Raw genomic sequence first — 57,671 nt, forward strand, 5'->3', positions numbered from 1 at the left:
TACTTAAACGGCTTAATTGGTAAATCACAAAAAGCTACTTAAGTATTTTTACTCATCGCAAAAGTGACACGCTCCCAATCATGCCAGATCGTGTCCATTTGTTAATTAATGTTAAGCCAGTAGACGCTCCAGCTACAATCATCAGAAAAATTAAAGGGCGAGCGTCTCATCATTTAAGGAAGGAGTTTCCTGAACTTCTTAAACTACCTACTCTGTGGACGCCTAGTTATTTTGTTTCTACTGCGGGGAATATTTGCACAGAAACGGTTAAGCGTTACATTGCAGCGCAAAGAGAGTAGGCAGGATAAATCCTGCAACGCCCTTTCATCCCCGGACTAAAGTCGCGGGGTTTTCAGGGTATTGTTTATAATCCTAAGACGCTACCAAAAAGCAAGTCTATGCGAGTCATCATCCAGCGAGTAAAATCATCTCAAGTCGAAATAGAAGGTCAAATTGTCGGCAAAATTGGCCGCGGACTTAACTTGCTTGTAGGTATTGCAGACACCGACACCGAAGCAGAACTCGATTGGATGGCTCGCAAATGCCTAGAATTGCGTTTGTTTCCCGACTCTGCCACGGATACCGGGCGCTGGGACAAGTCCGTACAAGACATCGGTGGCGAGTTGCTGGTTGTCAGTCAGTTTACGCTCTACGGCGACTGTCGCAAAGGTCGGCGACCTTCCTTGGATCGAGCAGCGGCTCCTGAACGAGCCGAAATTCTGTATGATAAATTTGTCGAAAAGTTGCGCCAGAGCGGCTTAAAAGTTGAAACAGGCTGGTTTGGAGCGATGATGCAAGTCTCGATCGAGAATGACGGGCCGGTGACTTTGATATTAGAGAGAGAATCGGGGTGAGTTGGTTGACAGGCCTCTCCCTCTCTGTTCACCGCACCGCACCGCACCCTACTTTTCTTATCTTCCTACCGTACCCTTCACCGAACCCCTGCGGGGAACGGGAATGGCTTCGCCGAACGTCTCCTTTGCGTCTTCGCGGTTCGTTCAAAAAAAGCCGTTGCGCGTTTTACCAAGAGCAAATTTTCAGATTAACCGGGTTTCCTAACTGCTGTTGCGTAGGTTCAGAAGATATGGGTTTTCGCTACATTTTCTCCCATCCCGATTCCAGAACCTCAAACCCTTAAAAAACCAGTTTGTAAATCGTCCACTCAGCGGCCTTGGAACACCGTCAATCTTTTTCGCGATCGCCCCACGCGACCAACAGCTCAGGATACTTGTACAGTAAGGCTTTGATGGCAATAAAACCAATCTTCCACAGTCAGCGCTTAGAATCAGATTCAGCAGCCAAAAACTGTTGGATGAGAGAGTGGAACACTCGCATCACTGCGGTTATCTCTACTTCCGTAATATTCAATGTATAGAGAGTTGAATCAGCACAGCAAGCGAAACTGCCAGCAACTGCCGCCTCACTCTCTGAGAAATGTTCTCGCACACCCGCTGTGCCCTACCACCCGATAAACGCCATGACTGTCAAAGCTGCCACCAACACCGTCAACTGCAACACCGCTTCTGACCTCAACTGCATTCCCGAACAAACCGCTGAAATCAATACTGTTCCCAGCATCGATATCCTCGCTTTGGCTAACTTCGCCCTCAAAGAATTGCAAGCCGAAATGAAAACTGCCAGCCGCAGCGCTCAAACAGTGGCGATGCGGATTGCTAAGGAAGTGGAACGGATTTGCCAAAAAAGCGATCGCATCCAAATTTCTGGCGAAGTTGAAGCTTGGCAAATCACCTTGGCTGAGCATCGGTTGCAAAAAATCCTGCAATACTACCACCTCGGTTCCAAACAAGGCCGCGTGGAACTGCACTCTCACCTCGCGGCGATGATTTACCGCCATGTTGCTTCTTTCCGATCGAACTTGAACTTCCAAGCTCGCTACAACATGATTGAAGACTTTTTGCAAGGCTTTTACATCGAATCTCTGCGAGCTTTCCGGCGCGAACACCAACTCGATGTCACCTACCAGCCCCGCACGCAGCTAGAATTGGCTGAGTACATGGCTTTTACCGAACACTACGCCAAGCGCCAAATTGGTTTGCCCGGCCGCAACCGCCAACGCCTGATCGTGTTGCGCGCTCAAGGATTTGCCAAGGGCCAGCCTCCCGAAACTGCGATCGACATTGAAATGGCTGTAGAATCCGGCAAGGGAGAAGAAGCGGAAATGTACAGCCGCTCTCCGGCGCTGCAACAAGTGCGCGAGCAAATGGTATCGGAAACTGTCGATCCGGCTGATGCTGTGCTGCGCGATCGAGTAGTCTCGGAATTGATCGCCTATCTGGAAGCCCAAAATCAGCCAGAATGCGTGAATTACTTAACTTTAAAACTGCAAGACCTTTCGGCTTCGGAAATTGACCGCGTGCTCGGTTTGTCTTCCCGCCAGCGCGACTACTTGCAACAGCGGTTTAAGTACCACGTCGAAAAATTTGCCCGCACTCAAAATTGGAAACTCGTTCACGAATGGCTGGGTGCTGATGTCGATCAAAAGCTGGGAATGACTTCGGACAAATGGGAAGCATTTCGCGCTCAACTGGCGCCCGAAATGCAGCAAATGTTAGAAATGAAGCGGAATCAAGAAAGCGACAAGGCGATCGCCACCGCGCTCAAATGCACTCCCAAACAAGTCCAAAAACGCTGGGCGCAACTGTTGGAGCTGGCTAGCCAGACTCGCAACAGCAGCCAAGCTTAATTGGTGCTCAAATATGAATGCAACTGTTTTCTTGAGACTGGAAAATGCGATCGGGTGCGGCACCTGCACAGGAATGCCCGCCCCGGCGTCCACTCTCAAATCTACCAGGGCTACTACTAATTTATCGCCTCTTTTTGGCAAATTCAATTTATTAAAACAACATTACTTTTTTTAATATTTTTACTTCCCCGGTTATGTCGGGGAATTTGTTTTTATTAGTCATTAGTCATCAGTTATGGGAAATCTCTTGCTGAAGAGGTAGGAGTGCAGCATATATTTATAATGATATTTAACATAGGGAGTAGCATAATCAACGCCAAGTTGTTCAAACTTCAAATTGTGAAACTTGAGGGGGCGGAAGATGGATAAAAAATGACAATTCATCTACCCAGAGACAGAAAAAAAATTAAAATAAATATACTCATCATACTATTCTGTTTTATTGAATACTTCATAAGAAGGAAGCATCAAATTTGAGTTATATATAAAATTGGGGCATAAGTTGATGTAGATAGAAAGGGAAGGATTCCTATGTTACTTTACAAAATTGAAGATTTTAATCCCAACTACCGCGAAGCGGCTTTTAATGGCGAAGATATCAAAGGCCTGGATATCTATGCTGGAAATACCGATGAGAAGATTGGCTCCATCGATACCGCGCTAGTTGATGAGACAGGACGTTTCCGATATTTTGTTGTTGACACTGGTTTCTGGATATTTGGCAAAAAGGTATTAGTTCCAGTTGCTCTTTGTCGAGTGGATGTTGGTGCAGAACGCATCTACGCGACGGGTTTGAGGAGTAAAGACCAAGCAGAAACACTACCCAGGTATGAGGATGGGATGGTGGTTGATTACGATTATGAAGAACAAGTGCGGGGTGTTTATCGTACTCTAACTGTAGAAGGGTCTGCACCAGTAGAAGCATCATTGCCTTTAGAGGCATCTGCACCAGTTTCTATGCCGCGTTCTGTCTCTAACCAAGCTAGGGCTGCTGGTTATGACCGCAATACCTACACTTACGAACAAGAGCCTCAATTGTATCAGATGAACGAGCGCGAGCATCACAAATTCCGACTCTACGAAGAACGACTGGTGGCAGAAAAAAGCCGTCACAAAACTGGCGAGGTAGCAATTGGCAAGCGAGTTGAAACCGAAACGGCACGAGTTTCAATTCCAACAGAAAAAGAGCGAGTGGTAATTGAGAGTGTAACTCCAGGAAAGACAGGTGCGTCCGTCAATCGGGATACTCCCTTCCAGCAGGAGAAAGTGATGCGAATGGAAGTTTACGAAGAAACTGCTGATCTCAAAAAAGAAGCTTTTGTGCGCGAAGAAGTTAACATCAGGAAAGAAGTCGAAACCGAGATTGTTGAGGCAACGGAAACACTGCGTCGTGAAGAGTTGGACGTGAAGAGGGAAGGGCTTCATTCAGTTGACAGTTGACAGTTGACAGTTGACAGTTGACAGTTGATAGAGACCTCTACCTGGAAGTCCGAGGATTGGAGTAATGAATAGTCTTCTTTTAATTTCTCCCGCTTATGGGAGAGGCTTTAAACCAATTCTTTCTGGTTAGAGTGCGAATGAATTTAACAAGGGTTTGTAGTTAGTTGCGCTGTCTTCGCCCACATGAGCTGGGTCAGCTAAAAAGCTGGCAAGATACTTTGTTTTTAGGAGGGTTTGGTTCTATCGGTGGGGCAGCGATTTTCTATGCCATGCTGGCGCTACGTAAAACCGGATTAGAGTCAGCTTGGGTCATTAGTAGCCTAATTATTTGCGCGTCACTAATCGCCCCCGGCTTTACTGCTGTGCCGTTGGCGAAAGCTTATGCTAAAATGCAGCGTAAAAGACAAGTTCTAATGATTTGGTAGGTAGATGAAGACCCCCAACCAGGCAGAAAAACAAGCCATAGAACAAGAGCAAAGCGAGATTTTTCAACAGCTAGAAGATTGGCTGGAAGCTCCCATGCTGGTGCTGGCTTTTGTGTGGCTAGCCCTCTTTACTATTGAATTAATTTGGGGATTAAACCCAGTGCTAGAAGTCGTTAGCACTACTATTTGGATTATCTTTATTGCAGATTTTCTAGTTAAATTTGCCTTGGCTCCCCGCAAAATTTCCTATGTCAAAAGCCATTGGATAACGGCTTTTTCTCTGCTGTTGCCTGCTTTGCGTACCTTGAGGATTGTACGAGTTGTGCGAGCATTCAAAACAGCACGGGCTGTGCGAAGTTTGCAGTTGTTGCGAGTTATGACGGGTACGAATCGAGGGATGCGGGCATTAGCTGCGAGTGTTAGCCGTCGCGGATTTGGTTATGTCGTAGGACTAACGATAATTATTACCTTGGTAGGTGCAGCAGGGATGTATGCTTTTGAAAAAGAGGTCGCCGATGGTTCCTCCGGGTTAAATAATTACGGCACAGCCTTATGGTGGACGGCTATGCTAATGATGACAATGGGTTCGGAATATTGGCCCAAAACGCCAGAAGGTCGGATACTTTGCCTTGTTCTGGCACTCTATGCGTTTGCGGTTTTTGGTTATGTAACTGCGACCATCGCCACATTTTTTATTGGTCGCGATGCAGAGGATGACGAAGCAGAATTAGCAGGAGCGAAATCAATTACAGCACTTCAAACTGAAATTGCTGCCTTGCGGGCTGAGATTCAGCAATTATTGAATCAGAATTCAAAGTCTTGAATTAGGTAGATGCCAAGATCAACTTTTTGTCAGCGCTGGCACTACTTTTTCGCCAAACACCTCAATAAACTGCTCTTGTTCTCGGTTAACGTTGTGCAAAATTAGTTCATCAAACCCTAATTCAATATCTTTTTGCAACCACTCAATATGCTGCTCTTGGTCGGCAGAGATGCGGACGTGTTGATATAACTCATCTGGTTGCACAAACTCCCCGGCGGCATCAAATTGATCGGGTGTTATCAGTTCTGTCAACATTTTGCTTTTGAAGATGTTACTACGCCATTGATCGTGAGCGCCTTGTAGTGCTTTCTCTGCATTACTGTCATAGGAAAGCTGCACTTTCAAAATCATTGGTTTCCCTTCTCCGCCACCGCGACGAAACGCATCGACGACTTTTTTTAACTTTTCAGGTGGGCGAGAAGTAGTAATTAATCCATCAGCCCAACTGCCTAACCATTCTGCAGTTTCTGGGGTAACTGCCGCGCCGATAATTAATGGGAGAATTTCCGGGCGCGTATAGAGTTTTGCATCTTCTACGCACACTAAACCGCGATGGGTGACGGTTTCTCCTGCCCAAAGGGCGCGCATAATATCAACACATTCTTTGAGGCGTGTGTTGCGATCGATCTTAGTAGGCCACTTATCCCCAGTAATATGTTCATTCAAGGCTTGACCGCTGCCAACCGTGACCCAAAAACGATTGGGAAACATTTCTGCCAACGTTGCCGCAGCTTGGGCAATAATAGCCGGATGATACCGCTGTCCGGGAGCGCAAACAACCCGATAGGAAAGCGTCGGCGTTGCTTGCATTGCTGCACCCAACCAAGACCAAGCAAAACCACTTTGTCCTTGCGCTTCACTCCAAGGATGAAAGTGATCGGAAGAAAGGGCATGGGTAAAGCCAGCTTGTTCTGCCATTTGGACATATTTCAGCAGTTCGCTGGGCTTAAACTGTTCGTGGGAAGCGTGATAACCAATTTGTGCCATAAGTTTTTAGGAGTTTTGAGTTGAGTAGGGGCGATGCCTTCGTGCCCGCGCTGAGTTTTGAGTTAAAATATCCAGACTTAAAAGCAGGTGATTTAATCAGGACGCCTTGTAAAAGTTTTGAGTTTTGAGTAGAACATTATTTTTAATTGATCAAAAATAATGTTCTACTCAAAATTCATAACTTTCTGTATAACGGCCAAGGTTATGAGCCTAAAATTCGCCGATAGCGAGCTTCAATTACCGAGTAGATGCCATAGGCAATTAAACCCAAAGGTACTAGAGCCAAAATCACCGGACTAAAAGGCTGTTGTGCCAGAATTGCCAACACCTCGCCCAATCCCTTCGTTTGACTAGCATCCGATAGCCTTGCTGCTTGAATTAAGAAAAAACCGATTATAACGAAAACAACTCCACGGGCAGCAATTCCGAATCGACCCAACCGTGTCGCCCACTTTTGCTCGGTTGGACTCATTTCATCTAACTTGAAATGGCGGCGAAATTTTGCTTTATATGCTTCGTAAAAATAAGAAAATCCTACACCAATAACAATTGATCCTGCCAATCCTACCAGCCATTGTCCAAACGGTTGCGCTAAAATTTGGGCGGTCAAATCTTCGTTTGTATCGTTATTACCACCGCCCGAACCCATTATCAGTTTTACAGCCGTTAAAGCCAAACCTGCGTAACCTAAAGCACTTAAGGCGTAGCCAATGCGTTGGGCAATTCGCTTGGCATCCAATTTGTCTCCTTGGTGTTCTGGGTCTAGAATTGTCTGAACGATACGCCAAAGGGCATAACCAATAATGCCAATCGTTACCAGAAATAGCAGAAATTTACCGAACGGTTGGTTAACAATTTCTGATAATGCACCGCTAGTATCGGTTGTCCTGCCACCCATACTAAAGGCTGCTTGTGCTGCTAGAAAACCGACAATAAAGTAAACTAAGCCTTTGGAAGCATATCCCAATCTTGCCAGTCGCTCAAACCAGGGATGAGAAGCTGCCTGTCCAATTGAGTTTTTAATGCTGTCGGTGGGTGAGTTGTCCCGTTTCATATTTTTTATACTTTAGTTGTTAACGACTGCTGGCATAGGCAATGGTGCATTCCTTTCCAGTTAACTGAGTTCTTAAACAAACGATTTATATTATCATTTATTAACTTAATAATTAGCTTATTTAGAGATTTTTTTCATCTGTCTTGAGCGGGAGTGTCAGCGGTTGATTGATTTAGAAATTTCACATTAATTGGACTTGACAAATATAGCTTTATCGGTTATTGACGGGCTTCCCTGATGGAGCAGTCTCCCAGCGGTCTAATATATCTTTGATTAAAACTTCTTTAACCCAAATTTGAATAACAATTAGAATTGGTAGCGCTAAAAATAAGCCCAAAAAACCAAAGAAAAATCCGAAGGCTGTCAAGAGAGTTAAGGTGTAAGCGGGAAGCAGAGATACCTGCTTTTTCATAATGATAGGTGTGACAAAGTTGCCTTCTATTTGTTGAATTAGGAAATAAAGCAACAACACCGCGCCTGCTTTTGAAGGCGAATCTAATAAAGCCAGCAGCAGCGGTGGAATTACGCTGAAAATTGCGCCCACATAGGGAATTAAGGCTAATATGAATGCCAGAAGCCCGTTCACAAAAGGCAGCGGAACTTGCAAAACAAACAAACCAATAATGCTCGTAATACCAATAAAACTCATGCTTAATGCAACGCCTGCCAACCAACCCATTAAACCCTCTTCGCATTTTGAGAAAATTTCATCGGCTCGCTGACGGTAAAAAGCTGGAAAAAGGCTGATAATTGCGTGGCGGTATGGCATCGGATTTACCAGAAGCATGATTGTCAAAACGGTAATTAATAAGGTATTGAGAATCAAGCTTAGATAGTTGGAAAACAACAGATAAATATGCGAACTTGTCCACCGAAAAAGCGTTTGAATTTCTTGGGTTAAATCGTCAATACTGGGAAGGTTATCAAAAATTTGTCCGGGTAATCTTGCTTGCAACCAATAGAACCCCACTCGCAGTTGTTCTATTCCTAGCTGGACGAGTTGTTCCAACTCTTGAAATTGAGCGCTCAGGCGCGTTACGATGAGAGTTAGCAAAACAGCGCTCGCTGTTAGTAGAATCGCAACTGCTAAGGCGATCGCCACTCCCCGCTTAGCACCCGACTGCTGCAATCTTCGCACTAAACGGTTGAGAGCGATCGCTAAAATTACGGCAGTAAAAAACAGTAAAACAATCGTTCTAATTTTCCACAAAATATAGAGGGACGTTACCAAAGCAAAAAAACCGAGCCACTTTCCTAAACCCACAACAAAAGCCTCTCTATTCACCAACACTTAACTGGATCAGGGAGATTTTTTTGGCTAAACTTTCTACAGCGAGAGTGAGCGATCGCATCAATTCCGAATCCTCACTGTATTCTGCAGAAGCCAAATTTATCAGGCGCTGACTTTGGCTAATTTCTATTTCCTGACTCCAATCTTGGCGGGTACTATCTTTATAGACCCCAAAATCCCGCAGATTGAACTGAAAGCCGGAGCCACTTGCATGATTGTGCCAAGGTAAAAATCACAGCAGGTTTTTGCTAATTGCAAATGAAGGTACGCGCCAAGCCAAAAAAACTGCTGCTCGTCCCAAAAAACGGCAATCTTCACCACGACTGCGATCGCACTCAGGCTTGACTAGGTTCTCAAGTTTGAGAGAGGACTTTTCCTTCCCAATTACAGCGAGCGAACCAGCTAGAAGCATCCACAATCGCATTCGTGGTTGAATTTTTGAATGGGTCAGCTTTTCTTGTACTCAAGGAATTAATTTTGTACAAAGATGCCTCCTAAGACTGCCACTCTTACATTTTTACCCTACACCTATGTATTGGAAAGATTATGCAAAATTAAAGCAAATAGCCAAATATCTTCCTTAAGATATATTGCTTTTACATTCAATTTTAAAATCACCAAACTTAAGATAGATGCTGCACGGCTAGTTTTTCTCTACACAGACTTTTTAGAAAAACCCAAAGCTCATTCTCAGGCTAGGCGCGTCGCTGTTGTTTAGTTTGTATCCTGAGAACTATGAAGTTCATATAATTTAACAAGAGCGAGATGACACAAAAATGCGATCGAGCAAGCCAAGCAATAGAATTGCTTGGTCAAGAAAAGTTGGAACTAAGCGATCGCGATCGTGAAGAGATCATTGAGCGCATACGTCCCACTGCCTTAATCATTCACGAAACGATTAGGATTGAGGGTGAAAGTGAGTTGTGCCGTCCTGTTTCAGCCCTAGCTTGGTCTGGATTAGCCGCAGGACTATCTATGGGATTTTCCCTAGTGGGTCAAGGTGTACTCCAAGCAAATTTACCCCAGCAATCTTGGAGTTCCATCATTGTCAGCCTTGGGTACAGTATCGGCTTTGTCATCGTGGTGATGGGGCGTCAGCAGTTGTTCACTGAAAATACCCTGACTGTCATTCTGCCTTTGTTAAGCGATCGCCGACGCAAAGTTTTTATGCGAGTGCTGCGATTATGGGGAATCGTGTTAGCAAGCAATTTGTTAGGTGCATTCATATTTGCCTCAATAGTTGCACAGGCTGGAGTCTTCCCGCCTGAACTTCAAACAGCGTTTGGCGAAATAGGTTTAAGAGTTATCAAGGGAGGATTTTGGATAACTTTATTGCGGGCAATCTTTGCTGGTTGGTTAATTGCTTTAATGGTATGGCTTCTCCCCGCCGCTGAGTCTTCCCAACTGTGGGTAATTGTTATCATCACTTCCCTAGTTGGGCTAGGTGAATTTCCTCATATTATTGCCGGATCGCTGGAAATTTTCTATGCAGTGGCAATTAAAGCTGTTTCGTGGCCAGAATATTTTGGCCAATTCATGATACCTACCCTAATTGGTAATATTTTAGGCGGAGTCACCTTAGTCGCTGCCTTAAACCATGCCCAAGTTGCTCAAGATGATCTCTAGAAAATGATATCAAATAAACCCCATAAAGGGCATGGAGAACCCCAATTTCTATAAGAAGTCGGGGATGTGCGATCTTAAGATAGAAGGAGAGTGATGATGACTACAAACTGGCGTGGCTATCGAGTTGCAGCTTGGGTAGGACAGGCGTTATTAACAATAGCAGTAATAGCTGCTGTGAGTCAGGGGAAATGGCAAAATGCCTTGGGGTTAGCCTTATTCTTAGTAGCATCCCTGGCGTTTGTGGTGATGGACGATCACTTGCCAAGGCTGTTTGATTTCCTGTTTGTGCTGGCTGCCTTACTCAACGCCGGAGGCTGGGTTTTGGGACTGTTTTACCAACCGGGACTTTATGATGAAATTGTTCATGCTTTCACGACTTTTGCCGTGACTTTAGCATTGAGTTTTTTAGCATACAGTTCAATGCTGACTATTTTTCGCAACCATAAACTGCTGTACTTGCTAACAATAACCAGTTTTGGGATTGCGATTGGTGCTTTGTGGGAAATTGCCGAATGGACGGCTGGTATTGTTCTGTCAACCGAAGTGATTGAGAGCCTGAATGATACGATTATTGATTTGATTATGGATAGTTTGGGAGCTGCAATAGCTGCCTTAACTAGCTTATGGACGTTGCAAGAATGGATGCGCCCCAGTGCCGATGTTGGGAATCAAGAATCTATCGCCAATAGTGCGATCGATCGCAATTAACTCGCAAATTAATCATTTTTTCTTCAAACATCTTTCATCAGATAGATATTTTCTTATTGCCTCCGACAGATGGCAAGCTTTCGAGAGTTGAGGTTAAATAGAGATATAAGCAACATTTTGAAACAATGTAGAACACAGACAATCGATCTTGAGCAAAAGTAAATTTTTAATAATTTAAATTTTCTTTACACATTACTGCAAGAGGTTGGTTGTTGCGATTTAGGAGGATTTTATGAAAATAAAATCATTTTCAACGGCAATTGGACTGGTTCTGTTGGGTTCAACCCTTTATTTACCGGAAATTGCTCAAGCTAGTCCCCAACCCTCTATCCAAGTAGCTCAACGAAGAGTAGTCGGCTCGGAGATCGACAGTTTTACCGCGTATCCAGTAGAGCGATTAGATCCGGGAACAGAACTCTTTTTCGTGCTGCGAGGAGCCCCGTATTCGAGAGCTACCTTGACTATCCCAAATGCAGTGCAAAATCTGCCGATGCGGGAGGTTCAACCGGGAGTTTACGAGGCAAGCTACATGATTCGCGAGGGCGATCGAATTTCAGAAAATACAGTTGTGCGGGCAAATTTGCAACAAGGCGATCGCATCAGTAGCACCCGCTTGCAACAACCTCTAATAGCTGGTTATAGCGATCGTCGCTTTCAATCTTTGTCTATTAACCGCTTCACTGCTCGATCCGTACAGCAGTTAGATCCCGGAACCACGCTCAATTTCAAATTGATCGGCACTCCCAACGCTACAGCTAATTTCTCCATTGAAGGAGTTGCTTATAACATCCCCATGCGGGAAGAATCCAACGGCGTTTACACAGGGGAATATACGATCCGCAGCCAAGATTATTTCCCCCCAGCGGGTGCGGCGGTTACTGCTAGTTTGCAGTCGGGAAATCAAGTTATTCGTTCCCGTTTAGATCGAGAACTAATTGCTGGCGACGATGGCAATTTCAACACTGCCGAAATCCCGCTAGAAATTATCACTCCCAAAGAAAATGCTCGCGTCAGCGGGACGGTGGAAGTGGAAGGACGCAGCGCCCCAAATGCGACAGTTAATGTCGAGGTTCAGGCGAATTCTTCTGTAGCAGGTTTGTTTGGGTTTAAACGAAACATCCTCGAACGCACAATTCGGGCGGATGAACAAGGTAAATTCAGCTTTGCTTTTAAGCCGACCATTTCTCTACCAGGAACCCGATACGAGGTGAATCTCAGTTCTAGTAGAGGCGATCGCACCAGCGAAGAAACTTTGGTACTGTTTCAAAATTGAGCGGTGACTCGCGACTATTTGCCGCCAAAAATCGGGCAAACCCTGACTAAATTTGAAAGATTCCATCAGGAGATATCTATGTATGAACTAAATCGCTGGAAAAAAACGCCAGGGATATTACAAATCATCTCTGGAAGTTTATTAATCGCGCTGCCAACCGTTCCTCTTGTGGCATCAGCAGCTCCCGCTCCTACACTCAACTCCTGTCCTAGGATTGACTATGAAGAACCTTATAACAGTAATGTTCGGGTTTCTCAAGGATGTCCGCCTAATGCTGCAACTCAAAGATTGAATCAGCAAGAGTTGGGTCAAAATATGGTTCCTCCCGCGAGGCGAACCAATGTTACGCAACCACCTTTGCCAGAAACAAGACAGACTCCCCTTGCCACTGTCACACCAATGGCAGGTGAGGTGAGCGTGAAATTAACAAACAGCACAAATGCCCCGATTTCCTATCAGGCGATCGGGCATACTGAATCCCGAATGCTAGCGCGCGGAGCAGAAATAGTTCTGCAAAATCTACCAACGCCTGTGACTGTCACAATGGTGCGCGTAGATGGAGGGCTGCTGAAAGTTATACCCATGTCTAGTTCTGAAAAAGGGATGCTAGCAGTTTCCATAGATGAAACGAGTAACTTTGATGGCAATCAAGGAGTTTTAAGAATTCAACCTAACGGTCAAGTGTTTTTGAATTAGGCTATAAAAAGACCCGGTTTTGAACACAAATTCTGTAGCTTCATCAACAAAATAAACAGAAAAAATCTAGGAGGTTTTTCAATGGTTAATAATCGTTTGAACAATTCCACTCAAAAGCCGTGGAATGCTAAGGGAGGAGCGATCGCACTCGCACTAGCAGCTATCCTGCTTCCGGCTTGTACTACCCCACAGCGGGAAGCAACAGCACCTGCACCTGCACCTGGAGCACCCGCTTCGATTCCCACGACAACCGAGAATGTGGTTGATAACACAGCACAACTGCTTGGCAAAACTGTGACCATCCGAAGCGAACCAGTCAAAAAATTGGGGCCATCGAGCTTTACAGTTAGCGATCAGGAGTTTTTTGGCAACGAATCGATTTTGGTTGTCAATGCCACCGGCAAGCCTTTTGTGCTACCGGCTGAATCAGGTCAAGAAGTTCAAGTAACAGGAACAGTTCGCAATTTTGTCCTTGCAGATATTGAGCGCGAGTACAAATTAGGCTTAGATCCAAACTTGTACGCCGAGTACGAAAGTAAACCTGCGATCGTTGCAGAATCGATGGCGCTAGCCCCCACACCGGGGGAACTCACCTCAGACCCCCAAAAATACTACGGCAAGACACTGGCGGTAAGTGGTGAAGTCGAAAGCCTCAGAAGTCCAAACTCGTTCACCTTGGATGAAGACAAATTAATTGGCGGCCAAGACTTGTTAGTGATACACACCGTTCCACAACCAAGCGTGCGAGAAGGTGAGAAGGTTGCCGTAACCGGCGTGCTGCGTTCGTTTGTCCTCGCTGAACTTGAGCGGGACTACGATCTGCAATGGGATTTGACCTTGAAGCAGAAGTTAGAAGCCGAGTATACCAACAAACCTGTGCTAGTTGCTACAGGGGTATATCCCTCAGCCATTCCTGAGTAACCAATAGACCTCTGTCATAACTACTGCGGGGCAGGCATCCTGCCTGCCTTTAACGGGGTTTTCACAAGAAGTCTAATAGTTAACCACAAGGCGATCGCGATCGCCCGGAAGACAAGCAGAACCTATTTCTTACGTCGTTTGTTTTGATGATAAATTCAGCAATAAGGTGTATATAATGAATCAAGTTAATCAACCAGAACCCTTGTCGCAACCGCTGACCCAAAGCGAATTCGTCGCAACTTTTCGCTTGTTCAGTAGATTTAGCTTCTGGATACAGTTATTCTTGGGTGCTGTTTCCGGCATAGTTTTATTGTTTGCTATGTTGGGTCGCAACATGGGCGAACAAACCAATAATGCAGGTATTGGTTTCGGGGTATTTTTAGCAATAGTGGGCCTGTTATTGCTGGGCTTTAGAATATTTTGGGATTTTCGCTATAGGCTGTTAGGCAGACTTTTGCACGCCGAAAATGCCCAGGTCTATCCCAGCAAAGAACATATTACTCACACCTTACGGATTGGATTAGTTTCTAGTTTGGTGGGGGTATTAATCGCGTTTGTCGCTTCTGAAGAAACAGTTGCTGTAGTGCTAGCGAAAACTCTTAGTCAACCCCAAGCGCTCGCAGCTTATACGCCAGAAAATGTGATTCGTTCCCTAGATATTTTTGTGACGATGGCAAACGTCAATCTGATTGGCGCTCACTTTTTTGGAGCTGTTACTTCTCTTGGGTTACTCAATTGGGTAGAAGAGTAGTTGGCAGCAGGGGCGATCGCTAAAGGCAAACACAACTCCTATGCCGTCAAGACTTACGAGCGCTGACCGATTTAACTAATGTTTATGCTGGTGCACTGTCTTGGCGAAAGAGAGTGAAGACAGTGCAGCTACAAGCTAAACAAGTTGACTATTTGGATGAACATCTAATCGGAAATAGGTTGGTAGCGATCGCTCCTGAAGAAATGGTGGTCAGCCGGATCGACCGTTTTTTAATTAAAAAAACGTAATTTATTTATGATGTTGATAGATATTTCATCTACCTTTATATTGAAAGATGTATTTTTAATATGGACAAAAAAACTTAAGCTCATATTCCGAAAGATGAGCTAGACCGATGGCATTCAGCTTCCTAAATGATCCAGTGACCGGATTTCTGAACACAGCCAAGTTACACAGTTTCTTTATTAAGAAATTTACTGCAATGAAAGACCTCTGGTATAAAAACGCAATTGTCTACTCCCTCGATGTTGAAACCTTCATGGACTCTGACGGCGATGGTGTCGGCGACTTTCAGGGACTTATCAACCGCCTAGACTATTTATCCGCGCTAGGAATTACTTGTTTGTGGTTGCTGCCGTTTTATCCTTCCCCTAACCGGGACAATGGTTACGACGTGATGGATTACTACAACATCGATCCGCGACTGGGAACCCTGGGAGATTTTGTCGAGTTCATGCACCAAGCAAAGGAACGAGGCATTCGCGTGCTGATCGATCTGGTAGTAAATCATACGTCCAATCAGCATCCATGGTTTTTGGCAGCCAAAAGCGATAAAAACTCCAAGTATCGCAATTACTACGTGTGGTCAGAAAATCCACCCAAAACTGATCCAGAATTGCTGGTGTTTCCCGATGCTGAGGACAGTATTTGGGAGTACGAGGAACAAGCAAACGCTTACTATTTGCATCACTTCTATAAAGAACAGCCAGATTTGAATATTGGCAATCCGGCGGTACGAGAAGAAATCTGCAAAATTATGGGTTTCTGGCTAGAACTGGGTGTGTCTGGATTTCGCATTGATGCTGTTCCCTTTTTAATTAAAGGAATTGGCATCGAAGGTGCAGACCCCGAAAAGCTGCGAGGTTTCTTGGAAGAAATGAGAGAGTTTGTGTCATCGCGTCAGGGTGATGCAGTGTTGCTGGCAGAAGCAAATGTCGATCGCGAGCAAATTCCTATCTACTTTGATAAGGGCGACAGAATGCACATCTTGTTCAACTTTTTGCTGAACCAGCATCTCTTTTTGGCCTTGGCGCGTCAAGAATCCACAGCGCTGCGCGATGGACTAAAAACCTTACCGGATATTCCTGATATTTGTCAGTGGCTTAATTTTGTGCGCCACCATGATGAACTGACGCTAGACCGCATTACTTCATCGGAACGAGAGGAAATTTTTGCAGCGTTTGCCCCGGAGAAAACTATGCAAATTTTCGGGCGCGGGATTCGTCGTCGCTTACCACCGATGATGAAAGGATCTCGCCGCCGGATTGAACTAATCTACAGCTTGCTTTTCACTCTGCCTGGTACACCCATGCTGCGCTATGGCGAAGAAATTGGCATGGGCGATGACCTTTCGCTGAAAGGTCGAGACAGCGTTCGCACGGTGATGCAATGGTCAGATGCAGCGAATGGTGGTTTCTCGACGGCTGCAACTGATGCCCTTGCCAGACCTGCGATCGCCCAGGGAGAATACGGTTACAAACAAGTCAATGTTACCGCAGCGCAGCGCGATCCAGGCTCATTAATTAACTGGATGGAACGTGCAATCAGCATCCGCAAGCAATGTCCTGAGTTGGGTAGGGGCAAGTGGCACATTCTCGAAACCGACTGTCCCTCTGTGTTAGCCCACTGCTGCGACTGGCAAGGCAGGACGGTGATTGCTGTCCACAATCTAGCCGACAAGCCTTGTACCGCTACGCTCAAATCTAACGAATACAGCCATCTGTTCGATTTATTTGGCGATCGGCTGTATGAACCTCTCAATGCCGACTCGCCCTCTATTCCCTTAGAAGCCTACGGTTATCGCTGGTTTCGAGTCAATCGAATCCTGGGTTCAGTTGACAGTTGACAGTTGACTGTTGACTGTTGACTGTTGACTGTTGACTGTTGACTGTTGACTGTTGAGGGCGACCTCTACCTGGAAGTCCGAGGATTGGAGTAATGAATAGATATCTTGCAAAAATAATTAGGACGGGCAAGATGCCCATCCCACAAGAGTTATTTTTTCTTGTGGGATGGGCATCTTGCCCGTCCCATAAATTGATGAAAAGGATTTTTGCAAGAGGTCTAATAGTCTTCTTTTAATTTCTCCCACTTATGGCAGAGGCTTTAAACCAATTCTTTCTAGTAAAAAAGTCAATCTTATGTACCAGAACTAGCGACGTGGACTGTTAGGAATGTACTTAGCAGCTTCCTTGTCGGGCAGCGGTTCTATCTGACCTTGATTGACCAAAGCTTGATGAATTAGGGCAGTAGCACTACCCCGACTGAGCAACTCGTTCGGATTAAGAGCTCTGGGATCTGGATAGTTGACCACTATCTTTGCCTTTGTAGCTGCTGCCACGGGTTCAACCGCATATTTAGGAAGTTTCTCGGCATCTTTATAATACGAATTGAGAAAATCTAATGCCGAATTTTTAGCAGGCGCCGTTGCAGCTTTTGTCGTTGTTGGTGCAACAGTCTTAGCCGATTTAGGTGCGGGCGCCGCCGCAGGCTGCTGCCTTGCCACTACAGGTAATAATGGCTGCATCAAAACAGTCGCTGCGAGGGGAAATGCCAAACGGTTCCTCGCAATTCGACGTTGATTTACTGGAGTTGGCCTTGCTGGAGTTGCAGCAGCTCGATCGGTTTTGACAACAGGGGGATTGTAATCCATATTTAAACCCCTCATTAACACAACTAATGCTTGTGCCTTAGTCAAGGGCTGCTTCGGACGAAACTCCTTTCCGGGAAAATCATTCATAAATCCCGTTTCATAAGCTTCTTCAATCGGAGTTTCTGCCCAGTAGTTTTTAGGCACATCCTTAAAGTAACTTCCACTCGGTATCTTTCTAACGCTGGCTCGGTTAAAAGCTTGGCGGATCATCGCCGAAAATTCATCCCGATCCACAGCCTGTTTGGGTTTAAAAGTTCCGTTTAGATATCCGGTAACAATCTCTTTTTCCGCTAAGGAATGAATAAACGGACGCGCCCAGTAATTCTGCGGTACATCAGGAAATTTCGATTTAGCTTGTTGAGCTGCAACTTCCTGGGAACTTAGCACAAAACCAGTGCCACTGACACTAACGGCTAAAGCTAAAAAGGCTACGCTGATTGATGGTAAATGCCTGCGATTAGACATGAGAAATCTCCTCCTAATTTTTGCATTTTTAACGAGATTATTTGGCTGAGTTAGAGCGGATTATGTTTTTTTCTATCCGCTTCCCATTCTGTTTTTACATCTAACTCTTCGCGACGTACTGTGTCTGTTGCCTCAATCTTATCTTGCTCGACTTCTTTTCTGATTTGCACTTCCTCGCGCACGAACGCCTGCTTTTGGATATTCACACTTTCTTCGTAGATATCCAAATGTGCCATTTCTTCTTGCTTGAAGGCGGTATCTGGAGTTACTCGACTCCCTGCATATTCTGGAGTTGTGCGATCGATCACAACTCGCTCTTTTTCTACAGGAACCTGCAGTTGTACCGTTTTGGTTTCAACTTGTTTGCCAATTATTACCTCGCCTGTTTTGCGACGGGTTTTATCTGCAACTAATCGTTCTTCGTACAGTTTGAGTTTTTGATGATCCTGTTCGTTCATCTGATACAATTCAGGCTCTCGATCGTAAGTATAGGTATCCCGGTCATAAGCAGCCTTACGAGCTGGAGGCGAGACAGAATGCGTTCGAGAAACTGGAACAGGCCCTTCTAAAGGTAATGATGCTTCTACTGGTACAGACGCTTCTACTGTTGAAGTTCGATAAATACCCCGCACTTGTTCTTCATAAGCGTAATCAACTGCCGTCCCATGCTCATACCTGGGTAGTTTTTCCACTTGGTCTTTACTCTGCAAACCTGTAGCGTAAACGTGCCGCCCCTTAAAATCAATGCGACAAAGAGCGATGGGAAGTAAAACTTTTTTGCCAAAAATCCAAGAACCAGTCTCTACCACAAAATAGCGGAAACGTCCTGTCTCATCTACCAGCACAGTATCGATCGTGCCAATTTTATCATGGGTACTTCCGCCATACACATCCAGCCCTTTGATATCGTCCTCATCAAAAGCTGCTTGGCGGTAGTTGGGATTAAAATCCTCAATTTTGTAAAGTAACATTGTTATTTTCTGTACTATCTACATCCACTTGTGTACCTACTTTAGATAGATATCAGTTCTAATACTTCCTTCTTATGAATGATTCAGCAAATTGAAAATCATCAAACAAGTGAGATTTATTTATATTTTTCTATCTTTAGATAGATGAATTTAGATCTGCCGTACTGAAAGTGATAAATTTCTCTAATTATTCGTAGGTTGGGTTGAGCATAGCGTTACCCCACTATCTCAGGCTAACAAGTTGGCTTTCGTTCCAAGGGCCCCAACCTACAACCTTTATGCCACAAGCTAAGCTTTTACAAGGTTTTATCGGGTTTTCTTATCGCGTCAACTGCGGGAGATCCTACAAAATTAAGGACATCTATAACTAGCTGCTGGGGGGTTTTTTCTGAATGAGATTTCGATTTATGAGCTAAATTACTACTTTTGATATTTAAAATTTTCAACTTAAAAATATTATGCCCATCGGTAGATAGTCTGGTAATGATGATTAAGTAAAATTAAATTATCTTCAAGGAATAAAATCACAACGTAACGCAGGGGTTAATCTTTTATGACTTATCCAGATCGATCGGGCAGTGAACTCACTGAGCCTACAATCGTCAATCCGCTGGTGGATTACCACGATCAAGTGAGGTGGGGGCCAATTTTGGCAGGAATTGCGATCGCTCTGGGTACTCAACTGGCTTTAAGCGCTTTGGCAATGGCGATCGGATTAAGCGCCGGTGCAACAGGGGCGGATGCAGGTTCCGTTGCTTTTGGGGTCGTAATTTGGTCGATTATCAGTTTGCTGATTTCCCTATTTTTAGGCGGTTGGGTGATGGCTCAAAGCTGCGGCCCAATGACTAAGAAAACAGCAGTTTTGAATGCAGTAATTCTTTGGGGAGCTACATTAGCACTTAGTGCTTGGTTATTAGGAAGCGGGATATCGGGTGCTGTTGGCGCTGCGGCTGCTAATGCTGGAGAAATTGCCAATCAAGTACAACAACAGGGCGGCGTTAATATACCGAATCAAGCGCCGAATGTAAACCCAAATCAAGTTCGCGATATAGCTGGTAATACAGCTAAAGCTGCTTGGTCATTCCTAGTTGGCTCTTTGCTGAGTTTGGCAGCGGCAATGATTGGTGCTGCTGTTGGCGCTCGCAAACCTCGCGTTTATGCTTGATTAGCGATGATAAAACCATAAAATTCAACAAGCACAGCAGCGAGTCAAATGATTTTATAACATTGTGATGATTCATCCTTTCTTGGAGAAGATGAACGAGCTAAAAACCTTTTCTAAGGTTTTGGCATAGAGATTTAAAAGGAGATAAAGCGATGCAAGAGCAAAGCAGATGGCAAAAATATACAAGGTTAACAAGTTCGATCTTGTTAACGGCAACGGTTTTAGTTGCTCCCGCCTTCGCCGCTGATAGAAATAAAACACAGATTCAAGGTAAGGAACCCCATAGCTAAAGCTAGGGGCTTTCAGGAAGTCCGGCTCGTTCCGAGCGGTTCAAGAAGAAAGCCCGAACCTTACCAGAGACAGGATTAGACCTACGTTTTTTGAGTCACGATACCGGAGAATGCGACGCTAGTTTTCCGCTCTATCGCCAAAAGTTAGACAGGCTTAACGGGGTTAAACCAGTGCGTTTGGCATAATAAGCTCAATAAACATTCTCGAAGCGAACTTTACCCAGCAATGGAGGACTTTATGTCTAATTTTGTTTTTGTAATTGATGCCCAAAAAAGACCGCTAACACCAATTAATCCTGGTTTCGCACGGAGGCTTCTGAAGCAGAAACAAGCGGCGATTTACCGTAAGTTTCCCTTCACTTTGATTCTTGGAAAGTCCCGACCCGATTTAATCAGACCCCATTTAAAGATCAAAATCCATCCTGGTTCTAGAGTAACTGGTTTTGCTATATTGAACGGTGCACAGGTCATTTGGGCAGCAGAATTAACTCACAGAGGTCAAGCAATCAAAGATGCTCTGCTCTCACGCCGTCAACTGCGGAGGGGACGACGAAATCGACATACTCGTTATCGTCAACCAAGGTTCTTGAATCGCACACGTCCTCAAGGTTGGTTAGCACCTAGCCTTGAACACCGAGTTTTAACTACACTCACATGGGTGAATAAACTTATCAAACTTGCGCCTATCGGGTCAATAGCTCAAGAACTTGTGCGATTTGATTTACAACAACTTGAAAACCCTGAAATCTCAAGTATTGAATATCAACAAGGCACACTTTTGGGCTACGAGGTTCGTGAATATCTTCTTGATGTGTGGGACAGGAAATGTGCTTATTGTGGTATTCAAAATATCCCTTTACAGGTAGAACATATTCACCCAAAAGCTAAAGGTGGCACAAATCGGATCTCGAATCTGTGTCTGGCTTGCGATTCTTGCAATAAAAAGAAAGATACTCAAGAAATTGAGCAATTCCTAGCCAAAAAACCTGATGTTCTTAAACGAATTCAAGCACAAAGAAAACGACCATTAAAAGATGCTGCTGCGGTTAACTCGACACGTTGGGCGTTGTTCAATCAGCTCAACAAAACTGAACTTCCGGTAACTACGGGTTCTGGCGGTCAAACAAAGTTCAATCGAACTCGTTTGCAACTACCTAAATATCACTGGTTAGATGCTGCTTGTGTAGGCAAAGTCGAAGAATTAAAGGTGCGAACTTCTCAACCACTGCTAATCAAGGCGACGGGACATGGCACTCGACAGATGTGTGGCACGGATAAATTTGGCTTCCCAATTCGCCATAAATCAAGAAAGCAAATCCATTTCGGTTTTCAAACTGGTGATATTATCAGCGCGACAGTCACCGCAGGAAAGAAAGTCGGCTCCTATGTGGGACGAGTTCTGTGCCGTGCATCCGGCTCGTTTGATATCGCCATCACGATGGGAAGAGTGGCAGGGATTAGCCATAAATATTGCAAACCCATTCACAAAAAAGATGGTTATTCGTATGGATTTTGAAGGGAGGCGACGGTCGTCGCAGCCGCTTTCCTCCCCATGTCGGTAGCCCGGGGCTTCTCGCTCGTTTTCTGGTGAGAATGGGTGGGTACCAATTACAGCCCCGATACAAGGTTACGTATATGGTGGTGTTTTGGGAGCGTGTGAAGCCGCAACTCCCCCGCCTCCTACTAACTGCCGCCAAGTTGCAGCCCAAAGATGAATTAAGGTGCATCAAGTACCTTCCACTGATCGGGAAAGCGTTGGAGTCGTCGCGAATGGACGAAGAGTGACGATTGAAAGTTTAGGAACGGATGGTTGGGTGCCGATTACAGTGCCTGTGAGAGGCTACGTCCAAGCTGAAAACCTGGCGTATTGTAGTTAATTGAAAAAACAGTGATGGATCACCAATCAAACCCAAAAAAAGAAACTAATTCACAGCAAGAGTCTGGTTTGTTAAATTTCCTTGCCGAGACAACACAATCTGCACTGAATGCAGGTAAAGCGGTTGTTGACACAGCAGTTGATTGGGGGGAAGCTGCTGCAAAACAAACTTATCGATTGATTGGACAAGCGACGCAAGGAACCGGAGAGGCGGTAACTTATGTTGGCAATCTTCCCTTTGTTAAACAAGTGGCAGGGGTACTCAGGCTTGATTGGTTAGTTGGGGTCAGCGATCGCATCGACTTAGCCAAAGCCGAAGTTCACGTCAAGGAACTCCAACAAAAGTATCCCAAGGAAGATCCCAGCGAAATTGCCCATCGCATTATGGTGGAAAAAGCGATTCAAGCCGGTGGTGTCGGATTGGCTAGCAGCATTTTACCCGGTGTCGCGGCTGCACTGCTGGCGATCGATCTAGCGGCGACTACTGCGATTCAAACCGAAATGGTTTATGAAATTGCCGCCACTTATGGGATGGATTTGCAACAGCCAGCCCGAAAAGGCGAGGTTTTGGCAATTTTTGGGTTAGCGCTAGGCGGTAGCAACGCCATGAGAGCTGGTTTGGGCTTTTTACGCAACATACCGCTGGCTGGCGCGATGATTGGTGCGAGTACGAATGCTACGATGCTGTACGCGCTGGGATATGCGGCGCGCCAGTTTTACGAAGCCAAACTGAGGGAAGAGACTCAAGAACCTGGAACCGAAACGCTGCAAGCGATTCAGCAACAAAGCGAGAAATATCTCGATGTTGCGATCGCCCAGCAAGCAGGGATGGATCAAATTATGGTTCACATGATTTTGGCAAGTTATCCCAACAAAAATTGGGAAGATATTCTGCCAGAATTGAAGGCATTGCAATTAAATGCCGATTCTCTCAATACGATTGCTGCTAACATCAAGTCCCCCAAACCATTGGGTGCATTGTTAGAGCAACTTAACCCCGATTTTGCAGTACCCCTATTAGCTCAATGCCGTCGCATTGCCGACAATAGCGGAGAGGTTTCCGAAGCAGAACAGAACGTGCTGGATGCGATCGCACAAAAACTCAACGGTCAAGATGTGGCTTCGATATCCACTTGAAAAACTTATTGGTGCGTTAGCTTTATGCGTAACTCACCATCCCCAATATTTACTGTCGCTGTGTAAATCCTAAATTAGCCTCACGTTAGAGTAATCTACTGCTTTAAGATAGAGTTTGACATGGCTAATTTTAATACTATCAATAACGACTGATGCAAGAGGAAGTTTTATGACAGCAGCAATATCCGGAGTCTGGGACAAGATTGAGAGCATGATCAATAGCTTCATTGTCCTGCTGCCTAATATGATACTAGCGTTAATTGTTTTTGGAATCTTTTTCTTTGTTGGTCGATCAATTAAGAGCTCGGTCAGGCGGCTTACCCGCAACCACCGCCAATCCCGGAATTTGGGACTGGTGTTGGGAAGGTTAGCGCAGGGTATAACTGTTCTGGTTGGTCTGTTTATTGCCTTGTCGATTGTAATTCCCACATTTAAAGCAGGCGATTTGGTGCAACTGCTGGGAATTAGCGGGGTAGCGATTGGTTTTGCCTTTCGCGATATCTTACAAAACTTCCTAGCTGGTATCCTAATTCTTTTGACGGAACCGTTCCAAATCGATGACCAGATTGTGTTTAAAAACTTTGAGGGAACGGTAGAAAGTATTGAAACTCGCGCTACAACAATCCGAACCTATGATGGTCGCCGGATTGTAATTCCGAATGCGGAATTGTTCACCAATTCTGTTACTGTGAATACCGCCTTTGATAAACGCCGGATGGAATACGACGTTGGTATCGGCTACGGCGATGATACTCACCGAGCCAAGCAGTTAATGATGGAAGCTATGCACAGTGTGGATGAGGTTTTGAAGGACCCTGCTCCTGACGTGTTGCTGATGGAACTTGCAGGAAGTAGTGTCAATATCCGCGCTCGATGGTGGATTGCTCCGCCGCGACGAATGGACGATCTGCGATCGCGGGACAAGGTACTTTCTGCGATTAAAGAAAAGCTTACTGCCAACGGCATCGACTTGCCCTTTCCTACGCAGCAAATTTTGTTTCATGACCAAACCGAAGAGACGGATGGCGATCGCCAACGTCAACGCGAAGGATGGCCCGCTGGTAATGGCGAAGTTCCTAAACCCCGCAGCATCAGCGGTTCTGTGCAAAAACTAATTGAAATGCGATCGCAACCTGACGGCAACGGACAATCTTCACGCCACCCCAACTCATGAAAAATGTCAAGTTAAGCAAAATTTGGGACTCGCTACACTCTAGCTACTGGTTTATCCCAACGTTGATGGCGCTGGGGTCGATGATTTTAGCGATCGCCATGCTGACAATTGACCGCACGGGTAATATACCAAACTGGAGGTGGATTTACACGGGTGGAGCCGATGGTGCGCGAGCGGTTCTTTCATCGGTTGCCGGTTCAATGATCAGCGTGGTTGCTACAGCTTTTTCGATTACTATTGTGGCGCTTCAGTTGGCGAGTTCAAATTTTGGTCCCCGATTGCTGCGTAATTTTATGCAGGATACGGGCAATCAAATCGTGCTTGGCACTTTCATTGGCACGTTTATTTACTGTTTACTCGTACTGCGAACCATTCATGCAGAAGGAGAAGGATACAGTCTCTTTGTACCCCAACTCTCGGTTACAGTTGGTACCGGATTGGCAATTGCCAGTATCGGCGTACTGATTTACTTTATCCATCACGCATCAACCATTATTCAAGCGTCCCATGTAATTACTCAGGTTAGTGGGGATTTAGACAAAGCTCTAGATCGTCTGTTTCCCGAAAAAATCGGAGAAGGTAAAGCGAAAAACTCGCGACAGGTAGTAGAAATTCCTGCAAGTTTTGACTCGGAAGCACGTCCAATCAAAGCCACGGGCGAGGGTTATTTGCAAGCAATCGATGACAAGGAATTAATGAAAATCGCCACTCAGTACAATCTGCTTGTAAGTCTTACAACTCGACCGGGAAAGTTTATCGTCAAAGGCAGCGATGTAGCGAGGGTTTCCCCCCAAAAACAGGTGAATCAAAGCTTGAACCAACATATTAACGATGCTTTTATTCTGGGCAAAGAACGGACTGAATATCAAGATGTAGAATTTCCAATCGATCAGTTAGTTGAAATTGCCTTGCGTGCGATTTCTCCTGCTATCAACGATCCGTTTACTGCGATTCGGTGTATCGATCGACTCAGCGCCGGATTATCCCGCCTCGCTCAAAGGGATTTTCCCTCGCCGTATCGCTACGACGATGAACAAAATTTGCGCGTCATTGTTGAAGGAGTGACGTTTGAAGGGTTAGTCGATGCTGCCTTTAACCAAATTCGCCAGTACAGTAAATCCGATGTGGCGGTAACAATTCGCTTATTGGAAGCTCTAGCTTGCATCGCCACTTACACCCACAATTCCAAACAACGAGAAGCTTTACGCCGTCAGGCGGAGATGATTTTAAAGAGTAGCCGCGAACAAATCTCTCAGGAGCAAGACCAGAAAGATGTCCAAGAGCAGTATTACCAAGTCATTAAAGCTTTAGGACAGGATTAATTTGGTTGAGCAGAATTATGGTAATAACAGCAACTTTACGCTCGGCTCCTAATACTTTAGCTTTAACCGCGCTGATTGCCATTGGTTTAGCGCTGACCCATTTATTTTTCGGCAAGTTGCGGTTTGCTCCTATTCCTCGCAGTGGCTGGCTTTCAGCAGCAAGTGGGGTTTCTGTAGCTTATGTTTTTGTGCATATTTTACCGGAACTCAATCTGCATCAAGCGGTATTAAAGCAAGTAGAATCAGGAGTTATTTCCTATCTAGAACACCACGTTTATTTAATAGCTTTGTTAGGATTGACTGTATTTTACGGCCTGGAGCGAATGGCAAAGTTATCTCGTCAGCAGGGCGAAGATGATGTGACCAGTCTTGGTGTTTTTTGGTTGCACATTGCCTCTTTTTCAATTTACAACGCTCTGATTGGCTATCTGCTGCTGCATCGGGAAGAACCGGGGATTACCAATCTGCTGTTGTTTTCTTGTGCAATGGCACTGCACTTTGCAGTGAACGACTCTGGTTTGCGGCAACATCACAAGCATATTTATGACCGCATCGGACGCTGGATACTAGCAGCGGCTATTATTGTGGGGTGGGTGTTGGGTAGCGCTACTGAAATTGGAAAAACTGCGCTCGCAGTTTTATTTGCTTTTTTAGCCGGAGGAATTGTTCTCAACGTCCTCAAAGAAGAATTGCCCGAAGAACGAGAAAGTCGGTTTTGGGCATTTGTCCTTGGTGCTGGAATTTACACGGCTCTTTTATTGGCTTTGTAGAGGAATCAAAGGCAGCCAAAACGTTCGAGGTTAAAATTATTTGAAGGAGCCAATCGTTCTTTCAGACGCAGTTTAAAATTACCGGGATAATTTTTCCTAGCACTGCTACCAACTGCGACGGTATTAACAGCCTTAACTTTAGTCGAATTTCTGAGCGATCGACGTTTATTATTCGCATCCCTTGCTACCAGTTTATTCTTAATTTATCTAGACATCCAACACAGCACAAACCTAGTCAAAAGCCGGGTGGTTTCTCACATGATTGCAGCAACGATTGGTTGGTTGACTTATCTAATTCTTGGGCCAGGAGATCCGTCAGCCCAGACGGCGATTAGGAGCAAATATCGTTATTATTGATTGAATAATGCTAGTTAAAAAAATTAGCCCTCTCTTCCGTTAGAAGCCGGGGACTATCGCTGGTTTCGAGTCAATCGCATCCGGGGGGAAAAAAGTTAATGTTGAGGGGAACACTAGCGACTATAACTATGAGGAATGTACTTAGCAGATTAGGTAAAAAACCCGGTTTTTGGCGCCAATCCGTAAGTCCTATATATAATTAATTTTTAGGCGCGCATAAAAATTTTTCCTTTGAGGTAGGGCTGATGTTTCCAGTGTGGTTGCAGGCAGGATTTTGGGGTTTACTGGGGGGTTCGGCGCTGCTACTGGGAGCGGCGGTGGGTTACTTTGTGAGCATTCCCCAGCGCGCGATCGCGACAATTATGGCTTTTGGCGCTGGTGTGCTGATTTCAGCGCTATCCTTTGAACTGATGGATGAAGCTTACAAGCGCGGCGGTTTCGACTCGACGACGATCGGCTTTTTGGGTGGCGCTGCTGTCTACACAGCCGCCAATTGGTTTTTGAATCAACAGGGAGCAAAACACCGCAAGCGATCGGGCTCTTTGCACCCAGCTAAAACAGAGTCAGGCGGTGGCGGATTAGCCATCGCCCTCGGCGCGCTGTTAGACGGGATACCGGAGTCGATCGTCGTTGGCGTCAGCATGATTTCTGGAGGCGCTGTCAGTTGGGTGACAGTAGCGGCTATTTTTCTCTCCAACATTCCCGAAGGGCTCTCTAGCGCCGCCGGTATGAAAAAAGCAGGGAGATCGATGGGTTACATTTTTGGAGTTTGGGGCGCGATCGCAGTTATTTCCGGTATCGCAGCATTGTTAGGATATACGGTTTTCAGCGGCTTTTCTGCGGAAGTAATAGCCGCAACTACCGCCGTAGCAGCAGGGGGTATTTTAGCCATGATCTCAGATACTATGATTCCCGAAGCATTCGAGGAAACTCACGATTTTGCTGGACTAATTACTGTCTGCGGTTTTTTAGCTGCTTTTGTACTCAGTAAGTTAGCCGAAAGATAATTGATAATTAGCGATGTCATCACTAAAGTAATGTAGAATTGCTGACACTTATAGTGTTTTTGATAGAGACACAGACGAATTTGATATGTTGCCAAGCTGTATCTGACAGGGAAAAAGCTTATAATCAACCTTAAAGACCGCAGCCACTCAAGAGGTGTTGAAAAATTTATGTGTCTCGAATCAGGGTATATCCTGCACGAAAGCTACCAAATTATCGCTTTGTTGGGACAGGGAGGGTTTGCTAGAACCTACACGGCTGCACAAATAAACCAACCTAATAATCCTCTATGCGTTGTTAAAGAAATTCCTTTTCCCCCATCGAACGATCCGCGCGTCTGGGAGAGGGCAAGGAAGCGATTTGAAAGGGAGGCTAGCGCTTTGCGCCGTCTCGGCAACAACTCGCGCATTCCCGAATTATTCGATAGCTTTGAAAAAAAAGACCATTTTTATTTAGTGCAAGAATACGTTAAAGGACATGCGCTTAGTCAAGAACTCACTGCGGGCGATCGGTGGAATGAGGAACAAACTGTTGCTTTGTTGCGGGAAGTTCTGGAAATATTAACATCAGTCCACCAAGAAAATATTATTCACCGCGATATTACACCTTTTAACTTAATTCGGCGCAAAACCGATCAAAAAATTGTTTTAATTGATTTTGGGGCCGTTAAAGAAATCGGCACTTTTACCTCTAACTCTACTGGTGAAATATTCAGCTCGCAGGCGATCGGCACCAGGGGTTATATGCCTGCCGAACAACACGATACGCGGTCTCTCCCGCAACCCTATAATGATATTTATGCAGTAGGAATCATCGCGATTCAAGCCCTCACCGGGCGGCGTCCCACCAATCTGCCGCAAGACCCCGAGACTGGTGAAATTGTCTGGGATTATTTAACATCTGAACCGGTTAGCAACAAGCTCAAAAATATTTTAACCAAGATGGTGCGTTTCCACTTTCAAGACCGCTACCAATCTGTTGATGAAGTTTTGCAAGATTTGGATTTGTCGATCGTCCCAGGGCCCCAAGTACCCAAAACTTCGCGGAAGTTGCGATCGGGCTTTCGCTGGCTGCTGTTCGGCGTTGCGGGGATTGCAGCTTTTGGGGCGATCGTATTTTTAATCCCCAGAATTTACCCGCTAATCTCGATAATTTCCCCGCCGGGAAAAACGCTGCCTACACCCTCTGCCGATGGTGTAAGTTCCGGCGAAAAACTCTTAGTGCAAACCGCCGCCCTGTGGTCAAAACAAAGGGGAATCAATGAGTTTGCCGACTCAAATTATCCCGAAGCTTTAAAATTGCTCAAACAGTCCTGGCGGGAAGACCGCAGAGATCCAGAAACTTTAATTTACATAAACAATGCTTTGCTGAAGGCAATAAAGGCAGAATATTACACGATCGCAATTGTTGTTCCCATCCGCAGAAATCAGGACGGCAGCATCCTCAACGCAAATTTAGCCGAAGAACTGCTGCGCGGCATTGCTCAAGCTCAAACCGAAGTTAATTTAGGTCTTCTGGCTGCAAATGAGAACAATAAAGATTTTCCCGGTCAAGGCTTTCTCCAACCTAAAGCTATTAGGAAAAAAGGTCTCAAAGTCATCATTGCTGATGATGGCAATATCAAATCCTATGCCGTTCAAAGGGCTAATTATCTGGTCGCTCAGCCCGATATTCTAGCAGTTATAGGACACTACACCAGCGACATGACTGTGGAAACAGTAGATATTTACAATCAAAATCAACTAATCGCCATTTCTCCAGGAAGCACCACAGAAGAACTAACGCGAAAACCTCGAAAATTTTTCTTTCGGACGGCTCCTACAACTAGCCTAGAAGCTGAAGCTTTAGTAAATCAACTGCTCTTGGTCGGTGAGAAAAAAGCCGCAGTATTTTACAATCCCAACAGTCCGTTCAGCGCTTCTTTGTGGGAAGAATTCAAAAAGCAATTTGAAGCCAAAGGAGGCTCGACTTTTAGGCTAAGTAATTATTACGACTTATCTAAAAATAATTTTAACGCCGAAGCAGCCATTCAAAAAGTTGAGAATACCGGAAAAACAGCCTTACTTGTCATTCCCGACGGTCAAGTCACTAATTCCCTGGAAAATGCGATCGAAATGATAAAAGCTAACGGCGATCGCAATTGGATTGTCGGGCCCTGGACTCTGTACGAGCCGAGAACGTTAGAAGTAGCCAAACAGTTAAAGTCTCTTGAAAAACTGGGAATATCCCTGTTTTGGCATCCGCTAGCAAGCTTTGACGAAAAGTTTCCTGTCAACGCGGAAAAATTGTGGGGAGGCCCGGTAAATACTCGATCTGCCTTAACCTACGATGCCGCCCGGACGCTGATTAAAGCCCTAGAAATGCAGCCAGAACCCAGCCGTGAAGGAATGCAAAAAACCTTAGCCGATCCAAACTTTAAAGCCGAGGGAGCCACGGGTATAATTGAGTTTGACTCAAAGACTGGAAATCGGAAAAATCCTCCCAAACGAGTAGCGCATATTGTACCCTGTTCTACAGCAATATATGGCGTTACCTTTGTGCCGATCGAATTTCCCACAGCCGCAGCGGCAGGTTTAAAGTGCGATTGAATTGATATCTTGTGGGATTGTCAACAAACCTGTAGAGGGCGGACAGGATGCCCACCCCACAAGAAAATTTACTCTTGGTGGAATAGGCCGGAAAGCCTGTGGTTAAGAATGATGCAGTATGTGGGAGTAATTGATATCTTGCGGCCTTGTCAACAAACCTGTAGAGGGGAGTTTTACCAAATATAATTGCCTAAAATCAATAATCTCATAAACCCGCCCCCACCCCCAGATAAAATGCTGGATAGAGAATTGTGCAAGATGTGCGAGTGAATTGATATCTTGTGCCGAACGCAACAATCCGACAGATGTTTCAGAGGTTTCAATTCTACAGCCGACTATTGCCACACGTGCAACATATCAATTTATTAGATATATTAAACAAGGTTAGTTTTTTCTATAATAACGCTTATGGCTGTCAATCTCGCTTCCCCAACAAGTTCTAGTCTCAAACCAGAAGCCCAAAATATCTCAGCACTCAAACAAGTCTTTCAGACAATTGATGCCGATAGCTGTCCGGGTTCCTATAATTTTCATATGCACACAGTCTACTCCGACGGGCGATTGCAGGCAGAGAAATTGATGGAACAAGCCATAGCCCGCGGCCTCAAAGGCTTAGCTATCACCGACCACCACAGCACCGAAGGCTACGTTAAAGCTCAAATTTGGCTGGATAATTGGAAATTAAACCATCCCGACAAAAATAGCGCAGCACCTAGTCTCTGGACAGGCGCTGAAATTAATGCCGAATTGCTCAACAATGAGGTACACATTCTCAGTTACGCCTTCGATCCGCAACATCCCAGTCTCAAACCATACCTACGAGGTAAAAGCACTGAAGGCACTTATTGTTATTCAGCAGCCAGGGTAATTGAAGCTATTCATGAAGCAGGAGGTTTAGCAGTTCTGGCACATCCTTGCAGGTATCGATCGACTGCAGATAAACTAATCCCAGAAGCAGCCCGTTTCGGCATTGACGGTGTAGAAATTTACTATGCTTACGGTAATCCCAATCCTTGGAAACCCAGTCCCAAACAAACTGCTTTAGTCAAAGATTTAGCAGAAACTTATGGTTTGCTGGGAACTTGTGGCACCGACTCTCACGGCCTGAGTCTTCTAGTCCGAATCTAGATAGTTCGGAAATAAGAAGTGCTTTATCCTGTTATTACCAGTCTAAGCGTTAGCGGATATATTTCTGAGGAAAGCAATCACAACGAGCCGAAAACAAACAGTTTATCAGGTCATATTATGTCCGCTAAAATGACTACTATAAAATTGTTTGGTAGTGAGGACTTCAGTCCTCATAAAATTTTGAGGACTGAAGTTTTCACTACTTGCCTTATAACGGCTATTTGACGGGACGTGATATCCTTTCGATGCCCGGATGAGCTTTCGCCCTCCAAAAGGAAGCAATTGCCAAACCAGGTAATATTGTTGCAACTCCGAGAGACCATGCGCCCTAAAAACCAGTCGCCGTTCTACCGTTCTGGGAACAACTGACAGGCACGGTTAGTTGGCTGATTTGCCCAATCCAAGCGAGAATCCCCAAATCGATCCATCCAACCTTCCAAATAAGCTCGATTAGCCTTTCTTTCCTCTGGATCTGAGGTATTCATGGGATGAGGTGCTAAACCCAAAATAGTCGCCGTCGTCACGCAAAACATCGACTTTTGAAAACTCTGGCAAATTTGCACCCGCACATCGTCTTCACCGCGACAGCTAGTGCGATAAACTTCGTGCAAATACTCCGGCAGAAAATGCCGCATATCTTGCATCAATTGAGTTGGCGGAATCCCTGCACCTCCAATCGGTAAAGGGTCAGCAAACAAAGCCCCGTAGGCAAATTCTCTTTGTTCTTCCGGGATTTGATGGGCTTGAGCGTTGTAGGAAACTGTGCCAAAAAAGGCTGTGCCCCGAAAGAAAATTGACTCTACATAAGGCACTGCTACATCTGGTAAAAATGTCAAGTTAGCTGAGGTCGGAATGATATCGTAGACTTGACCGCCAATCTTGACGCTGTAGGTAATTGGCAGACTCGCGGCGCTAACCAAACCTGCTAAGACAAAATCAACTACTTCTGCGATCGACTTAATTTTCCCGGCTTCGTAGGAATCAGATAAGTCGATAAATAAATCACTCATTACCCGCCAAAACTGACCGAGACCAGTGTAGTAAGCCAGCATCCGCACTTGTTCCGGCAAAAAATCAGGAAATGTTTTGTTGAGTCCCTGCATGAAAAAATTGCCTTTCAGTTTAGCCGCGATCGCCTTTTCGACCAAACTGCTAAATTCCGGGGAATCCAAATAACTGTCAAAACCCCCGCCGCCGTGCCACATCATAGTTTTCATAACATACTCAGCATACTCAAAATTAATGCGATCGTGCCACAAATAGCGAATTAATTTCGGCAGCGTCACATCTCCGTTGAAATATTTAAAAAACGGAAAAAGCACTAAAAACTGTTCTTCTGCAATATAATTGAGATTGCGAGAATAGGCATCGAGAACCACACCGTAACTTTTGAGAATGCCAACAACTTCTACTACATTTTCCGCCGATTCAGGAAGCAAAGCTTTGCCTGATTCCAAGAGGTCAATGTATGCGGCTAGGGGATGGGAAGAGGGTTTTAATACGGTACTTTTCATTTTTATTTAACCTTAATTGAACGAAGGCACGACACGGATTTGAACACGGATACACTGATGAATGGAATAGGTAGGGACACGGCAGTGCCGTGTCCCTACAGCCGTCTGCTGTATTTCATGGGATTGAAAACTGCCATAAGACTAAAGTCCGATGCTACGAATCTAGGTCATATTTTATTTCAAGTTTTGAGCAATCACTTTAACTTGGGGCGGCACATTAGCTACCATTCCGATCGCAGTTTTTTCGCTCAAACCAACTAAAACTCCCGGCTGCACTCCCATGATGGCGATAATTATTGCTAAAACCAGCGAAGGAATGCGATCGCGCCAGCGGACTTGTGGCAAATTTTCCACCAAATCCGAAAGGCGGCCGAAAAAGGCGCGGTTGACCATAATTAAAAAGTAAACTGAAGTTAAACCAGTGCCGATCATGCAGAGCAAAGTTTGCACGGGAAACACTGGCAAACTGCCCCGAAATATCAAAAATTCCGCAATAAATCCAGCCAAACCCGGAATCCCCGCACTTGCCATCACGCCGAGGATCATTAAACTGCCAATCATCGGCAAACCGCGATCTGGATTGAACAAACCTTTGAGCACATCGATGTTGCGGGTGCCGGATTTTTTGTAAACAACGCCGACACTCAAAAATAGCAGCCCCGAAATTAAACCGTGGCTAACCATTTGCAAAACAGTTCCCAACATACTAATCGGAGTAGCTGCGGCGCTAGCTAATAAAATGTAGCCCATGTGAGCGATCGAACTGTAAGCTACAATTTTCTTCATATCTTTTTGGGCGATCGCGCAACTCGCCCCGTAAAGCACGCTTACTACAGCCCAACTCGCCAACCAAGGTGCGGCCACCGCCCACGCATCGGGAAACAAACCCAAACCAAAGCGCAGCATCCCATAAGTCCCCAGCTTCAAAAGCACCCCCGCCAGCAGCACCGAAACCGGCGTCGAAGCTTCTACGTGAGCATCCGGCAGCCAAGTATGAAAAGGCACTAAAGGCATCTTAATACCAAAAGCCAGCAACACCCCTGCCAGCAAAACAATTTGTCTTACCAAAGGCAAGGGCAATCCTCCTTGCAAATGCGATGCGCCCGCTGCACCAACCATATCGAAACTCGAAGCACCGCTAAGCCAACCAGTGCCCAAGAAAGCAGCCAGCAGCACAATTCCCGAAAATGCAGTATAGATTAAAAACTTAGTAGCAGCATAACCCCGGCGCTCGCCTCCCCAAATCGCAATTAACAGGTAAAGCGGAATCAATTCTACCTCAAAAAACAGGAAAAACAGCAGCAAATTTTGAGATAAAAAAGCCCCTGTTACGCCGCCAGTAATTAACAGAATCAAAGAATAATAAAGTCGAGGTCTGCGGATCGACTCATCCGTAGCGTAAATAGCTATTCCTGTCAGCAGAGTATTTAAAATTACCAAAGGCAGAGCCAAACCATCAACACCGAGATTGTAATTCAATCCCAAAACATCTATCCAAGGAATGAATTCCGAAAACTGCAACTGACTGGTACTGGCATCAAACTGAACTGCCAAAATCACCGAGAGAATAAAAGTTATACCCGCAATGGCGATCGCGACATTCCGAACTATTTTAGAACTCACTGAACCGGGCCAAAGCCCAATCAGGGCAGCAGCCAACATTGGTATCCAGATTAAAGCACTGAGCATCAATTAAAACTTTCCTTTGTTACACAGTATTTAGAGCTATATTTAACATTAACGCATAGCAACTACATATAGAAGCGATCGGCTAATTTTCTTGTTAACATAGATTCAAATGTCTCTGGAATCCTCCTATGACCTCAAGTCTTACAGATCGAGAAGATTTGCAAATTAAATCCGGTTCTCCTTCCACCCGCCTCACCGTTGCCGACTTGGAAGAACTGCAAGGTATACTCGGCGAAGCACATCTAGACTACCAACTCGAACTGGTAGACGGGAAGATTATCGTTATGGGCCCATCAGACATAGTATCGAGCGAAATTGGACTTGAGTTTGGCAGACTTTTGCTTAACTGGGTCAAACCCCGCAAACTCGGACGAGTGTTTGAGTCGAGCGGCGGGTTTATTCTCTCCAATTCAAATGTTACAGCCCCCGATGTTTCGTTTGTGACAGCCGATCGCCTCAAACAAAGTAAAAGGTATTTTGCCGAACTTGTTCCCGACTTAGTGGTAGAAATCAAATCTCAGTCTGATCGCCTCAAACCCCTCCGAGAAAAATTTTTATCATTCATCGAACTCGGAGCCAAAGTAGGAATATTAATCGACCCAGACAAGCATACAGTGACAATTTACACTCCGATAGCCGAGCCAGTGGTATTGAGAGACGGCGACATGATTTCACTTCCCGAACTTTTGCCGGGTTGGGAAGTTCCAGTGACCGAATTATGGCCGATCGATTTTGAATAAAACTAGATAAAAAAGCAGACAAACCCAGACTAAAATCATCTGCGTTCATCTGTGTTCATCTGCCCTCATCTGCGGTTTAAAATTAAATAAAACTAGATCAAAAGCAGACAAACCCGAAAAATTCATCTGCCAAACTCTACAGTTTAAAACTGCCAAATAATCAACGCCAGCAACACAGCAACCCCCCCCGCAATAGTCAACACATAAAACTGCGACTGACCGGTGCCGGTGTACTTCAACCCTTCGCCGCTGAAAATGGTGGCAAAACCGAACAAATTCACCGCCCCATCCACCACATACTTATCAGTCCAAGCGCTGATTTTAGAAATCAAAGCCACCGCCCAAACGACAGTCAAGCGGTAAACTCGATCGATATAAAAATCGTAAGCAAACAAATCCTGCAACGCCGGCACCGGCAGCCGTACCGGTCGAGGTAAAACCCCGTACCAATAAATCGCCACCCCAACCGCAACGCCAATCAACCCAGATAACATTAACAGCGGAATATCCAGAGTCTTCAACAGCGAATTTAAAGTATTCAAATCCCCCGTTTGCGCCCAAGGCCCAGTCCAACTAATTAACAGTTGCCACTGCTGTAACATCCAAGGCACCAATAGCCCCATCACCGTCAAAATTACCATCGGCAAAGCCATCGGCCAACCAACTTCTGGAGCTCTGCGAGTTTTCGGCTGCGGTTTTCCTACAAACACTAAACCGAATATGCGAGTTAAATTTAGCGCTGTCAAACCATTAACTAAAAGCAGCACTATTACCAGCCACAAAGGCAGGGTCCAAAAACCGTTAAGCCAGCGTCGCATTGCCCAAAAGTTGCCGAGAGGCAACAGCGCTACCATCCCCGCAGCGCCTACTAAATAAGCCGTAGTGGTGGCAGGCATCTTCGACCACAACCCACCCATTTCTGTTAAATCTTGAGTGTTAGTTGTGGTAATAATTGACCCTACGCTCATGAATAATAGACCTTTGGCGATCGAGTGCGCGAACAGCAACAGCAAAGCAATGTCAACTTGATTTAGCCCCACGGCGATAAACACCAAACCCATAGAAGCGCTGGTAGAATGCGATAGTGCTCTTTTGATGTCGATTTGGGCGATCGCCACCAAGGAAGCGCCAACAGCCGTTACCGCACCCAAAACCACGAGTACCGCATCTGCGACCGGGGAAAGCGCTAAAACAGGCTGAAGTTTAATCAAAACATAAGCCCCAGCGCCCACAACTACCGTATTCCGCATAATCGAAGCCGGGTTTGGCCCTTCCATCGCCTCATCTAGCCACAAATGGAAAGGAAATTGAGCGCACTTTGCCGTAGGTGCGGAGATTAAAGCCAAACCTAAAAGAGTCGCCACTACAGGAGACAAAGTTGCAGTTTCAGCCCATGTTTCCAAATCGGAAAAATTCAAACTTCCTGCTAAAGTTGAAAGCGTCACTACTCCCATCAGCAGTGGTACGTCTCCTACACGCTTGGTTAAAAACGCATCACGAGCGGCTGTTACTACCAGCGGTTGAGCGTACCAAAACCCCACTAGCAAATAAGTTGAAAGCGTCAGCACTTCCAACAAACCGTAAGTTAGAAGCAGCGAGTCGCTAATGGCAATGCCGCTAATTGCCGCTTCAAAAAAACCCATCAGCCCAAAAAATCGAGCTAGCGCCCAGTCTTTTTCCATGTAGCCTAGAGCGTAAATTTGTGCTAGCAAACTCAGAACACTAACTAACTCCATTGCTCCGACGCTGACGGTGGAGATTTCTATTGCAAAAGACAAATCTAAATCGGCTGCTTGCACCCAGTGCACGAGCAATTGTTGGGGGGGTTGATCCCAAGTCGCTGTAAAAATAACTGACCCGTGTATGAAAGCCAACACAGTCATGAGCAAATTGAAGTAAGCTGCCGGTCTCGGGCCTGTTCTGCGAACGGTTCCCGTAGACCACGGCAAAGTTAAAATTGCGCCTATTAAGCCATATAAAGGTACCCACCAACAGGCTTGGAGGAGAAATTGAGTCATTTAATTTATCCCTTAAACTTCAAATTACGGGCTGCCTTTATACAAAAACAGTCGCGGGCGATCGCGCGAGGCCCTAAAACTTTGACTAAACCCGATCGTATAGTTCTGGCAAAATAATTTGCACCCAAGATTCACTATACATTAAAGCATCAAAACTGATAATTATCTCAATACAAAAATACTGGCCGAGCAGACGAGGCACTCAAAGAAAAAAATGCCTGCTGATGGGTCAAGACTGCTTTTTTGTCGATTTCCCCGCGATCCCTCTTTTGAAATCCCCAAGTTTCCCGGCAGCGATCGGCTCCGGCTTCACATACCGAACTCTAGTTTATGAGTATTATTACTTACTTGAATTCCCCTTCGCCGTCGGCATCCACCCCTCTCTATATTAAGATTATTAAATAAATATTAAATTAGTTTAAGTAACATAAAAAAATTTAATTTTTGTTATTAAACATTATGATGTTAGTTTATATTGTCAAGGTGGACAGCTTCCCCTATTCTTATAGGATAGGAAGCTTTACACTGCATTACTAAAGAATGTGGGCCTCCCCGTCCAAATTTTTAGATTTCTCAAAGATTTGTAACGGTAATTTCGCTCATCCTCAAAGGAGATTCAAAAATGTCAATTGCCGTGGGAATGATTGAGACAAAAGGTTTTCCCGCTGTTGTGGAAGCTGCCGATGCTATGGTCAAAGCTGCCCGCGTTACCCTCGTGGGCTATGAAAAAATCGGCAGCGCCCGCGTTACCGTAATTGTGCGCGGCAACGTGTCGGAAGTCCAAGCCTCAGTCGCAGCAGGAGTGGAATCCGTCAAGCGGGTGAACGGCGGAGAAGTCGTCTCTACCCACATCATCGCTCGCCCCCACGAAAACCTAGAATACGTTCTGCCGATTCGATATACAGAAGCAGTAGAACAGTTCCGAGGCTACTAAGTTCTTAGCGCACAACAATTTCGTTAAACGAAAATTTGTGCGATCGTCAAAAATTAACTGTTTAGTTCCCCCAATATTCAATCAGGAGTAAAACCAATGGCAATTGCAGTTGGCATGATCGAAACCCTAGGCTTCCCCGCAGTTGTAGAAGCCGCTGACGCGATGGTCAAAGCAGCCCGCGTCACCTTGGTAGGCTACGAAAAAATCGGTAGCGCTCGGGTTACGGTCATTGTAAGAGGAGATGTCTCGGAAGTGCAAGCTTCTGTCGCAGCCGGAGTAGAGTCAGTGAAGCGCGTTAACGGCGGACAAGTGATGTCCACCCACATTATCGCCCGCCCTCACGAAAACTTAGAGTACGTGCTGCCGATTCGCTACACCGAAGCTGTAGAACAGTTCCGCGAAGGCGTCAGCGGCATTCGCCCCCTCAACAGATCTTAAGACAGGCGATTCCCTACGGGATAGCTTCGCTTCACGGCTGTTAGGGGCGTTTGGTAATTAAAAATTAAAAATTAAAAATGGCGCTGTTTTTGATTTAGCATTTTTAATTTTTAATTGAGGTGGGTATGGGATATTGGTTATTAGTCATCAGTCATCAGTCATGAGTGATTAGTTACTAGACGAAGCTCTAAAAGGCGGACAGCGGACTGAGGAAAGCTAATTAAAAAAAGACAAGTGACAGTGTAAAAATGACAATTACCAATTACCTATTACCTATTACCTAAAATGCAAATGGCCAAAGTTCTCGGCACAGTTGTCAGTACCCAAAAAGAGCCGACGCTGAGAGGATCGAAATTTCTACTGCTGCAATTCATCGATGAGGAAGGTTCCCCAGTTCCCGGATATGAGGTAGCCGCTGACTGTGTGGGCGCTGGTATCGATGAATGGGTTTTAGTGACCCGAGGCAGCGCAGCCCGGATCGCGCCCGGAAGCGAAAACCGTCCGATCGATGCTCTGGTAGTAGGCATTATAGATACTGTCAATGTAGAAAACCGCCTCATTTACAGTAAAAAAGACGACCCATACGGCTAGTTGACAGTTGACAGTTGACAGTTGACAGTTGACAGTTGGCAGTGAAAAGTGAACAGCTAACAGCTAACAGTGAACAGTTGACAGTTGACAGTGAATAACTAACAACTAACAACTAACAACTAACAAAAAGATTTTTCAGTTTAGGAGAACTTAATTTATGGCAGTCCGCAACGTTGCGGCTCCCCCGACGCCTTGGTCGAAAAACTTGGCTGAGCCCAAAATTCACGATACCGCCTTCGTACATTCCTTTTCTAACATTATTGGGGATGTGCATATCGGTTCTAATGTGATGATTGCCCCCGGGACATCTATCCGCGCCGATGAAGGCACTCCTTTTTATATCGGAGAAGGAAGCAACATTCAAGACGGAGTAGTGATTCACGGCCTAGAAAAAGGCCGAGTCACAGGAGACGACGGCAACTCCTATTCTGTGTGGGTGGGGAAAAATACTTCCCTCACCCACATGAGTTTAATTCACGGCCCTGCCTACGTGGGCGAGGGGTGCTTTATCGGCTTTCGCTCTACGGTGTTCAATGCCAGAGTGGGCAACGGCTGCATTGTGATGATGCACGTACTAATTAAAGATGTGGAGATTCCCCCCGGTAAGTACGTACCTTCGGGAGCCATCATCACTAATCAGAAGCAAGCCGATCGCTTGCCTGACGTTCAAGATTCTGACGTTCAATTTGCGACCCATGTCATCGGCATCAATGACGCTCTGAGAACGGGTTATCGCTGCGCTGAGAACATCGCCTGTCTAGCACCAATTCGCAACGAGAAAAATACAAACCCAGATATGACTCAAACCAAATATTCTACTCATGCCGGCACCCAATTGAGTTCAACTCTTGCCGATAGCATCCGCAATTTACTAGCCCAAGGATACAGCGTGGGAGCTGAACACGCCGACGCGCGTCGCTTCCGTACCGGTTCTTGGCGCACTTGCGGCCCGATTTCCTCAACCCGCGACTCTGAAGTAATCGCGGCTTTGTCAGCTTGCATGGCTGAACACCAAGGAGAATACGTCCGCTTGATCGGGATTGACACCAAAGCCAAGCGCCGCGTACTAGAAGAAATCGTCCAAAGACCGGGAGACAACGGCTCTAACGGTTCTAACGGTGCGAAAACTCACCAATCTAACGGTAAAGTTGCACAACAAGCTTCATACCACAATAGCGGTTCCGTGTCAAACGGAAAATTGAGTGCCGAAACAGTGGCTCAGGTTCGCAGCTTGCTAGCTCAAGGCTACAAGGTGGGGACGGAACACGCCGACGCGCGCCGCTTCCGCACCAGTTCTTGGCAAAGCGGGGCTTCGCTGCAAGTGAGAAACGAATCTGAGGCGATCGCTGCTTTGGAAGCTGTGATGAATCAGTACCCGGGCGAATACGTGCGCTTGATCGGGATTGACCCGAAAGCTAAGCGACGCATAGTTGAAGAAATTATTCAGCGTCCCGACGGCCCAGTTGCTCAATCGGCTAAGCCTGCAGCAACATCGGGATACAAAGCAGCTTCGACTGGTTCTGCCAGCAGCGGAAGTTTGACCGGCAAGACGATCGACCAAATCCGCAACCTGCTTTCCCAAGGCTACAAAATTGGCACGGAACACGCCGACGCGCGCCGTTTCCGCACCGGTTCTTGGAGCAGTTGCGCCCCGATCTCATCCAACCGCGAATCCGAAGTGATTTCCGCCCTCGAAAGCTGTCTCAAAGAACACAGCGGCGAGTACGTCCGCTTGCTGGGCATCGACTCCAAGGCCAAGCGCCGGGTGCTCGAAGAGATTATCCAGCGTCCTTAATTTGCCTAGTAATTAGCTTGTTTCTCCCGTTAAGCCCTCGCACAGGTGTCCACGGGAGAAATCCAAGCGGATTGAAGTTGGATTTGAGATAGTTAAATAGTTCGATCGATAACTATTGCTCAGAAGTAGGCATTTTATCTATCAATTAATGCCGTAATGTCGTACCAGGTGGAGCAACATCAAATAAAAAGCAGTAGCGAGTGGTTTGGTTACTGCGAGGTAGCCTGTTTCGCGTCCAAGAACTTGTTCAACACCGCTCAATACTCAAATCGTCAAAGTTTCATATATGGTCACGGAACGCTCACCCAAGCGGCTATGGATAAGCTCTTCAAATCAGATATCAATTACAAATCGCTTCCTGCAAAAGTCAGTCAGCTTGTCCTGAAGCAGGTAGCTGATAGTTGGCAATCCTATTTCAAGGCTTTGTCTGCTTGGAAACTTGATTCGTCTAGGTTTACAGGCAAGCCTAAAATGCCTGGTTACATTGATTCTGACGGTAGAAATTTGATTAAATTCAATAACCAAGCGATCGGTAAAACTGCGTTAAAAAAAGGTTTTATTGCTCCATCCATGTCGCCCATTTTCATTCCCGTCAAACCTGGTTTAACACGGGCTGATATAATCGAGGTGAGGTTAGTTCCAAAAGTAGGGTGCTATGTAGTAGAAGTCGTTTATGACAATGGGGTGGATGATTGGAAGCTGGTTAATAGAGGGTTATCCGCAACAATTGATATTGGAATTGACAATCTAGCTACAATTGTTTTTTCAGATCCGACGATTCAACCTATAGCTGTCAATGGCAAACCTTTGAAGGCCCAGAATCAATGGTTTAACAAAGAAGTTGCGAGATTGCGTTCAGCTATTGGTTTGGGGAGTTCTAGAAAAATTCAAAACATCATCAAAAATCGTAATAACTTCGTGCATTCTTACTTGCACCAAGCAACTGCCCAGATTACAGCAGAACTTAATGATATTGGCGTCACTCATGTAGCGATTGGCAAAAATCCTCGGTGGAAAAAGGAGGTAAATATGGGAACTAAAAACAACCAGCAGTTTGTTTTAATTCCTCATGCAAAGTTTATTTCAATGTTGACTCGTAAACTAGAAAAAATTGGCATTACCGTAAAGGAAGGTGAAGAATCTTACACCAGTAAGGCTTCATTTTTAGATTGGGATGAGATCCCAACTTGGCAGCCTGGTAAAACCAACACATTGAGTTTCTCTGGTAAACGTGTAGCAACGAAAAAGTACCGCTCTCAAGATGGAACGGTAATTCATGCCGATGTGAATGGTGCGTTCAATATCGGTCGAAAAGTAATTCCTAACTCCTTCGATTCTCTGGAATTGATTGTAAAGCGGAATAGTGGTTGTGTGGTAGCACATCCCAGACGAGTTAATATCTCGTTCAAAATGACTAAGTTGAAAGACATGAGCGGGTCTGCCCATGTTTGACCATCAAGGTAGTAACTATTTATCGCCACTGCAATTAAGTAGCAACTCTCAGATTTTGATCGGTGGTGATGTAGTTGTGAATGAGGGTGCGGCGATCGCCCCTGGAGCAATCCTACAAGCAGATCCGGGCAGCCGGATATCGATCGCCGCAGGTGCGTGTATCGGCATGGGAGTTATCCTTCACGCCCGTGAAGGTACTCTGGAAATCGCGGCGGGCGTTACTCTGGGTGCAGGGGTGCTGGTGGTAGGTGCGGGAACGATCGGGGAAAATGCCTGTATTGGCGCCGGAACGACCCTCATCAATCCTTGTATCGACCAAATGCAAATTATGCCAGCAGGTTCTCTAATGGGAGATACCAGTCGCCAAGTCGCCGCAGAAGAAGCAACCGCAACAGCGCCAACAGCAGCGCCAACAGCAGCGCCAACATCACCAGAAACCCCCGAAGCCACTACGCCACCAGTCGATCGACCGATCGAGCCGATCGAGCCGCCACAACCGGCCCAAACACCGCCTCAAACTGCGCCGGAGACGGCCCCTGACCCGCCGGAACCTACCGCCGCAGAGCCGCCCCAACCAGGGGAAATCCCAACTATTCTGTACGGTCAAGCTCACATCAATCGGCTGTTGGGGACGCTGTTTCCGCACCGGCAAGCTTTTAATCGACCCGATGAAAATGGCCAAACTTTATCGGGCGGTTCCGGGTAGCCGTCATTTCGGCAAAAGGCAGCTATGCTGAAGGCAGAAAGATCAAATATAAATAGGTAATCTCATATTATTGGTAGCTCAGCAATTTGTAAGGCCTTGCAGCAGCAATCTGTGTCTTGTAGCTCGTGCAGTCTGTCTTCTCATCTGAGAAACTATAAACTATCAACAAATTTTTATTTTGGGAAGTTTCTAAGGGTAAGAGAAGATGGACGGACAAACAGATCGTAACAGTCACGAAGAGCGATCGCAGCGCCAGGAATACTTCAAAGACACTGCTTTGGGTTTGGTATCCACCAAGAGTTTTCCGGCAATTGTGGGCACTGCTGACATGATGCTGAAGTCGGCAGGAGTGATTTTAGTAGGATACGAAAAAATTGGTTCCGGTCACTGTACTGCGATCGTCCGGGGCAGAATTTCCGATGTGCGTTTGGCTGTGGAAGCTGGAGCTCAAACTGCCGAACAGTTCGGGCAGTTTGTTTCTAAGTTGGTGATTGCTAGACCTTTGGCTAATTTGGAAGTGGTTTTGCCCATCGGCTTTCGCCTGACTCAACTGTCGGAAAGCGGCAGTTATTCTCGGCTTAGCCATCAGGCGATCGGTTTGCTCGAAACCCGGGGATTTCCGGCAATGGTCGGTGCTTGCGATGCTATGCTCAAATCCGCAGACGTACACTTGGCAGCTTACGAGAAAATAGGCGCCGGTTTGTGCACGGCAATTATTCGCGGTGCAGTTGCAGATGTAGCAGTAGCCGTAGAGGCCGGGATGTACGAAGCTGAGCGAATTGGCGAGTTGAACGCGGTGATGGTAATTCCGAGGCCTTTGGAAGATTTGGAACAAACTTTACCGCTGGCGAGTTGCTGGATCGAGCAGCGTAAACCTGTGATGATGCCCATGTCGGTTAAGGAAAAGGAACAAGAATTGATCGAACTTCCAGATTTGGAGAAATTGAGGGTTTATGTAGAAGAAGAAATAAATCGCTAATTGGTAATTAGGCAACAAAAGTTGGTAGAGACGTACTGCCGCCAATACTCAGACGCAGTTTGTCAAAAAAATATAGAGTTTACTCGGTGGGAATGCTGGCAACAATTTATACAGAGTAGCGGTCTCAAACTTAATTTGCCGATCGAGCCGATCGCCCCCGCATCAAGAGACACACAGCACCAAGTAAAACTAGACTTTTGAGATCAAGTCGATCGGGTAAACAATCGAACTGACTAATAAGTCAATCCAGCCGATGTGCAGAGCCTTTCAACAGGATTTAACTACTGTTAAAATAAACCAAAAATCCTGTCTAGGGTAGATTGCCGGGAATCATTTAAGAGTTACTCTGACTGCGTGTGGAGGCTCTTTCAACCGATTAACGGCTGTCGAACTCAAAACTGACTGCACAGGAATCAACCCCCAGCATCAAGCAATCCTGAAAGTTGACCTATGAACCTCAAACAATTTTACAAGCGTGGTTTGCACAGCGCTAAGAAAGGAAACTATGAAGCGGCGATCGACGATTTCGATCGCATACTGCAACTCAATCCCGCCGATGCCAAAGCCTACAACAATCGCGGCTTGGTTTACTATTACATGAAAGACTACCAAAAAGCGATCGCCGACCTCAGCCAAGCCCTAGATATCAATCCTAATTTCTTCGAGGCTTACTTGAATCGAGGCAATGCTTGGCGTCATCTCGGAGAACACGAAAAAGCCATTGACGATCTAAACTGTGCTTTAGCAAATAAGCCTAACAGCCACGCTATCTACAACAACCGGGGACTTGTACTTGCTAATTTAGGAAATTACGAAGAAGCAATAGAAGACTACAATCGAGCTCTCTCTCTCAATTCCCACAATTATAAAACCTATTACAACCGGGGGCGCGCTTACTACCTTTTGGGAGAAAAAGAGGCAGCAACGGAAAACTTTAACGAAACGCTGCGGTTGAATCCCAAATATATCAAAGCTTACATAAATCGAGGTCTCTGTTACCACCAATTAGGAGACAATACGCAGGCGCTGGCAGATTACAACACAGCACTCGCGATCGATCCACAAAATGTTTATGCCTATTATAACAGAGGTTGCGTTCGCTATAAATTAAAACAAATGCAGCTTGCAATTGAAGACTTTGACAAATCAGTGGAACTAGATCCGAACTATGTTAAAGCTTATCTGAACCGGGGTTTAGCGCTGTATAAACTGGGAGATGTCACGGCAGCAAATAAGGATTTTTACCATGTAATGTGCATTAATGCGGAAGCTTATTTATACTACCAAGCCCAGCGTTGTACGCCTGATATTAATTCATACTTCAAGGAAGCGCCACAGGTAGAACTTAATAATGCTGCCGAATACTACAACACAACATTAAATACGATGTCAACTTCCTTAAGTTCCGCAGCATTAAACGCGGTCTGGAATCAAGAAGATTTGGAGAACCGAGACTCGATTATCTGTGAAGGTGAATTTATTAATGATTGATTTAGTCAGTAATCAAGGATCTTCGGTACTTAGTCGGCTAAAATGTTACAATAATATCCGATTGTAGCACACTAAGTACCGAAGCTCCATAAACATTAACTGAAACTAAAGGATTGCTATATCATTCTGATTGTTGATTATGCGTCTCTGGCCAACTGTTTGAGAACTTGTAACCCTACATTCATTGCTATGCCTCATTTGTAGCATTTTTATCTTTTCACACTTTTATTTTAATACTCCGAGAGTGACAGAAAAGAGGTAAGGTTGGGTAACGCCCTTCAAGATTTTAAATTCAACCGTTCTCCGGCAATGGGAACTTCAATTTCCGTTTAACACTTGAACAATTGAATCAGTAAGTTCCTGAAAGCTTGCTCTCCCAAGCCGCGGGACAGCAGCAAGGGCTAGGTTCTCTTCTATATGTTTTGGCGCTTTCATCCCTACAAGGGCACTCAGGAGGCCAGGGGCGCTGCGGGTATATTGGAGCGCCCGCTGGCAGTCTGTTCGCAAACGATCGCCAAAGGCAGAAGCAATCTTTTCTGGGATCTGACCGATAACCTGCGCTTCACAGATCGACCTACTGGCGATCGCCCAAATGCCTAAGCGATCGGCAGCTTCCAATACTGAAACTTGTTCTCCTTCGATTGTTTGAGTTGGAGTTAGCACCGCTTCCGGCATCCCCATATTCAAAGGAAGCTGGATAAACCGAAACCCATCCTCTTTGTTCCCAGCTACTTCCCCAGCAATGGACTTCGCACGCGCCAGATCGATATGGTACCTTTCAGTTGGAGGTACGCGAAAAGCATTCCAAGTTGCCACACCGTAATTAGCAATTTTTCCAGCTAAAACCGCACCTTCAAGTACCTCAAAAACCTCTCGCAACCGATTGTAAAAAGTATCGGGTTCAACTTGAGAAAGTAGCTTTTCTGGATTGTGAAGATAGTAGACATCGATTGTCTCAATGCCGAGGTTGGCGAGGCTCCAATTAAGCTGATCTTGAATGTATTCTGGGTGGATGCAGTAACGCTCCTGGGCCAAATCTGCCATGCTGACATTAGAGTTGTTTGGCTCGACGTACTGCTGATAAAACCAGTCTACATGGTTGGGAGTTGGATGCGGAACAACGCCGCCTTTCGTACAGATAATTAGTTCATCTCTTGAAGCCTCTCCCGATTCCAGGAGACGGCGGATAGCCTTGCTGACACTCCGCTCTCCGTACTGGTAGCGGTAGTTAATTGCTGAGTCAATTACGTTGGCACCCCGCCGAACCGATTCAACTACAGCGGACGCCACAAGAGTGTCAGTATACTCATCTGGTTCGCCAAGGTAAGTGCCAATTCCAATCGAGCTGGCAACGAGCGAACCAGCTTCTCGGAAGTGATCGGCTGCACAGTTTTTTTTGTGCCGTTCCCTGTAACGCCGCGTTCCTTCTGCGGTAGCTCTGCCTGCGATCGCATTACTATTTTCTAAGCTAACACTCATTAAGTTTAAGCCCTCCTTCATTGAAAATTATCCTAAAATACAGCGAAGTAGAAACGCGATCGCTCGCGCCTCTACATTTTTAGACCAGATGTTTGGGAGCCTCTATTAACTGGCGATCGACCAGATAGGAAAAATAAGTCCGAAACAAACTCGCATCCGCTTGCGGGCAGATAATATTTGTTCCAGAAAGCCCCTTCAACGCATTCTGGCAATCGAATTTCAGCGTCGCCGATTTAGGCATTTCTGCGTCCGAAACTTTTTCGGAGAAAAGACCGACAAGCGGATACAACGCATTTTCTGGAGAATATCCAGCGCGATTGATTACTTCTGCTTGCCAAGCCTCAGACGAAACTGGTTTGATTGGATAACCCATTGAGGAAATCCAGCCTAGCAATTCACTCATCTGAAAAGACTGAGGGTTGACTAAGTGAAAAGTCTTTCCGAGCAATTTTTTTTGGCTCGAAAGATGAACGATCGCTCGGCTCACATAGTCAACAGGCGCTACATTCATCAGCTTATCGTCATCGGGCGCACATCCAAGTTGCACGCAACCAGCGATTAACCTGTACAGTAAGTCACTGGGATTGCAGGCCCCTGTTTGGCTGTCCCCAGAAATGCGGCCGGGCCTGTAAATGCTAACAGGAATGCCGCGATCGCGCGCCACCTCTACTAACTTTTCTGCCACCCATTTAGTCTGAGTGTAAGCGCCTTTGAGACCCTCTCCCGCAGTGAGTTCATCCTCCTCTCGCACCACCTTAATTCCAGATTCTCCCATTGCCGAGAACACGGAAATCGTAGAAATTAAATGGACTGGTTTTAGCTTACTTTGACTCGCCAATCTCAGAACTTCCTGCGTCCCCAAAACGTTAGCGGGTTTGAGAACCGAGTAGGGATAAGTAAACTTGACAAACGCGCCATTGTGGTAAATGACATCAATTTTACTGGCTAAAACTCGGAACTGCTCGTCGGAAAGCCCCAAAAGTGGTTGAGACAAATCTCCAGCAATTGGGATAATGCGATCGCTGCTGCTTTCATCCCAAATTAAATAGGATTCGAGGCTGCTTTGAATCCGCTTTTTGGCTGATTCTGAATCGGCAGAACGGACTAGGCAATAAATTTCTGCTTGAGTTTGTTGCAAGAGGTCGCGGAGTAAAAAGGCTCCCAAAAAGCCCGTCGCCCCTGTTAAGAGAATGCAAGCTGGTTCAGTTTTTGCCTCGCTCAATGGAGTTGCAGGGCGAATTGCCGGATCTAAAACAACTTCAGCGTTAATATCGAAACTTGCAGTGCGATCGCCCGCAGAATCCGCCCCATCCTTCACCTCAATATTCTTTGCTAAAGCAGCGATGGTAGGCGCTTCAAAGAAACGGCGCAAGGGCAATTCCTTTTGGAAAGAATCTCTTACCTTTGCTAGCAACTGAGTAATCAGTAATGAATGTCCCCCCAAATCAAAGAAATTGTCATAAATTCCCACTTTTTCCACCCCTAGCAGCTCAGCCCAAATCTCAGCCAGCATTTTCTCAATGGGAGTGCTAGGAGCGACAAAAGTATCTGCTAAATCGGCTCTGGCCGCCTCCGGCGCTGGCAGCGCCCGCCGGTCTATTTTTCCATTAGCCGTGAGGGGCAATCCTTTCAGTACGACAAAAGCAGAAGGAACCATGTAGTCGGGCAGTTTTTCTTTTAAAAATGACCGCAACTCGTTAATAGCGATCGCTGATTCCCTCGCGGGTACAACATAACCCACTAAGCGCTGATTCCCAGGTTCATTTTCCAGTAGCAAAACTACTGCTTCGCGCACAGCGGAATGTTGAGATAGCGCTGCTTCTATTTCCCCCAATTCAACGCGGAACCCTCGCAGTTTAACTTGGCTATCGATCCGCCCTAAAAACTCAATATTTCCATCCGGCAAATACCGAGCCAAATCTCCGGTTTTATACAGACGCGCTCCTGGTTCGGCGTCGAAGGGGTTGAGGATGAATTTTTCTTCTGTTAATTGGGGTTTGTTTAGATAGCCGCGAGCTAAAGAAGCACCGCCGATGTATAACTCGCCGCACACGCCAATGGCAACTGGCTGCAAGTGCGAATCAAGTAAATAAATCTGCGCGTTATTGATAGGGCGACCGAGAGGAACTGTCTCAGAAATGCAATTTTCTCGGTCTTTGATGGGATAAGCCAGCACGCCTACGGTTGCTTCTGTTGGCCCGTAATGGTTGAAGACTGAACAGTCTGGGGCGTATTTCTCAATAGTTTCGAGCAAATTCCAACTTAAGGCTTCGCCGCCAAGGATTAATCGCTTTTTCGGCAAAACCTGGGCTGGATTAGAAGCGGTTAATAAAGCTTTTAGGTGGGAGGGAACGATTTTGAGACAGTCAATGGAATGCTGCTGAAAGTAAGCAGCGATCGCCTCTGGATCGGTGGCTCGTTCCTGGGAAATTATGTGTAGGCTTCCTCCCGTACATAAAGCTGGAAAAATTACTGTATTTCCTAAGTCTGCTGCTAAGGTAGAAACGGTTGCGAAACTGCCACCTGATGGCAGGTTTAGCTGTTCCTGAATGCTGTAAAGGTAATTGACGAGCGATCGGTGTTCAATTGCCACTCCCTTTGGCGTGCCAGTGGAACCGGAAGTATAAATGACATAAGCTAAATTTTCAGGAGAGAGAGGAGGAGAGGGAGAGGGGGATACAGAGGGAATTTCTGCGTCTAAGCAAAGGATTTTTGCCTGAGTTTTTGGCAATTTTTCGATTAGCTGTTGTTGCGTTAATAGCACTGCCACTCCGGCATCCTGCAACATCAAGGCGAGGCGCTCTTTTGGCATGGCCGGATCGAGTGGCAAGTACGCGCCGCCTGCTTTGAGAATGCCGATCAGTCCGGCGATCGCATCCACAGATCGCTCAGCACAAATTCCGACTAATCCTTCGGATTTAACTCCTAATTGTTGTAGGTAATCAGCGATTTGGTTGGCGCGGGCGTTGAGTTCCCGGTAGGTGAGTTGCTGATTTTCACAGATAACCGCAAGGCGATCGGGTACGCGCTCCACTTGTTGCTCAAATAGCTGGTGAATGCACTTGTTTTTTGGGTAATCTTTCTGTGTTTGGTTGAACTCAACTAAGACTTGGTGGCGGGCGATCTCGCTCAGAATTTCCAACTCGCCGAGAGCGGTTTCTGGGTGATTAGCTGCACTTTTTATTAAGGTGTAGAATTGCTCTGCTAAACATTTGATCGCTTGTTCCCCTATCAATGCCGGATCGTAGTGAAACTCAGCGATGAGAGCATCCTCTCGGCGCACGCAGGAAAGTTTAACTTTGAAGCGATCGCCGCAGATATATTGCTGGTAAATTGAAAAATATACGCCAGCCGCCGCATACTTTTCTAGTTGTTCCTCAAACTCAAAACAAAATGGAAATCCAGCCGATCCGTTTATATCTTCCCGGTTGAAATATTCCTGCCATTTATAAGCATCGCTTTGGGATTGCTGAATTTCCTGCCATAATTCTTGAAAGGTAAAATTTTCTTGCAGTTGGCTGCGAAGCGGTAAAAACTTGGCAAATAGACCGAGTGCTGGCTCTAATTCTTCATATTTGCGGTTGTCGAAGGCGGTGCCAATAATGATTTCTGCCTTGCCCAACCGCCGCCAGAGCAACGTTTTCCAGCAAGCTAGAAAGAAAGCAGATATTGAGGTATCGTAGCGGCGGGCGATCGCTTCTATTTCTTCTAGTAAACTCAGTTCTATTTTAACCCCAAAAAAATTCGGTTCAAATGGATCGGAGGCGCTGAGTTTTTTATTTTCAAAAGGCAATCTTAAACTCGCTAGCGCCGAGTAATCCCGATCGGTCCAATATTGTTTGCCCTCTGCCGCCTCTTCATCCTCAATCAATTCATTCTGCCATTCCGAATATTGGACATATTGCACCACTTCGTCGGCCAGTTCCTCACCTTGCAAGCAAGCTGCATAAGACTGGCTAATTTCTCGAATTAGATTTTTGACGGTGCGGGAATCGGCGCACAGGGAAGGCAGGCTGACAAGCAAAATGTGCCTGTTTGCTGATAGAGAAATTAAGGATAAGCGCCAAATTGGATTTTGATCTAAGTTGAAAGATGAGCGCTTTTCGTTTTGAAAAATTTCAGGGATTTTAGCCGCTTGTTCTGGCGGGGTCAAGCATTCGAGATTAACGATCTGCCAGGAAATTAAGCTGCGATCGCCGATGACTTGAATCGGAAATTTAATCCCAGAACGTCGCTGAAAGCTCGTCCGCAGAATTTCGTGGCGATCGCTGACTTTTTGCAGCGCTTCTTTTAAGGCATTTGCTTGGAGATTGCCCTCGATCGAAATCGCACATTGAGCGCGATAAGCGGGACTATCTTGTTGCAACAGCCACAGATATTTTTGTTGAGGAGAAAGCCGAAATCCATTAATTGTTTGCATTGGTTATATTGCTTTATGTTTTAGGATCGCCAGGGACTTAAGTCCAAAGCTTATAGCTCAAGTCGGTTAAAACTCACATCTTGTACCATTGTCAAGAACAGGCAAGATGCCTGTTCCACAATAAAATTTCTCTCTTGTGGAACAGGCATCTTGCCTGTTCCTAAACAAGTAATTGAGAATGGTGCAACATCTCAGTTAAAACAGACTATGGGAAAGGCGTTGAAGTGGCTAATACTGGAATTCTAACTTCCTAGCAGAGTCGGATAAAGCCGAATTTGGCGGGATACAAATCAGCTTTTAAATCTCTGCCTCACCGATCATTTCGCCCATCGCTACCACAATTTTGCGCGGCCCGACAAATGGATTGCGACTGTGAGCAGCCAACATATTATCTAACATTAATATGTCGCCAGCTTGCCAAGGGAAACTAACGGTTGCCTGCTGATAGACGGCCTGAATTTCTGCCATTACCGAGTCTTCAATGGGAGTGCCGTCGCCGTAATAAACATTGCGAGGCAGGTTTCCTTCTCCAAAGACAGATAATAAGGAGTTGCGGACGGCGGGATCTAAGCAGGAAATGTGGTGCAAAGGAAGTTGGTTAAAAAATACCATCTCTCCAGTTTTTGGGTGCTGGGCGATCGCCGGCCTCCGCTTGCGAGTTCTGAGCTTATTTCCCTCTTTCCACTCAAATTCTATGCCTGCTTGACGGCAATATTGTTCCACCTCAGTTTTATGCGCCGTTTTGAAAAATTCTTGCCAGCTTACATCGAGTCCGTCGGTGTAATTGCGGACGTACATCAGTTGCTTTTGGGCGAATTTTTCTCGGAGTTTGGGGTCGAGCAATTGGTAAACTTTCCGGCAATCAACGATCGGGGTTTCGCCGCCTGACTGCGCGGGTTGAACGCAGAAAAACCAGATTTTCATTGGCCAGCGGTGCAGGTGCGAACTTTCGTTGTGAAAGAAGATGGTTTGGTCGGCGGGATAAGGGGTCGAACCGTAAACTTTTCCGCCGATTCCTTCGCGCGGCAAATCTCCGTACTCGCCGAACAGTTGCGGACAAATCCCCAAGGCAAACTCCTCGAAAGTAGAAACTAAGGGTTTGGTGAAGCCTCGAAACAAAATTGCACCGTGTTGCTGCAATTTTGTCTCGATCGATGTTCGGTTGTTTTTCGCCCAATCAATGAGATCGACATCGCTGGCAGCGGGTTTAACGACTAGGGGCAATAGTTCTCCAGGCTGGAGAAATTCGGTTTTGATCAACTCGCCTTCTGGCAGAGTGACTACTTTCGGTTTAACACTCTTAAACTTGCTAAAATTCAGCTTTTGGCGCTTGACTTCTTGCATTGCTTGTTGTTCTTTTTCCGCTTTTGTGAGAATTTCTAAGTTATTTAACCGAGTCTCGGGCTCCGCCACAATGCTGTTGAGTAAGGTTTCAAAACCACCGGACATTTGCTCGATGGCGGCGGCATCGAAAAGGTCGGTGTTGTACTTCCAAGTGCCTGCAATTCCTTGCTCGGTTTCTCCCACGAAGAGAACTAAATCAAATTTCGCAATTTTGCTGTCAATTTCTAAGGGTGTCAAAGTTAACCCGCCTAGCTCTAAAGCAGGCATGGGCATATTTTGCATGACGAATAAGACTTGAAAGAGCGGTGTTTGATTCAGGCTGCGCTCGGGCCGCAATTCCTCGACCAATTTGTCGAAGGGTAAATCTTGGTGAGCGTAGGCTTTTAAGGTGACTTCGCGCACGCGATCGAGCAATTCAATGAAAGTAGGATTGCCACTGAGATCGCCGCGCAAAAGCAAGATATTGACAAAGAAACCAATCAGAGCTTCTGTTTCCAATTGGGTGCGGTTGGCGAGGTCGGTGCCGACCACCATGTCATCCTGATTTGTCGATCGATATAGCAGCGTTTCAAGAGCAGCTAGCAACGTCATAAATAGGGTGACATTTTGTTGGCGACTCAGCTTGTTGAGCGCTGCCGAAAGGCTTGGGGAAAGCTGGAAAGGTTGAAGGGCAGCGCGATAGGTAGAAACAGCGGCGCGCGGTTGTTTGGCAGGCAGTTGCAGCACTGGTAAGGGATTGCCTAAGTGTTGCTTCCAATAGGCAAGTTTTTCTTCTAAAACTTCCCCTGAGAGCCAGTTTCGCTGCCACACGGCATAATCGGCGTATTGGATTGAAAGTTCGGGAAGTGGGGAGGGTTTGCCAGTGCAAAAAGCTTCGTAGAGCGTTGCCATTTCCCGCACGAGTACCCCAAGAGACCAGCCATCTGCAACGATGTGATGGATGGTTAGCAATAAGATAAATTCTGTGTCGCCTAACTGTAGCAAAGTGACTCGCATTAATGGCCAGTTTGCTAAGTCAAAAGGTTGTTGCGCTTCCTCGGCGGCGAGTCGCATAGCTTCTGCTTCTCGCTGAGATTGAGGAAAGTGCTGCAAATCTATAACTGAGAGGGCGAAAGTAGGTTCGGGAATTATCAACTGAATGGGCCGCCCTTCCACCGCGCCAAAAGTTGTCCGTAAGGCTTCGTGGCGATTGATAACTGCTTGGAAACTGCGCTCTAATGCTGTCATGTCGATCGCCCCTTTCAAGCGCACGGCTGCGGGGATATTGTAAGCTGGATCGCCCGGTTGCAATCGATCGAGAAACCAGAGGCGCTGTTGTGCGAAAGAAAGGGGCAATTCTGGGCCTCGCGGTGCGCGATCGATGGGGGGTGCTTCCTGTTTTTGCTCGCTGCTGATTTGGTCCATGCGCGAGCTCAAACTTGCCACTGTTGGCGATTCAAATAAGACGCGCAGGGGCAATTCAATTTTAAACGCTTCCCGCAAACGCGCGATCGCTTGAGTGGCTAATAGCGAATGCCCTCCCAATTCAAAGAAGTTATCGTGAATTCCCACTCGCTCTAAACCGAGAACTTCAGCCCAAATTTCTGCTATTAATTGCTCGTCGGGAGTTCGAGGCACGGCCAAATTGCTCTCGAATTCCGCTGTGTTTGTGTCAGGTGCTCTTAGCGATCGCCGATCGATTTTTCCGTTAGGCGTTAAAGGCATCGCTTCCAACAGCACGAACGCTGACGGCACCATGTACTGCGGCAGTTTTTGTTTGAGAAAGACGCGCAAGTGATTAATAAATTCTGAATGCGTAGGAGCAGTGTCCCCGTGTCCGGCCCGGAGTTCTGAGTTAGCAACGATATAAGCTACTAAACGCTTGTCGCCCGGATTGTCCTCTCGAACCAGTGCGATCGCTTCTCGCACGGCTGGGTATTGGCTGAGTACCGCTTCAATTTCGCCTAATTCGATGCGAAATCCGCGAACTTTCACCTGGTGGTCGCTTCGTCCCATAAATTCAATGTTTCCATCTGGGAGATAGCGAGCTAAGTCCCCGGTTTTATAGAGGCGTTCTGAAAGAATAAACGATGAAGGATGAAGGATGAATGAAGCATGAATTGGGTCCTCTGCAAAGGGGTTAGGAGTAAACTTCTCTGCTGTCAGTTCCGGTCGGTTTAGGTAGCCTCTAGATAAGCCGGCACCGCCGATGTGCAGTTCGCCAAATACGCCAACGGGAACCGGCATTAAATAGCTGTCTAAGATGAAAATTTGAGTGTTAGCAATCGGGCGACCGATGGAAACTGATTCATCTTTGCGATCGACCTGATAGAGAGTAGACCAGATAGTGGTTTCTGTAGGGCCGTATAAATTCCACACAGCAGCGCCGCGCAAAAGCAACTGATTTGCTAGTTGTCGCGGTAAAGCTTCTCCCCCGCACAGTATTTTTAATTGATGGTTTCCCTGCCATCCTGCTGCTAAAAGCATTTTCCAACTGGCTGGAGTAGCTTGCATGACTGTCGCCCCAGAATTTGTTAATGTTTCTAAAAGCTTTTCCCCGTTAGATGCCACTTCTCGGCTGGCTACAACAACGCGAGAACCTGTTGTAATAGGCAGGAACAGTTCCAGCGCTGCAATGTCAAAAGATAAGGATGTTACTGCTAGCCAAACATCTCGGTTTGCGATCGCGAGTTGTTGGCGCATAGAATTCAAGAAGTTAACGGCAGATGCGTGGGAAATTTGCACTCCTTTGGGTTTACCTGTTGAGCCTGAAGTATAGATGACATAGGCTAAATTGGAGGAATTTTGTAAACCCACGACTGGCCCGCCGCAGCTCGATATGCCTTCCCAATCTGCATCCAGAAACACGAGGGAGGCGCTATTTTTGGGCAGGCTTTCTAATAGCTTTTTCTGAGTGAGTAACACTGAAATTTTCGCGTCTTCCAGCATGAATCCCAGGCGCTCTGGTGGATAGGCTGGATCGAGGGGAACATAAGCGCCACCGGCTTTGAGAATGCCGAGAAGCCCTACCATCATTTCTAGGGAACGATCGACATAAATTCCCACCAAAACTTCTGGGTTGACACCGATTTTTTGCAAGTAACTTGCGAGATTATTTGCTTTTTTGTTCAGTTCCCGGTAAGTCAGATATTCATTTTGAAAGACGACAGCGATCGCATCCGGCGTCCGCTCTGCCTGCGCTTCAAATAATTCGTTTACGCACTGATTTTTCGGAATTTCCGATTGAGTATTGTTCCACTCAAACAGCAGTTGCTGCTGTTCAGGTTTCGTCAAGATTGGCAAATTTGAAATGGGCTGTTCGGGATTGGTAGCTATACTTTCTAGTAAGGTTATAAAATGTCCGGCTATCCGCCGTGCAGTGCTAGCATCAAACAAATCTTGGCTATACTCAAGCGTTGCATTAATGCCCTCTAATCCTTCCTCCAGGTCAAGCGCTAAATCAAATCTCGCCGTTTTCTGTTCTATTTCTAAATTGCTCAACGTCACTCCTGGCAATTTTATCTGCGGCGTCCGAACATTTCGCAGAGAAAACAATACTTGAAATAGCGGGTTATGACTTAAATCTCGTTCGTGCTGTACGATTTCTACCAGTTTCTCGAAGGGTAGATCCTGGTGGTTATACGCGCCGAGAGCTACTTCTCGCACGCGGCCCAATAACTCTTTAAAAGTCGGGTTGCTCGACAGATTGGTGCGGAAAACTAAGGTGTTAGCAAATAAGCCAATTACTTCCTCGATTTCGCGTCGGTTGCGGTTAGCAATGGGGGAGCCGACTAAAATATCTTCTTGCCCGGTGTAGCGATAGAGCAACGTTTTAAACGCTGCCAATAGGGTCATAAATAAAGTAGCTTTTTCCCGCTGGCTTAATTGGGCGATTTCCTCTGCGATTGCCTTGGGAATGGTGAATTTATGCACGGCACCTCGGAAGGTTTGTACTGCCGAGCGGGGGCGATCGGTTGGCAAATTTAATACAGGGAGATTGCCTCCGAGCTGTTTTTTCCAGTAAGCAGCCTGCGTCTCTAAAACTTCTCCCTGCAACCACTGGCGCTGCCAAGTTGCAAAGTCTGCGTACTGTACCGACAGTTCGGGAAGGGGAGAAGGTTTGCCAGTGGAAAAGGCTTGATAAAACGTGGCGAGTTCCTGGATAAATATTCCCATTGACCAGGCATCGGAAATGATGTGGTGCGTACTCAATAGCAGCACCCAGCTTGAATCGCTCAATTGCAGCAATTTGGCACGCAATA

At 46.0% G+C, this 57,671-nt stretch carries 43 protein-coding genes and 2 pseudogenes (2 of these 45 cut by a window edge); 33 read left to right on the forward strand and 12 right to left on the reverse strand.

The window, feature by feature from the left end; genetic code table 11:
- The 6 genes and pseudogenes from QUB77_RS31770 to QUB77_RS16115 all read left to right on the forward strand — a co-directional run.
- Positions 1-42: pseudogene (locus QUB77_RS31770) on the forward strand (hypothetical protein) (its annotated part extends 159 nt beyond the left edge of the window); the annotation flags it as partial.
- Positions 43-71: 29 nt separating this feature from the next.
- Positions 72-299, forward strand: a pseudogene (tnpA, locus tag QUB77_RS16095) (IS200/IS605 family transposase); the annotation flags it as partial.
- 99 nt (positions 300-398) lie between these two features.
- Positions 399-854, forward strand: a complete 456-nt coding sequence (gene dtd / locus QUB77_RS16100) for a D-aminoacyl-tRNA deacylase (protein ID WP_333174234.1) — start codon at positions 399-401, stop codon at positions 852-854.
- A 623-nt stretch (positions 855-1,477) separates the two neighbouring features.
- The gene (locus QUB77_RS16105) at positions 1,478-2,704 is read left to right on the forward strand and encodes a HetZ-related protein (protein WP_333174232.1); all 1,227 of its coding nucleotides are present in this window, start codon (positions 1,478-1,480) and stop codon (positions 2,702-2,704) included.
- 531 nt (positions 2,705-3,235) lie between these two features.
- Complete coding sequence (locus tag QUB77_RS16110; protein ID WP_333174229.1) at positions 3,236-4,144, forward strand: DUF2382 domain-containing protein; 909 nt, start codon at positions 3,236-3,238, stop codon at positions 4,142-4,144.
- A 429-nt stretch (positions 4,145-4,573) separates the two neighbouring features.
- A complete protein-coding gene (locus QUB77_RS16115; RefSeq protein ID WP_333174226.1) occupies positions 4,574-5,392 on the forward strand; it encodes an ion transporter in 819 nt (272 codons plus the stop codon).
- A gap of 18 nt (positions 5,393-5,410) precedes the next feature.
- Here QUB77_RS16115 and QUB77_RS16120 read toward each other — a convergent pair whose 3' ends face one another.
- The 4 genes from QUB77_RS16120 to QUB77_RS16135 form a co-directional block, all read right to left on the reverse strand.
- Entirely contained in the window at positions 5,411-6,379 is a 969-nt protein-coding gene (locus QUB77_RS16120) for a TIGR03885 family FMN-dependent LLM class oxidoreductase (protein WP_333174224.1), read from the reverse strand.
- Positions 6,380-6,581: 202 nt separating this feature from the next.
- The gene (locus QUB77_RS16125) at positions 6,582-7,433 is read right to left on the reverse strand and encodes a DUF1206 domain-containing protein (protein WP_333174222.1); all 852 of its coding nucleotides are present in this window, start codon (positions 7,431-7,433) and stop codon (positions 6,582-6,584) included.
- A 211-nt stretch (positions 7,434-7,644) separates the two neighbouring features.
- On the reverse strand, positions 7,645-8,718 hold the full coding sequence (locus QUB77_RS16130; RefSeq protein ID WP_333174220.1) for an AI-2E family transporter: 1,074 nt from the start codon (positions 8,716-8,718) through the stop codon (positions 7,645-7,647).
- 238 nt (positions 8,719-8,956) lie between these two features.
- Positions 8,957-9,136, reverse strand: a complete 180-nt coding sequence (locus QUB77_RS16135; protein ID WP_333295987.1) for a hypothetical protein — start codon at positions 9,134-9,136, stop codon at positions 8,957-8,959.
- Between the two features lie 353 nt (positions 9,137-9,489).
- Here QUB77_RS16135 and QUB77_RS16140 point away from each other — a divergent pair, with 353 nt between their 5' ends.
- From QUB77_RS16140 to QUB77_RS16175, 8 genes are all read left to right on the forward strand, one after another.
- Positions 9,490-10,350 carry a formate/nitrite transporter family protein gene (locus QUB77_RS16140; RefSeq protein ID WP_333174215.1) on the forward strand — a complete coding sequence of 287 codons (861 nt, stop codon included), beginning with the start codon at positions 9,490-9,492 and terminating at the stop codon, positions 10,348-10,350.
- A gap of 93 nt (positions 10,351-10,443) precedes the next feature.
- On the forward strand, positions 10,444-11,058 hold the full coding sequence (locus QUB77_RS16145) for a hypothetical protein (RefSeq protein ID WP_333174213.1): 615 nt from the start codon (positions 10,444-10,446) through the stop codon (positions 11,056-11,058).
- Between the two features lie 232 nt (positions 11,059-11,290).
- The gene (locus QUB77_RS16150; protein WP_333174211.1) at positions 11,291-12,331 is read left to right on the forward strand and encodes a hypothetical protein; all 1,041 of its coding nucleotides are present in this window, start codon (positions 11,291-11,293) and stop codon (positions 12,329-12,331) included.
- A 78-nt stretch (positions 12,332-12,409) separates the two neighbouring features.
- Complete coding sequence (locus QUB77_RS16155) at positions 12,410-13,027, forward strand: hypothetical protein (RefSeq protein WP_333174209.1); 618 nt, start codon at positions 12,410-12,412, stop codon at positions 13,025-13,027.
- An 81-nt stretch (positions 13,028-13,108) separates the two neighbouring features.
- Positions 13,109-13,948 (forward strand): hypothetical protein, encoded by an 840-nt coding sequence (locus tag QUB77_RS16160; protein WP_333174206.1) that lies wholly within the window; start codon positions 13,109-13,111, stop codon positions 13,946-13,948.
- Between the two features lie 175 nt (positions 13,949-14,123).
- Positions 14,124-14,699: a DUF3611 family protein gene (locus QUB77_RS16165; RefSeq protein WP_333174203.1), complete on the forward strand. Its 576-nt coding sequence runs from the start codon at positions 14,124-14,126 to the stop codon at positions 14,697-14,699.
- A gap of 113 nt (positions 14,700-14,812) precedes the next feature.
- Positions 14,813-14,947, forward strand: coding sequence for a hypothetical protein (locus QUB77_RS16170; protein WP_333295984.1), 135 nt, complete (start codon positions 14,813-14,815; stop codon positions 14,945-14,947).
- Positions 14,948-15,141: 194 nt separating this feature from the next.
- A complete protein-coding gene (locus QUB77_RS16175; protein WP_333174199.1) occupies positions 15,142-16,785 on the forward strand; it encodes an alpha-amylase family protein in 1,644 nt (547 codons plus the stop codon).
- 306 nt (positions 16,786-17,091) lie between these two features.
- On the opposite strand, the gene QUB77_RS16180 is transcribed toward QUB77_RS16175, so the two are convergent.
- Both QUB77_RS16180 and QUB77_RS16185 read right to left on the reverse strand, forming a co-directional pair.
- Positions 17,092-18,057: an S-layer homology domain-containing protein gene (locus tag QUB77_RS16180; RefSeq protein WP_333174197.1), complete on the reverse strand. Its 966-nt coding sequence runs from the start codon at positions 18,055-18,057 to the stop codon at positions 17,092-17,094.
- Between the two features lie 50 nt (positions 18,058-18,107).
- Entirely contained in the window at positions 18,108-19,028 is a 921-nt protein-coding gene (locus QUB77_RS16185; RefSeq protein ID WP_333174195.1) for a DUF2382 domain-containing protein, read from the reverse strand.
- A gap of 553 nt (positions 19,029-19,581) precedes the next feature.
- Here QUB77_RS16185 and QUB77_RS16190 point away from each other — a divergent pair.
- The 9 genes from QUB77_RS16190 (at position 19,582) to QUB77_RS16230 (ending at position 31,840) form a co-directional block, all read left to right on the forward strand.
- Entirely contained in the window at positions 19,582-20,193 is a 612-nt protein-coding gene (locus QUB77_RS16190; RefSeq protein ID WP_333174193.1) for a hypothetical protein, read from the forward strand.
- 528 nt (positions 20,194-20,721) lie between these two features.
- A complete protein-coding gene (iscB, locus tag QUB77_RS16195; RefSeq protein WP_333174191.1) occupies positions 20,722-21,999 on the forward strand; it encodes an RNA-guided endonuclease IscB in 1,278 nt (425 codons plus the stop codon).
- A gap of 375 nt (positions 22,000-22,374) precedes the next feature.
- A complete protein-coding gene (locus tag QUB77_RS16200) occupies positions 22,375-23,496 on the forward strand; it encodes an EcsC family protein (protein WP_333174188.1) in 1,122 nt (373 codons plus the stop codon).
- A 169-nt stretch (positions 23,497-23,665) separates the two neighbouring features.
- A complete protein-coding gene (locus QUB77_RS16205; RefSeq protein ID WP_333174186.1) occupies positions 23,666-24,670 on the forward strand; it encodes a mechanosensitive ion channel family protein in 1,005 nt (334 codons plus the stop codon).
- Complete coding sequence (locus tag QUB77_RS16210; RefSeq protein ID WP_333174183.1) at positions 24,667-25,992, forward strand: DUF2254 domain-containing protein; 1,326 nt, start codon at positions 24,667-24,669, stop codon at positions 25,990-25,992. Before QUB77_RS16205 ends, QUB77_RS16210 begins: the two co-directional genes overlap by 4 nt.
- 17 nt (positions 25,993-26,009) lie before the next feature.
- Positions 26,010-26,762 carry a hypothetical protein gene (locus QUB77_RS16215; protein WP_333174180.1) on the forward strand — a complete coding sequence of 251 codons (753 nt, stop codon included), beginning with the start codon at positions 26,010-26,012 and terminating at the stop codon, positions 26,760-26,762.
- 602 nt (positions 26,763-27,364) lie between these two features.
- Complete coding sequence (locus QUB77_RS16220) at positions 27,365-28,126, forward strand: ZIP family zinc transporter (protein ID WP_333174178.1); 762 nt, start codon at positions 27,365-27,367, stop codon at positions 28,124-28,126.
- A gap of 168 nt (positions 28,127-28,294) precedes the next feature.
- Positions 28,295-30,712 carry a bifunctional serine/threonine-protein kinase/ABC transporter substrate-binding protein gene (locus QUB77_RS16225; RefSeq protein WP_333174175.1) on the forward strand — a complete coding sequence of 806 codons (2,418 nt, stop codon included), beginning with the start codon at positions 28,295-28,297 and terminating at the stop codon, positions 30,710-30,712.
- A gap of 408 nt (positions 30,713-31,120) precedes the next feature.
- Positions 31,121-31,840, forward strand: a complete 720-nt coding sequence (locus tag QUB77_RS16230; protein ID WP_333174173.1) for a PHP domain-containing protein — start codon at positions 31,121-31,123, stop codon at positions 31,838-31,840.
- A gap of 347 nt (positions 31,841-32,187) precedes the next feature.
- Here QUB77_RS16230 and QUB77_RS16235 read toward each other — a convergent pair whose 3' ends face one another.
- Together QUB77_RS16235 and QUB77_RS16240 are read right to left on the reverse strand one after the other, a co-directional pair.
- Positions 32,188-33,354, reverse strand: a complete 1,167-nt coding sequence (locus QUB77_RS16235) for a CO2 hydration protein (protein ID WP_333174171.1) — start codon at positions 33,352-33,354, stop codon at positions 32,188-32,190.
- Between the two features lie 174 nt (positions 33,355-33,528).
- Positions 33,529-35,043 (reverse strand): NADH-quinone oxidoreductase subunit M, encoded by a 1,515-nt coding sequence (locus QUB77_RS16240; protein ID WP_333174169.1) that lies wholly within the window; start codon positions 35,041-35,043, stop codon positions 33,529-33,531.
- Positions 35,044-35,171: 128 nt separating this feature from the next.
- Between QUB77_RS16240 and QUB77_RS16245 the strand changes: the two genes are divergently transcribed.
- Complete coding sequence (locus tag QUB77_RS16245; RefSeq protein ID WP_333174167.1) at positions 35,172-35,783, forward strand: Uma2 family endonuclease; 612 nt, start codon at positions 35,172-35,174, stop codon at positions 35,781-35,783.
- A gap of 143 nt (positions 35,784-35,926) precedes the next feature.
- Here the strand turns inward: QUB77_RS16245 and QUB77_RS16250 are convergent, their stop codons facing one another.
- The gene (locus tag QUB77_RS16250; protein WP_333174164.1) at positions 35,927-37,801 is read right to left on the reverse strand and encodes an NAD(P)H-quinone oxidoreductase subunit F; all 1,875 of its coding nucleotides are present in this window, start codon (positions 37,799-37,801) and stop codon (positions 35,927-35,929) included.
- Positions 37,802-38,423: 622 nt separating this feature from the next.
- Between QUB77_RS16250 and QUB77_RS16255 the strand changes: the two genes are divergently transcribed.
- From QUB77_RS16255 to QUB77_RS16295, 9 genes are all read left to right on the forward strand, one after another.
- A complete protein-coding gene (locus tag QUB77_RS16255; protein WP_006635059.1) occupies positions 38,424-38,735 on the forward strand; it encodes a carbon dioxide-concentrating mechanism protein CcmK in 312 nt (103 codons plus the stop codon).
- Between the two features lie 96 nt (positions 38,736-38,831).
- Entirely contained in the window at positions 38,832-39,173 is a 342-nt protein-coding gene (locus QUB77_RS16260; RefSeq protein ID WP_006635058.1) for a carbon dioxide-concentrating mechanism protein CcmK, read from the forward strand.
- A 285-nt stretch (positions 39,174-39,458) separates the two neighbouring features.
- Positions 39,459-39,764 carry a EutN/CcmL family microcompartment protein gene (locus tag QUB77_RS16265; protein WP_006635057.1) on the forward strand — a complete coding sequence of 102 codons (306 nt, stop codon included), beginning with the start codon at positions 39,459-39,461 and terminating at the stop codon, positions 39,762-39,764.
- Between the two features lie 157 nt (positions 39,765-39,921).
- Complete coding sequence (locus tag QUB77_RS16270) at positions 39,922-41,559, forward strand: ribulose bisphosphate carboxylase small subunit (RefSeq protein WP_333174162.1); 1,638 nt, start codon at positions 39,922-39,924, stop codon at positions 41,557-41,559.
- Positions 41,560-41,715: 156 nt separating this feature from the next.
- Entirely contained in the window at positions 41,716-43,011 is a 1,296-nt protein-coding gene (locus QUB77_RS16275; protein WP_333174159.1) for a transposase, read from the forward strand.
- A complete protein-coding gene (locus QUB77_RS16280; RefSeq protein WP_333174157.1) occupies positions 43,004-43,717 on the forward strand; it encodes a carbon dioxide concentrating mechanism protein in 714 nt (237 codons plus the stop codon). The genes QUB77_RS16275 and QUB77_RS16280 overlap by 8 nt, the downstream gene beginning before the upstream one ends.
- A gap of 205 nt (positions 43,718-43,922) precedes the next feature.
- Positions 43,923-44,696, forward strand: a complete 774-nt coding sequence (locus QUB77_RS16285; RefSeq protein ID WP_333174154.1) for a BMC domain-containing protein — start codon at positions 43,923-43,925, stop codon at positions 44,694-44,696.
- Positions 44,697-44,897: a hypothetical protein gene (locus QUB77_RS16290; RefSeq protein ID WP_333323283.1), complete on the forward strand. Its 201-nt coding sequence runs from the start codon at positions 44,697-44,699 to the stop codon at positions 44,895-44,897. It abuts the gene before it with no gap.
- A gap of 249 nt (positions 44,898-45,146) precedes the next feature.
- Complete coding sequence (locus tag QUB77_RS16295) at positions 45,147-46,187, forward strand: tetratricopeptide repeat protein (protein WP_333174152.1); 1,041 nt, start codon at positions 45,147-45,149, stop codon at positions 46,185-46,187.
- A 318-nt stretch (positions 46,188-46,505) separates the two neighbouring features.
- On the opposite strand, the gene QUB77_RS16300 is transcribed toward QUB77_RS16295, so the two are convergent.
- The 3 genes from QUB77_RS16300 to QUB77_RS16310 form a co-directional block, all read right to left on the reverse strand.
- Positions 46,506-47,666 carry an aldo/keto reductase gene (locus QUB77_RS16300; RefSeq protein WP_333174150.1) on the reverse strand — a complete coding sequence of 387 codons (1,161 nt, stop codon included), beginning with the start codon at positions 47,664-47,666 and terminating at the stop codon, positions 46,506-46,508.
- A gap of 79 nt (positions 47,667-47,745) precedes the next feature.
- Entirely contained in the window at positions 47,746-52,086 is a 4,341-nt protein-coding gene (locus QUB77_RS16305; protein ID WP_333174148.1) for an amino acid adenylation domain-containing protein, read from the reverse strand.
- 297 nt (positions 52,087-52,383) lie between these two features.
- Positions 52,384-57,671, reverse strand: the 3' portion of a protein-coding gene (locus tag QUB77_RS16310; protein WP_333174145.1) for an amino acid adenylation domain-containing protein. The gene runs 469 nt beyond the window's last position; the window shows 5,288 of its 5,757 coding nt (coding positions 470-5,757); the start codon falls outside the window, past its right edge — the gene reads right to left on this strand; the stop codon is at positions 52,384-52,386.

The organism is Microcoleus sp. AT9b-C3 (assembly GCF_036705485.1).
GTDB lineage: Bacteria > Cyanobacteriota > Cyanobacteriia > Cyanobacteriales > Microcoleaceae > Microcoleus.

Coding starts and splice junctions, on each gene's coding strand:
- dtd (WP_333174234.1), top strand. CDS start 399: ATGCGAGTCATCATCCAGCGAGTAAAATCATCTCAAGTCGAAATAGAA.
- QUB77_RS16105 (WP_333174232.1), top strand. CDS start 1,478: ATGACTGTCAAAGCTGCCACCAACACCGTCAACTGCAACACCGCTTCT.
- QUB77_RS16110 (WP_333174229.1), top strand. CDS start 3,236: ATGTTACTTTACAAAATTGAAGATTTTAATCCCAACTACCGCGAAGCG.
- QUB77_RS16115 (WP_333174226.1), top strand. CDS start 4,574: ATGAAGACCCCCAACCAGGCAGAAAAACAAGCCATAGAACAAGAGCAA.
- QUB77_RS16120 (WP_333174224.1), bottom strand. CDS start 6,379: ATGGCACAAATTGGTTATCACGCTTCCCACGAACAGTTTAAGCCCAGC.
- QUB77_RS16125 (WP_333174222.1), bottom strand. CDS start 7,433: ATGAAACGGGACAACTCACCCACCGACAGCATTAAAAACTCAATTGGA.
- QUB77_RS16135 (WP_333295987.1), bottom strand. CDS start 9,136: ATGCTTCTAGCTGGTTCGCTCGCTGTAATTGGGAAGGAAAAGTCCTCT.
- QUB77_RS16140 (WP_333174215.1), top strand. CDS start 9,490: ATGACACAAAAATGCGATCGAGCAAGCCAAGCAATAGAATTGCTTGGT.
- QUB77_RS16145 (WP_333174213.1), top strand. CDS start 10,444: ATGATGACTACAAACTGGCGTGGCTATCGAGTTGCAGCTTGGGTAGGA.
- QUB77_RS16150 (WP_333174211.1), top strand. CDS start 11,291: ATGAAAATAAAATCATTTTCAACGGCAATTGGACTGGTTCTGTTGGGT.
- QUB77_RS16155 (WP_333174209.1), top strand. CDS start 12,410: ATGTATGAACTAAATCGCTGGAAAAAAACGCCAGGGATATTACAAATC.
- QUB77_RS16160 (WP_333174206.1), top strand. CDS start 13,109: ATGGTTAATAATCGTTTGAACAATTCCACTCAAAAGCCGTGGAATGCT.
- QUB77_RS16165 (WP_333174203.1), top strand. CDS start 14,124: ATGAATCAAGTTAATCAACCAGAACCCTTGTCGCAACCGCTGACCCAA.
- QUB77_RS16175 (WP_333174199.1), top strand. CDS start 15,142: ATGAAAGACCTCTGGTATAAAAACGCAATTGTCTACTCCCTCGATGTT.
- QUB77_RS16180 (WP_333174197.1), bottom strand. CDS start 18,057: ATGTCTAATCGCAGGCATTTACCATCAATCAGCGTAGCCTTTTTAGCT.
- QUB77_RS16185 (WP_333174195.1), bottom strand. CDS start 19,028: ATGTTACTTTACAAAATTGAGGATTTTAATCCCAACTACCGCCAAGCA.
- QUB77_RS16190 (WP_333174193.1), top strand. CDS start 19,582: ATGACTTATCCAGATCGATCGGGCAGTGAACTCACTGAGCCTACAATC.
- iscB (WP_333174191.1), top strand. CDS start 20,722: ATGTCTAATTTTGTTTTTGTAATTGATGCCCAAAAAAGACCGCTAACA.
- QUB77_RS16200 (WP_333174188.1), top strand. CDS start 22,375: ATGGATCACCAATCAAACCCAAAAAAAGAAACTAATTCACAGCAAGAG.
- QUB77_RS16205 (WP_333174186.1), top strand. CDS start 23,666: ATGACAGCAGCAATATCCGGAGTCTGGGACAAGATTGAGAGCATGATC.
- QUB77_RS16210 (WP_333174183.1), top strand. CDS start 24,667: ATGAAAAATGTCAAGTTAAGCAAAATTTGGGACTCGCTACACTCTAGC.
- QUB77_RS16215 (WP_333174180.1), top strand. CDS start 26,010: ATGGTAATAACAGCAACTTTACGCTCGGCTCCTAATACTTTAGCTTTA.
- QUB77_RS16220 (WP_333174178.1), top strand. CDS start 27,365: ATGTTTCCAGTGTGGTTGCAGGCAGGATTTTGGGGTTTACTGGGGGGT.
- QUB77_RS16225 (WP_333174175.1), top strand. CDS start 28,295: ATGTGTCTCGAATCAGGGTATATCCTGCACGAAAGCTACCAAATTATC.
- QUB77_RS16230 (WP_333174173.1), top strand. CDS start 31,121: ATGGCTGTCAATCTCGCTTCCCCAACAAGTTCTAGTCTCAAACCAGAA.
- QUB77_RS16235 (WP_333174171.1), bottom strand. CDS start 33,354: ATGAAAAGTACCGTATTAAAACCCTCTTCCCATCCCCTAGCCGCATAC.
- QUB77_RS16240 (WP_333174169.1), bottom strand. CDS start 35,043: ATGCTCAGTGCTTTAATCTGGATACCAATGTTGGCTGCTGCCCTGATT.
- QUB77_RS16245 (WP_333174167.1), top strand. CDS start 35,172: ATGACCTCAAGTCTTACAGATCGAGAAGATTTGCAAATTAAATCCGGT.
- QUB77_RS16250 (WP_333174164.1), bottom strand. CDS start 37,801: ATGACTCAATTTCTCCTCCAAGCCTGTTGGTGGGTACCTTTATATGGC.
- QUB77_RS16255 (WP_006635059.1), top strand. CDS start 38,424: ATGTCAATTGCCGTGGGAATGATTGAGACAAAAGGTTTTCCCGCTGTT.
- QUB77_RS16260 (WP_006635058.1), top strand. CDS start 38,832: ATGGCAATTGCAGTTGGCATGATCGAAACCCTAGGCTTCCCCGCAGTT.
- QUB77_RS16265 (WP_006635057.1), top strand. CDS start 39,459: ATGCAAATGGCCAAAGTTCTCGGCACAGTTGTCAGTACCCAAAAAGAG.
- QUB77_RS16270 (WP_333174162.1), top strand. CDS start 39,922: ATGGCAGTCCGCAACGTTGCGGCTCCCCCGACGCCTTGGTCGAAAAAC.
- QUB77_RS16275 (WP_333174159.1), top strand. CDS start 41,716: ATGTCGTACCAGGTGGAGCAACATCAAATAAAAAGCAGTAGCGAGTGG.
- QUB77_RS16280 (WP_333174157.1), top strand. CDS start 43,004: ATGTTTGACCATCAAGGTAGTAACTATTTATCGCCACTGCAATTAAGT.
- QUB77_RS16285 (WP_333174154.1), top strand. CDS start 43,923: ATGGACGGACAAACAGATCGTAACAGTCACGAAGAGCGATCGCAGCGC.
- QUB77_RS16295 (WP_333174152.1), top strand. CDS start 45,147: ATGAACCTCAAACAATTTTACAAGCGTGGTTTGCACAGCGCTAAGAAA.
- QUB77_RS16300 (WP_333174150.1), bottom strand. CDS start 47,666: ATGAGTGTTAGCTTAGAAAATAGTAATGCGATCGCAGGCAGAGCTACC.
- QUB77_RS16305 (WP_333174148.1), bottom strand. CDS start 52,086: ATGCAAACAATTAATGGATTTCGGCTTTCTCCTCAACAAAAATATCTG.